Annotated in this window: 48 protein-coding genes and 1 tRNA gene (2 of these 49 cut by a window edge); 24 read left to right on the top strand and 25 right to left on the bottom strand. The window is 62.3% G+C overall.

The annotated features are described in order from the left end of the window. Positions 1-1,557, bottom strand: partial view of a glutamate synthase large subunit gene (gltB, locus tag J5N58_RS05320; RefSeq protein ID WP_244709960.1) — the 5' portion only. The gene continues 3,165 nt to the left of window position 1, outside the view; 1,557 of the gene's 4,722 nt are visible here — the first part of the coding sequence; the start codon lies at positions 1,555-1,557; its stop codon lies beyond the left edge, outside the window. A 423-nt stretch (positions 1,558-1,980) separates the two neighbouring features. Here gltB and J5N58_RS05315 point away from each other — a divergent pair, with 423 nt between their 5' ends. Next, positions 1,981-3,036 carry a threonine aldolase family protein gene (locus J5N58_RS05315; RefSeq protein WP_112828711.1) on the top strand — a complete coding sequence of 352 codons (1,056 nt, stop codon included), beginning with the start codon at positions 1,981-1,983 and terminating at the stop codon, positions 3,034-3,036. On the opposite strand, the gene J5N58_RS05310 is transcribed toward J5N58_RS05315, so the two are convergent. After that, complete coding sequence (locus J5N58_RS05310) at positions 3,033-3,896, bottom strand: LysR substrate-binding domain-containing protein (RefSeq protein ID WP_112828712.1); 864 nt, start codon at positions 3,894-3,896, stop codon at positions 3,033-3,035. The genes J5N58_RS05315 and J5N58_RS05310 overlap by 4 nt on opposite strands. A gap of 97 nt (positions 3,897-3,993) precedes the next feature. Between J5N58_RS05310 and J5N58_RS05305 the strand changes: the two genes are divergently transcribed. Next, positions 3,994-4,992 carry a bile acid:sodium symporter family protein gene (locus J5N58_RS05305; protein WP_113442277.1) on the top strand — a complete coding sequence of 333 codons (999 nt, stop codon included), beginning with the start codon at positions 3,994-3,996 and terminating at the stop codon, positions 4,990-4,992. A gap of 35 nt (positions 4,993-5,027) precedes the next feature. On the opposite strand, the gene J5N58_RS05300 is transcribed toward J5N58_RS05305, so the two are convergent. Next, positions 5,028-5,495, bottom strand: a complete 468-nt coding sequence (locus J5N58_RS05300) for an Hsp20 family protein (protein ID WP_112828714.1) — start codon at positions 5,493-5,495, stop codon at positions 5,028-5,030. A gap of 412 nt (positions 5,496-5,907) precedes the next feature. Between J5N58_RS05300 and J5N58_RS05295 the strand changes: the two genes are divergently transcribed. Then, a complete protein-coding gene (locus J5N58_RS05295; protein WP_113442279.1) occupies positions 5,908-6,924 on the top strand; it encodes an alpha/beta fold hydrolase in 1,017 nt (338 codons plus the stop codon). A 3-nt stretch (positions 6,925-6,927) separates the two neighbouring features. Here J5N58_RS05295 and hisN read toward each other — a convergent pair whose 3' ends face one another. Together hisN and J5N58_RS05285 are read right to left on the bottom strand one after the other, a co-directional pair. Continuing rightward, on the bottom strand, positions 6,928-7,704 hold the full coding sequence (gene hisN / locus J5N58_RS05290) for a histidinol-phosphatase (protein WP_113442384.1): 777 nt from the start codon (positions 7,702-7,704) through the stop codon (positions 6,928-6,930). A gap of 316 nt (positions 7,705-8,020) precedes the next feature. Then, on the bottom strand, positions 8,021-8,896 hold the full coding sequence (locus J5N58_RS05285) for an N-formylglutamate amidohydrolase (protein WP_112828717.1): 876 nt from the start codon (positions 8,894-8,896) through the stop codon (positions 8,021-8,023). A 197-nt stretch (positions 8,897-9,093) separates the two neighbouring features. On the opposite strand from J5N58_RS05285, the gene cpdR1 reads away from it, so the two are divergent. Both cpdR1 and J5N58_RS05275 read left to right on the top strand, forming a co-directional pair. Then, positions 9,094-9,456, top strand: a complete 363-nt coding sequence (cpdR1, locus tag J5N58_RS05280; protein WP_112828718.1) for a response regulator CpdR1 — start codon at positions 9,094-9,096, stop codon at positions 9,454-9,456. A 94-nt stretch (positions 9,457-9,550) separates the two neighbouring features. Beyond that, positions 9,551-9,625, top strand: a tRNA-Val gene (locus J5N58_RS05275). Between the two features lie 126 nt (positions 9,626-9,751). On the opposite strand, the gene J5N58_RS05270 is transcribed toward J5N58_RS05275, so the two are convergent. The 8 genes from J5N58_RS05270 to J5N58_RS05235 form a co-directional block, all read right to left on the bottom strand. After that, positions 9,752-9,970: a Sec-independent protein translocase family protein gene (locus J5N58_RS05270; protein ID WP_162708215.1), complete on the bottom strand. Its 219-nt coding sequence runs from the start codon at positions 9,968-9,970 to the stop codon at positions 9,752-9,754. A gap of 116 nt (positions 9,971-10,086) precedes the next feature. Further along, positions 10,087-10,509, bottom strand: coding sequence for a hypothetical protein (locus J5N58_RS05265; protein WP_112828719.1), 423 nt, complete (start codon positions 10,507-10,509; stop codon positions 10,087-10,089). 56 nt (positions 10,510-10,565) lie between these two features. Continuing rightward, on the bottom strand, positions 10,566-11,741 hold the full coding sequence (locus J5N58_RS05260; RefSeq protein ID WP_112828720.1) for an iron-containing alcohol dehydrogenase: 1,176 nt from the start codon (positions 11,739-11,741) through the stop codon (positions 10,566-10,568). A 28-nt stretch (positions 11,742-11,769) separates the two neighbouring features. Further along, on the bottom strand, positions 11,770-12,606 hold the full coding sequence (locus J5N58_RS05255; RefSeq protein WP_113442283.1) for an ABC transporter permease: 837 nt from the start codon (positions 12,604-12,606) through the stop codon (positions 11,770-11,772). Further along, the gene (locus tag J5N58_RS05250; protein ID WP_113442285.1) at positions 12,603-13,481 is read right to left on the bottom strand and encodes an ABC transporter permease; all 879 of its coding nucleotides are present in this window, start codon (positions 13,479-13,481) and stop codon (positions 12,603-12,605) included. Before J5N58_RS05250 ends, J5N58_RS05255 begins: the two co-directional genes overlap by 4 nt. Continuing rightward, complete coding sequence (locus J5N58_RS05245; RefSeq protein WP_112828723.1) at positions 13,478-14,581, bottom strand: ABC transporter ATP-binding protein; 1,104 nt, start codon at positions 14,579-14,581, stop codon at positions 13,478-13,480. Before J5N58_RS05245 ends, J5N58_RS05250 begins: the two co-directional genes overlap by 4 nt. A gap of 184 nt (positions 14,582-14,765) precedes the next feature. After that, positions 14,766-15,923 carry an ABC transporter substrate-binding protein gene (locus tag J5N58_RS05240; protein WP_244709957.1) on the bottom strand — a complete coding sequence of 386 codons (1,158 nt, stop codon included), beginning with the start codon at positions 15,921-15,923 and terminating at the stop codon, positions 14,766-14,768. 53 nt (positions 15,924-15,976) lie between these two features. Then, positions 15,977-17,320, bottom strand: coding sequence for a glutamine synthetase family protein (locus J5N58_RS05235; protein WP_244709955.1), 1,344 nt, complete (start codon positions 17,318-17,320; stop codon positions 15,977-15,979). Positions 17,321-17,445: 125 nt separating this feature from the next. On the opposite strand from J5N58_RS05235, the gene J5N58_RS26020 reads away from it, so the two are divergent. Beyond that, positions 17,446-18,234 (top strand): helix-turn-helix transcriptional regulator, encoded by a 789-nt coding sequence (locus J5N58_RS26020; RefSeq protein WP_112828725.1) that lies wholly within the window; start codon positions 17,446-17,448, stop codon positions 18,232-18,234. 30 nt (positions 18,235-18,264) lie between these two features. Here J5N58_RS26020 and J5N58_RS05225 read toward each other — a convergent pair whose 3' ends face one another. Both J5N58_RS05225 and J5N58_RS05220 read right to left on the bottom strand, forming a co-directional pair. Beyond that, the gene (locus J5N58_RS05225) at positions 18,265-18,843 is read right to left on the bottom strand and encodes a TetR family transcriptional regulator C-terminal domain-containing protein (protein ID WP_244709953.1); all 579 of its coding nucleotides are present in this window, start codon (positions 18,841-18,843) and stop codon (positions 18,265-18,267) included. Positions 18,844-18,989: 146 nt separating this feature from the next. Beyond that, positions 18,990-19,688 (bottom strand): fumarylacetoacetate hydrolase family protein, encoded by a 699-nt coding sequence (locus J5N58_RS05220; RefSeq protein ID WP_244709951.1) that lies wholly within the window; start codon positions 19,686-19,688, stop codon positions 18,990-18,992. 240 nt (positions 19,689-19,928) lie between these two features. Here J5N58_RS05220 and J5N58_RS05215 point away from each other — a divergent pair, with 240 nt between their 5' ends. Then, a complete protein-coding gene (locus J5N58_RS05215; protein WP_112828728.1) occupies positions 19,929-20,387 on the top strand; it encodes a MarR family winged helix-turn-helix transcriptional regulator in 459 nt (152 codons plus the stop codon). Positions 20,388-20,402: 15 nt separating this feature from the next. Here J5N58_RS05215 and J5N58_RS05210 read toward each other — a convergent pair whose 3' ends face one another. Next, positions 20,403-21,386, bottom strand: coding sequence for a zinc-dependent alcohol dehydrogenase family protein (locus tag J5N58_RS05210; RefSeq protein ID WP_244709949.1), 984 nt, complete (start codon positions 21,384-21,386; stop codon positions 20,403-20,405). On the opposite strand from J5N58_RS05210, the gene mgtA reads away from it, so the two are divergent. The 15 genes from mgtA to J5N58_RS05135 all read left to right on the top strand — a co-directional run bounded on the left by mgtA (position 21,376) and on the right by J5N58_RS05135 (position 47,049). After that, positions 21,376-24,135: a magnesium-translocating P-type ATPase gene (gene mgtA / locus J5N58_RS05205; protein WP_244709947.1), complete on the top strand. Its 2,760-nt coding sequence runs from the start codon at positions 21,376-21,378 to the stop codon at positions 24,133-24,135. The genes J5N58_RS05210 and mgtA overlap by 11 nt on opposite strands. A gap of 395 nt (positions 24,136-24,530) precedes the next feature. Continuing rightward, positions 24,531-25,958: a mannose-1-phosphate guanylyltransferase/mannose-6-phosphate isomerase gene (locus J5N58_RS05200; protein WP_113438030.1), complete on the top strand. Its 1,428-nt coding sequence runs from the start codon at positions 24,531-24,533 to the stop codon at positions 25,956-25,958. A gap of 149 nt (positions 25,959-26,107) precedes the next feature. Next, the gene (locus J5N58_RS05195; protein WP_112828731.1) at positions 26,108-29,434 is read left to right on the top strand and encodes a transglutaminase family protein; all 3,327 of its coding nucleotides are present in this window, start codon (positions 26,108-26,110) and stop codon (positions 29,432-29,434) included. 8 nt (positions 29,435-29,442) lie between these two features. Beyond that, complete coding sequence (locus J5N58_RS05190; protein WP_113424490.1) at positions 29,443-31,851, top strand: circularly permuted type 2 ATP-grasp protein; 2,409 nt, start codon at positions 29,443-29,445, stop codon at positions 31,849-31,851. A 4-nt stretch (positions 31,852-31,855) separates the two neighbouring features. Then, on the top strand, positions 31,856-32,734 hold the full coding sequence (locus J5N58_RS05185; RefSeq protein WP_113424489.1) for a transglutaminase family protein: 879 nt from the start codon (positions 31,856-31,858) through the stop codon (positions 32,732-32,734). A gap of 185 nt (positions 32,735-32,919) precedes the next feature. Then, positions 32,920-34,125 (top strand): vWA domain-containing protein, encoded by a 1,206-nt coding sequence (locus tag J5N58_RS05180; protein ID WP_244709945.1) that lies wholly within the window; start codon positions 32,920-32,922, stop codon positions 34,123-34,125. A gap of 2 nt (positions 34,126-34,127) precedes the next feature. Further along, the gene (locus J5N58_RS05175; protein ID WP_162708217.1) at positions 34,128-34,403 is read left to right on the top strand and encodes a hypothetical protein; all 276 of its coding nucleotides are present in this window, start codon (positions 34,128-34,130) and stop codon (positions 34,401-34,403) included. Beyond that, complete coding sequence (locus J5N58_RS05170; RefSeq protein ID WP_244710110.1) at positions 34,399-36,858, top strand: glycogen/starch/alpha-glucan phosphorylase; 2,460 nt, start codon at positions 34,399-34,401, stop codon at positions 36,856-36,858. The genes J5N58_RS05175 and J5N58_RS05170 overlap by 5 nt, the downstream gene beginning before the upstream one ends. Next, positions 36,858-39,071, top strand: coding sequence for a 1,4-alpha-glucan branching protein GlgB (glgB, locus tag J5N58_RS05165; protein WP_244709943.1), 2,214 nt, complete (start codon positions 36,858-36,860; stop codon positions 39,069-39,071). The genes J5N58_RS05170 and glgB overlap by 1 nt, the downstream gene beginning before the upstream one ends. A 15-nt stretch (positions 39,072-39,086) precedes the next feature. Then, positions 39,087-40,349, top strand: a complete 1,263-nt coding sequence (glgC, locus tag J5N58_RS05160; protein ID WP_112828737.1) for a glucose-1-phosphate adenylyltransferase — start codon at positions 39,087-39,089, stop codon at positions 40,347-40,349. A gap of 5 nt (positions 40,350-40,354) precedes the next feature. Next, entirely contained in the window at positions 40,355-41,794 is a 1,440-nt protein-coding gene (gene glgA / locus J5N58_RS05155) for a glycogen synthase GlgA (RefSeq protein ID WP_244709941.1), read from the top strand. A 4-nt stretch (positions 41,795-41,798) separates the two neighbouring features. Next, on the top strand, positions 41,799-43,430 hold the full coding sequence (locus J5N58_RS05150) for an alpha-D-glucose phosphate-specific phosphoglucomutase (protein ID WP_113442296.1): 1,632 nt from the start codon (positions 41,799-41,801) through the stop codon (positions 43,428-43,430). Positions 43,431-43,443: 13 nt separating this feature from the next. Then, on the top strand, positions 43,444-45,411 hold the full coding sequence (gene glgX, locus J5N58_RS05145) for a glycogen debranching protein GlgX (protein ID WP_244709939.1): 1,968 nt from the start codon (positions 43,444-43,446) through the stop codon (positions 45,409-45,411). An 88-nt stretch (positions 45,412-45,499) separates the two neighbouring features. Then, the gene (locus J5N58_RS05140; protein WP_112828740.1) at positions 45,500-45,988 is read left to right on the top strand and encodes a MaoC family dehydratase; all 489 of its coding nucleotides are present in this window, start codon (positions 45,500-45,502) and stop codon (positions 45,986-45,988) included. A 2-nt stretch (positions 45,989-45,990) separates the two neighbouring features. After that, positions 45,991-47,049 carry a DUF2332 domain-containing protein gene (locus J5N58_RS05135; RefSeq protein WP_244709937.1) on the top strand — a complete coding sequence of 353 codons (1,059 nt, stop codon included), beginning with the start codon at positions 45,991-45,993 and terminating at the stop codon, positions 47,047-47,049. A 40-nt stretch (positions 47,050-47,089) separates the two neighbouring features. Here J5N58_RS05135 and J5N58_RS05130 read toward each other — a convergent pair whose 3' ends face one another. Genes J5N58_RS05130 through J5N58_RS05115 form a run of 4 tightly spaced genes read right to left on the bottom strand, consistent with a single transcriptional unit; the run spans position 47,090 to position 52,217 of the window. Beyond that, positions 47,090-47,641 (bottom strand): sarcosine oxidase subunit gamma, encoded by a 552-nt coding sequence (locus J5N58_RS05130; protein ID WP_244709935.1) that lies wholly within the window; start codon positions 47,639-47,641, stop codon positions 47,090-47,092. Continuing rightward, positions 47,634-50,627, bottom strand: coding sequence for a sarcosine oxidase subunit alpha (locus J5N58_RS05125; RefSeq protein ID WP_244709933.1), 2,994 nt, complete (start codon positions 50,625-50,627; stop codon positions 47,634-47,636). The genes J5N58_RS05130 and J5N58_RS05125 overlap by 8 nt, the downstream gene beginning before the upstream one ends. Beyond that, on the bottom strand, positions 50,624-50,944 hold the full coding sequence (locus J5N58_RS05120) for a sarcosine oxidase subunit delta (RefSeq protein ID WP_112828744.1): 321 nt from the start codon (positions 50,942-50,944) through the stop codon (positions 50,624-50,626). The genes J5N58_RS05125 and J5N58_RS05120 overlap by 4 nt, the downstream gene beginning before the upstream one ends. Positions 50,945-50,963: 19 nt before the next feature. Continuing rightward, a complete protein-coding gene (locus tag J5N58_RS05115) occupies positions 50,964-52,217 on the bottom strand; it encodes a sarcosine oxidase subunit beta family protein (protein WP_113442305.1) in 1,254 nt (417 codons plus the stop codon). 299 nt (positions 52,218-52,516) lie between these two features. On the opposite strand from J5N58_RS05115, the gene rpsU reads away from it, so the two are divergent. Further along, positions 52,517-52,741, top strand: coding sequence for a 30S ribosomal protein S21 (rpsU, locus tag J5N58_RS05110; RefSeq protein WP_099058844.1), 225 nt, complete (start codon positions 52,517-52,519; stop codon positions 52,739-52,741). Positions 52,742-52,954: 213 nt separating this feature from the next. Beyond that, positions 52,955-53,743, top strand: coding sequence for a tetratricopeptide repeat protein (locus J5N58_RS05105; protein WP_244710108.1), 789 nt, complete (start codon positions 52,955-52,957; stop codon positions 53,741-53,743). Between the two features lie 148 nt (positions 53,744-53,891). Here the strand turns inward: J5N58_RS05105 and J5N58_RS05100 are convergent, their stop codons facing one another. From J5N58_RS05100 to J5N58_RS05080, 5 genes are all read right to left on the bottom strand, one after another. Next, positions 53,892-54,725, bottom strand: coding sequence for an NAD(P)(+) transhydrogenase (Re/Si-specific) subunit beta (locus tag J5N58_RS05100; RefSeq protein ID WP_162748376.1), 834 nt, complete (start codon positions 54,723-54,725; stop codon positions 53,892-53,894). After that, positions 54,718-55,020, bottom strand: coding sequence for a hypothetical protein (locus tag J5N58_RS05095; RefSeq protein ID WP_162708220.1), 303 nt, complete (start codon positions 55,018-55,020; stop codon positions 54,718-54,720). Before J5N58_RS05095 ends, J5N58_RS05100 begins: the two co-directional genes overlap by 8 nt. A 26-nt stretch (positions 55,021-55,046) precedes the next feature. Then, the gene (locus J5N58_RS05090) at positions 55,047-55,271 is read right to left on the bottom strand and encodes an aa3-type cytochrome c oxidase subunit IV (RefSeq protein WP_112828748.1); all 225 of its coding nucleotides are present in this window, start codon (positions 55,269-55,271) and stop codon (positions 55,047-55,049) included. A 169-nt stretch (positions 55,272-55,440) separates the two neighbouring features. Continuing rightward, on the bottom strand, positions 55,441-56,157 hold the full coding sequence (locus tag J5N58_RS05085; protein ID WP_244709930.1) for an N-acyl amino acid synthase FeeM domain-containing protein: 717 nt from the start codon (positions 56,155-56,157) through the stop codon (positions 55,441-55,443). A 257-nt stretch (positions 56,158-56,414) separates the two neighbouring features. Next, positions 56,415-57,671 carry the 3' portion of a putative bifunctional diguanylate cyclase/phosphodiesterase gene (locus tag J5N58_RS05080; protein WP_244709928.1) on the bottom strand. 1,044 nt of this gene lie beyond the right edge of the window, so only the last 1,257 of its 2,301 coding nucleotides appear in the window; the start codon falls outside the window, past its right edge — the gene reads right to left on this strand; it ends in the stop codon at positions 56,415-56,417.

Genomic DNA, 57,671 nt, shown 5'->3' with positions numbered 1-57,671 from the left:
GGTCGTTGCCATCGGCGACATCAGGAGCTTGGTGTCCTCAAGCGTGTAGCCGAAAGCCTGCTGGCGGTCGAGCAGCGACACGTCGCGGCGCAGCGCACGCGGCTCCACCGGCTTCAGCTCTTCAAGGATGAGCTGGGTGCGGTCGAGCCATTCACGATAGGGATGGCTGTTGGCAAGATCCGACTTCACTTCCTCGTCGGAAATGATCCGTCCCTTGTTCATGTCGATGAGCAGCATCTTGCCCGGCTGCAGCCGCCACTTCTTGAGGATGCGCTCCTCCGGCACCGGCAGGGTACCGGCTTCGGAAGCGAGGATCACGCGGTCGTCGTCCGTCACCAGGTAACGGGCCGGACGCAGGCCGTTGCGGTCAAGCGTGGCGCCGATCTGGGTGCCATCGGTGAAACAGACCGCAGCCGGTCCGTCCCACGGCTCCATCAGGGCCGCATGATATTCGTAGAACGCCTTGCGCTCCTGGCTCATCAGCTGGTTGCCGGCCCAGGCCTCCGGGATCAGCATCATCACCGCATGGGCCATGGAATAGCCGCCGCGGATGAGGAATTCGAGCGCGTTGTCGAAACAGGCGGTATCCGACTGCCCCTCGTAGGAGATCGGCCAGAGCTTGGAAATGTCGGCGCCGAAGAGCGGCGAGGAGACCGAAGCCTGGCGGGCCGCCATCCAGTTGACGTTGCCGCGCAGCGTGTTGATCTCGCCGTTATGGGCGACCATGCGATAGGGGTGCGCGAGCTTCCACGACGGGAAGGTGTTGGTCGAAAAGCGCTGGTGCACAAGCGCGACGGCGGACTCGAAGCGCGGATCGGAAAGATCCTTGTAATAGGCGCCGACCTGGAACGCCAGGAACATGCCCTTGTAGACGATGGTCGAGGACGACAGCGACACCGGATAGAAACCCGTTTCCTGCCCGCCGAACTCGTCATAGATGCGATTGGAGATGACCTTGCGCAGCAGGAAGAGGCGACGCTCGAACTGCTCCTGGGTCGCAGCGTCCTGACCGGCACCGATGAACACCTGGATGTGGCGCGGCTCGGTGGCGGCGATATGCGGCGCCTTCGACAGGGACGAATTGTCGACCGGTACGTCGCGATAGCCGATCAGGTTCTGGCCCTCGTCATGACAGACCTCGGCGATCACCTTCTTGAAATGCGCGATCTGCTCTTCGTCCTGCGGGAAGAAGAAATGACCGACGGCGTATTCGCCCGCCTTCGGCAGGGTAATACCCTGCTTCGCCATTTCCTCGCGGAAGAAGCGGTCGGGAATCTGCACGAGAATGCCGGCGCCATCGCCCATCAGCGGATCAGCACCGACGGCGCCGCGGTGGGTGAGGTTTTCCAGAATGAACAGACCGTCCTTGACGATCTGGTGCGACTTCTCGCCCTTCATATGGGCGATGAAGCCGACGCCGCAGGCATCGTGCTCGTTCGCCGGGTCGTAAAGGCCCTGCTTGGCGGGAAGACCGTAAGCGGCCATGCGGCCGGCCCGGTTCTCGGCGTCATCGCCAAGGGGCTTCACGATCTCTTCGGATGGCGTCATCTCAGTCATTGCCTTCCCTCCAATTGGCCCGGATATCCGGGCAAAATCCGCCAGAACCGCTGGCGCCGACGGCCGGCGCAGCCGCCGCATTCTGGCAAGATCAGCTCTCACCAGCATGACAAGCGAACCGAACCGGCTCGAAAATTCCGAATTAGGTCAATTCTTCTGACCTATTTTCTGTTTTTCTATGACAGAAAGCACATACAAGCGCAAGGGCACGAGAGGAAAAATTAACGCTCTGAGCGACGCTAAATTGCCAGGGCGGAAAGCCAGGCGTAATTAAATTTCGCAACACACCCGCATCTTGCTGATTTTCTTGCGCTCTTCATGAATGCGACATCTTTCGACGCGGCATGGATTGATCGGACCGGCGAAATGCCTACTCTCCTCATCGCCCGTCTCTCCCCCAACCCGTCATTGGAAAAATGTGACATGTTTTTTGCCTCCGACAACTGGGCCGGCGCCCATCCCAAGATTGCCGAAAGCCTCACCCGCGAAGCCTCCGGCTATGCCGCAGCCTATGGATCGAGCGACCTCGACAAGCGGATCGAGGCCCGTTTCAACGAGCTTTTCGAGCGGGAGGTCGCGGTCTTCTTCGTCGGCACGGGCACCGCGGCCAATTCGCTGGCGCTCGCCAGCGTCGCGCGCGCCGGCGGCGTCACTTTCTGCCACTTCGACGCCCATGTGAATGCCGACGAGGGCGGCGCTCCGGAATTTCTGACGGGCGCCTGCCGGCTCTATCCAGTCGAAGGCGAAAACGGCAAGATAGATGCCGAGGCGTTGCACGGCCATGTTTCGCGCTTCGATGTTCCCTCCGTCCACCAGGGGCGCCCGATGGCGGTCACGCTCACCCAGGCGACGGAGTCCGGCACCATCTATTCGCTGGAGGAAATCGCCGAGGTCTGCGCGATTGCAAAATCGAAGAACCTGCCGGTCCACATGGACGGCGCGCGTTTCGCCAACGCGCTCGTCGCTCTTGACGCCACCCCGGCGGAAATGACGTGGAAACGCGGCGTCGACATCCTTTCCTTCGGCGGCACCAAGAACGGCTGCTGGTGCGCCGAGGCGATCATCTTCTTCGATCCTGCCATGGCCGAGGAGATGCCCTATATCCGCAAGCGCTCCGCCCAGCTTTTTTCCAAGACCCGTTTCGTCTCCGCTCAGTTCGAAGCCTATCTGGAAAACGGCCTCTGGCTGGAGCTCGCCGGCCACGCCAACGCCATGGCCGATCGGCTGCGCTCCACGCTGAAGACCGGAAATCGCGCCCGCCTTGCCTGGGAAACCCAGAGCAACGAGGTGTTTGCGGTCTTCGACAAGGCGCTCGCAGAGGAGGCGAAGGCCAAGGGCGCCGAGTTTTATGACTGGCTGGTTCCGCGCGATATGCCCCATCTCGTCTCGGAAAATGAAGTGCTGGTTCGCCTCGTCACCAGCTTCGCCACCACCGACGAGGATGTCGACCGCTTCCTCGACATCTGCACCGGCGCCTAATAGGCCTCGCGCGACGGTGGCATGATACGGGAGCGGATCTGCCCGGACAAGGCATCGACAAGGGCCTGATCCGCGCCGCGTCGCGGCACCAGTACAAACTCGACGTCCTCGAGCGGCGGCAGGTCGCCCTCCACGATCTCCCGGAGACCGGAGGGCGCCATGCTGCGCGGCTGGACCAACACGCCCATGCCGGCACGGGCGGCGGCGGTAAGACCGCTGAGGCTGCCGCAAGTGCAGACCACTCTCCAGGCGATCCCGGCCCGGTTCAGTGTCTCCTGCGCCACCTTCCGTGTAATGCTCGGAGGCGGGAAAGCGATCAGCGGCAGGAAATCGGCGCGTGACAGCACGAACTCCGGATCGCGCGCCAGCCAGACCAGCGGTTCCCGATAGAGCAGTTTGCCATGCGTCTCGTCCAGTCGGCGCTTGGCAAGAACCAGATCGAGCTCCCCCGCCTCCTGCATCTGGTAGAGAACCGCACTCAGCGCCACCGTCAGTTCCAGATCGACCAGCGGATGGAGCCGGACGAAATCCTCCAGGATGCCGCTCAAACGGTTGGCGACCACATCTTCGGAAATGCCGAAACGAAGCCGGCCGCGAAGCCTGCTTTCCCCGAAGAGCGCCGTCACCTTGCCGTCGATTTCCAGCATGCTGCGGGCATAGCCGAGCAGTGCCTCGCCTTCCGTTGTCAGGCTGACGCGGTGAGTATCGCGGGCGACGAGTTGCCGGCCGAGCGACTTTTCCAGCCGCTGGATATGCTGGCTGATGGTCGACTGACCGATGCCGAGCCGATCCGCAGCCAGGGTGAAACTGCCGGTCTGCTGCAGCATCACGAAACTGGCGAGGTGGTGAAGATTGAGCATATCATCACATTTCAGGATAATTGTTAGTGTTTGCATCCTGCTTCATGATAACGCACAGGTAAAGCCCGCTTGGACAGAGATGAGAGAGGAACAGCAAATGAAGCGCTTTCTGCCCGACCGCTTTACCGTCATGCTGGTCTGCACGGTGCTTCTTGCATCCGTCCTGCCGATCAGCGGCAAGGCCGCCGACTATTTCGGCACTGCCACCAACATTGCGATCGGCCTTCTCTTCTTCCTTCACGGTGCCCGCCTTTCACGCGACGTCGTGCTTGCAGGCCTGTTGCACTGGCGGCTGCATCTGGCGATCCTCTGCTCCACCTTCGTACTGTTTCCGCTGCTGGGCCTTGCCGCCGGACTCGTTCCCGACAGCCTGCTCAACCCTTCGCTTTACGCCGGCATTCTCTTCCTCTGCCTGCTGCCTTCCACGGTTCAATCGTCGATCGCCTTCACCTCCATGGCCGGAGGCAACGTCTCGGCGGCCGTCTGCGCCGCATCCGCTTCAAGCCTTCTCGGCATGTTCTTCACGCCTCTGCTCGTCGGCTTGACGATGTCCACCGCCGGCGGCAGCGGCTTCTCTCTGGATTCGCTGGAGAAGATCCTGCTGCAACTGCTCGTGCCCTTTGTCGCCGGCCAGCTGCTGGAACCCTGGATCGGCAGGTGGATCCGCGCCCGCAAGCAGATCCTTGCCCCTGTCGACCGAGGCTCCATCCTGATGGTGGTTTATCTCGCCTTCAGCGAAGCCGTTTCCGAAGGTCTCTGGCACACCTTCTCCGCCGCCGATATTACCGTCGTCATCGTGCTCGACATGCTGCTGCTGGCGATTGCGCTGGCGGCCACCATGTATGGCAGCCGCCTGCTCGGCTTCTCACGGGAAGACGAAATCGCCATCACCTTTTGCGGTTCGAAGAAGAGCCTTGCCAGCGGCGTTCCCATGGCGAACGCCATCTTTGCCGGCCAGGGCGTCGGCGCCATCGTCCTGCCGCTGATGCTCTTTCACCAGATCCAGTTGATGGCCTGCGCCGTCATCGCCCAGCGCTATGCGGCCCGCAGGGACGGAGTGGCTCCGATGGCCGCGCAAACGAAAAGCCCCGCCTGAAAGCGGGGCTTCGAGCATTCCGGTCCGGAAGAACCTTAGTTGATATGGGCCTCGATGGCCTTCGGCTGGGCAGCGGCATCTGCGGTGATCGCAATGCGGCGCGGCTTCATGGCCTCGGGAATGTTGCGCAGGAGATCGATGTGCAGAAGGCCGTTCTTCAGCGAAGCGGCGGTCACTTCCACATGATCGGCAAGCTGGAAGCGGCGCTCGAAAGCGCGCTTTGCAATGCCGCGATAAAGGAACTCGGTCTGCTCGACCTTGTCTTCCTCGGCCTTTTCACCCTTCACGGTGAGCACATGCGCATGGGCTTCGATCGACAATTCCCGTTCGTCGAAGCCGGCAACGGCCATGGTGATGCGGTAGGTGTTCTCGCCGGTACGTTCGATGTTGTAGGGCGGATAGCTCTGGGCCTGTTCCGGCTGGCCGAGACTGTCGAGCATCGTGAAGAGGCGGTCGAAGCCGACGGTGGAACGGTAGAGCGGAGAAAAATCAACGTGACGCATGGTGTCCTCCTTGGGAAGCGACGGATTGCGGTTTTCTCATCCGGCACCCCTTGCTGGCCGTGCCGGACCGGAATGCGGTCCCTTTCCGGCGACCGCATGCATGAGATGGGAAAGGCTTTCGGGCAATTCAAGAGCTTTCCTGCGTCCAAGCGATTGAAGACAAAGGTGAAGGCCGGATGAACGGCCGCTTCAGTCGTCATTCAGGGCCACGGCGCTAAAACTTCAGCATCGGATGTCTCGAACCCGATGGCCGGAGAATATCGTCCCTTCCTCTCCGGTCTCATTTCGCCGGAACCGCCAGCGCCTTACCAGAAAGCGGTTCCGGCTTTTTTCTTTGACCTTGCACCGCCTTCATCCTATCCGAATCCGTATTGGGGCGCGTGCGCCCGCTGACGATTCGGCAGATGCGAGCATGGACACGATCCTACACGCCACCCCCCTATACGCCACTCCAGGAAACCCCATTCCCGGAGACCCGGTCGCCGGCTTCTTCAAGGGTCATCGCGGTGTGATGCTGCGTTATGCGATCTTCCGCTGCGAGCAGCCGGCCCGGGGAACGGTCGTGCTTCTTCACGGCCGCAACGAGACCATCGAGAAATATTTCGAAACCATCCGCGACCTGAACGCCGCCGGCCTTTGGGTCGCCACCTATGATTTCCGCGGCCAGGGTGGATCGCAACGGCTTCTGAAGAACACCCGTAAGGGCCACGTTCACCGTTTCTCGGACTATCTCCGCGACCTCGACATATTTCTGCAACAGATCGTGCTTCCGGATACGCGCCTGCCCTTCTTCCTGCTGGCGCATTCGACCGGCGGACTGGTCGCGCTTGCGGCCGCTCCGCGCCTTGCCAACCGCATAGAGCGCATGGTGCTGATGTCGCCGTTTGTCGGCTTGGGCGGCCAGAAGCTTTCGCCGAAGAATATCTACCGTCTGTCAGCCCTGATGAGCTTCACGGGCTTCGGTCGCATGTGCCTGACGGCGGACGAGCCGATCAAACCCTTCGACGGCAATCCGCTGACCTCGGACCAGCGCCGTTTCGAGCGCAACAACGCGATCTTTGCCGCCCACCCCGAATTCGCGCTCGGCCCACCGACAGCGCGCTGGCTCTATGAGGCGCAGAAGACCATCGCAAAGGTTTCCGACCCGAAACACCTCGCCTCGATCACCGTGCCCACGGTGATCGTCGCGCCCGGCAACGACCCGATCGTCCCCTTCGCCTTTCCGGAAAAGCTGTCGCAGTATTTCCGGGCGGGTCAACTCGTCCCCGTCCCTGGCGCTCGGCATGAAATCCTGCACGAGCGGGATCGCTATCGCGCCCAGGCGCTTGCCGCCTTCCACGCCTTCATCCCCGGCGGAGACGAAAACCCTGAGGAAGAGGCTACCGGGAAGGACTCCGAAATGCTGGAAGTAGAGACCCTAGAGGAATGATCCTCACCGTCCGTTGAGGATCGCCATCGCCTGCGCATGCACGGCGGCCGAGCCTGCCGCGATGATCGAGCCGCCGTTTTCCGGACGTCCGCCGTCCCATGTGGTAATCACTCCGCCCGCCTGCTCGATGATCGGGATAAGCGCGCCGACGTCGTAAGGCTTCAGCACGGTTTCGATCACCAGGTCCACATGCCCCGCCGCCAGCAGCGCATAGGCATAGCAATCGATGCCATAACGGAAGAGCTTCACCTTGTCCTGCACCGCCTGGAAACGCTCGACTTCCCAGCCCTTGAAAAGATGCGGCGATGTGGTGAAGAGGATCGCATTCTCCAGCGAACCGCAATCGCGCGTCTGTATCTGCCGCTCGCCGTCCGGCCCGAAATACCAGGAACGCACGCCATCGGCGAAATAGCGCTCGCCGGTGAACGGCTGGTCCATCAGCCCCATGCGGGCACGCCCGCTTTCTTGGAAACCGATCAGCGTTCCCCAGACAGGAACGCCGGAAATGAAGGCGCGCGTGCCGTCGATGGGATCGATCACCCAGACATGCTCGCGGTCGGTGCCGACATTCTCGTGTTCTTCTCCAAGGATGCCGTGCTCGGGGAATTTCGCCTCGATCAGCGCCCGGATGGCGGCTTCCGCCCTCTGGTCGCCTTCCGTCACCGGATCGAAGCCGGTGGCCTCCTTGTTGACGACGTTAAGCGGCGAGCGAAAGCGCGGAAGGGTTTCCGCCTTGGCTGCTTCGGCGAGACGAAAGAAGAAATCGCGATCGGGACGCATGGAGGGATCCGGCTGGCAGGAGGAAATCGGCGCGCCCGTCTTAAAACATCGGCCCATCAAATGGAACAGCCGCCGCCGGCGATTTTACCGTTGAGGAAGCTTCGCCACAGACTCCGGGCACACCCACGAGGCAATTGCACAAAAAATGACCTTGCCCAAAAATAAGACAAAAAATTCTTGACATTTGTGCGTCGCAACAATACAGTCAAATTACAGTCTTCTGACTGTAAATACCCTCCTTGGGTGTTTCCTCCCTAGACTTAGCCGCGCCGTTGGGCGCGGTTTTTTTTGCCCGGTGAGATCGGGAGGAAAGCTGCTATTCAGCTGCGAGCGCCGTGGTGCCGGCATAATCGGCGACAAAAGCCGCCATCTGGCCCATGAAAACCGCGATGGAACCTGCCAGGGCATGAAAATCCGCCCGCTTCTGCAGCGTCGCCTCGTCGATATAGAGCGCCCGGTTCACCTCGATCTGCAGCGCGTGCAGCCCGCGGACCGGCCGTCCGTAATGCTCGGTGATGAAACCGCCGGCATAGGGCTTGTTGCGCACGGCGTTGAAGCCGAGATCCTCGAGCATCTGCAAGGCGGCATGGGAAAGCTCGACCGAGGCACTGGTGCCGTAACGGTCGCCGATGATGAAATCGGGACGGACGCCGTTGCCGCCGACACGGATATTGCCGGGCATGGAATGGCAGTCGATCAGCACCCCGAAGCCGAAGCGGGTATGTGTTCGGGCGATCAGCCGGCGCAGGCAGGCATGATAGGGTTTGTAGACATTCTCGATCCGGTCGAGAGCCACGGAAACGGGCATGCGGCGCCCGTAGATTTCCATGTTTTCCGCAACGATCCGGGGAATGGTGCCGAGACCGCCGGCGACACGCACCGAATTGCTGTTGGCGAAGGGCGGCAGGGGATCGGAAAACATCCGCGGGTCGAGTTCGTAGGGCTCGCGGTTGACGTCGACATAGGCGCGCGGGAAATGCGCCAGCAGCAGGGGCGCCCCGAAATCGGGCGCCGCGCCGAAGAGTTCATCGACGAAATGATCTTCCGACCGCCGGATCGCGAGACTGTCGAGCTGGGACTGATCGAGGAAATCGACCGGATAGCGCCGGCCGCTATGGGGCGAGTTGTAAACGAAGGGGATCGATTGCGTTTCCGGTTCGCGGACTTCGAACAGCTCGCAATCGTCTGTCATTCCGTTCACGCTGCCCCTTCTTTACCAAGTCACAAACTTGTTGTGGAACCATGTTGCCAGTTGGCTATGCGGAAGTCCATACTGCCAGAAATGGCGATATAAGCCGTTAATAGGTTCTTCACCGGATGTTTACTGGAAAAGACCTACCCTAATCGGCCGAAAGCCATAACCGAAATTCAGTAAGCAGCGGTTCCTCAATGAGTCAGAAAATCCTTCTCGCCGAAGACGACAACGATATGCGCCGGTTCCTCGTGAAGGCGCTGGAAAAGGCGGGCTACAAGGTCTCTTCCTTCGACAACGGCGCCAGCGCCTACGACAGGCTGCGCGAAGAACCCTTCTCGCTTCTCCTGACCGACATCGTCATGCCGGAGATGGATGGGATCGAACTGGCGCGCCGCGCCACCGAACTCGATCCGGACCTCAAGGTGATGTTCATCACCGGCTTCGCAGCCGTCGCGCTCAACGCCGATTCGAAGGCTCCGAAGGACGCGAAGGTCCTCTCCAAACCTTTCCACCTCCGCGACCTCGTCGACGAGGTCAACAAACTCCTTGCTGCGTAAGGGGTTTCTGAGCGGCTGTAAAAAACTCTTCACAAAACCCCAAAAACCCTATTGACGGGACGGAGGGTTTTGTGGTCTTAAGCCGCCATCGGATGGGCGTGTAGCTCAGCGGGAGAGCACTACGTTGACATCGTAGGGGTCACAAGTTCGATCCTTGTCACGCCCACCATCCCTATTCAAAACAAGGGCTTGCCGAAAAATCGGCGAGCCCTTGTCTTGTTTCGGACCGATTTTTCCGCAGCCTTTCATGTAGATAGCGCCGCCCCTCATTTGACCCGAAGGAGCGGGGCCGGGTTCAGGCCGACGGCCTGTTCTGGTCCGGCACGTTGGGCCAGGGCGTAACAGCGAACACCCATAGGCCGATGAGATTGGCCAACGGCACGAAACTCAGCAAAACCCACCACCCCGAAAAGCCGGCCCTCCGCAGGATCTTCGCGATCGGCCAGCCAAACAGCAGGAACCAGAAGGCAAAGGCAACCAGCCAGTGCCAGAGACTGTAAGACCCCATCATCATGCAACTCTCCCTGAAAGCGGAGGGCAGGACGCCCTGCGGCACAACAGAGGGTCGCCGAACGGATCAGGTCCGTCAACAACGAAGCAGGAGCCGAAGCCCGCCGCGCGCCCGCAGCCTCAATCGCCCGCGATCACGGAAAGCGCGTCGCCGGCATAAACGATGACGTAGCCGCCTTCGGCCCGCGCCTGCCTCGCCCATGCCTGCAATTGGCCGAGATAGGGCTCGCGACACCAGGCCTGCGGATACTGCGGATCGACCAGTACGGTGAGTTGCATGCCCTGCCGGTAGACCATCATGTGGCATCTGGCGGGCTCCCAGGCCTCGTCGATCCCCGCATCCGACATCCATGCGCAGAGAAAATCGCGGCAGGTGGTGGGCCGGGCCTCATAGGCGGAACAGCCCTTGCCGGCGATGCAAGCGCGGCAGAACGTATTGGCGGGTTTGTCGAGTTCATCGATATCGGGCAGGTAGCAGCAAAGCGTGCAGGAACCGCAGGCCCGGCCCGTGACGGCAATGGCCGCATCTGTCACGGCGGTCATGTGATTACCTCCTTCCGTCACCGAACGGACTGCAAACGGTCCATCGACGGCGTCTTTCAGAAGCGGCCGGTCATGGCGGCCTGCAGGATCACGGAAAGCTTGGCCGCATCGAGCGGAACCGGATTTCCGCTGGCGCAGGGATCGACCGCCGCCATCGCCGCAACGCGCTCCACGTCGATCTTGCCGAGACCGATGTCGCGAAGGGTCGCGCCGATGCCGACCAGACGGCGCAGCGCATGCAGCCACTCGACAACCGCTCCGGCCCCCTCGTCCGGCAATTCCAGGACGCGGGCGAGCAAAGCGAGCTTGTCTGCAATCGCCGGCGCGTTGAATTGCACCACATAAGGCATGAGGACCGCATTCAGCAGACCGTGGTGGGCGTCATAAAGCGCGCCCAGCGGGTGGGCCAGCGCATGCACCGCTCCAAGACCCTTCTGTAGCGCGACGCATCCCATGCCGGAAGCGACCAGCATCTGCGAGCGCGCCTCGATGTTCGAACCGTCTGCGACCGCCACCGGCAGCCACTGCCGGATGATCCGCAACGCATTGAGCGCAACCCCCTCCGCCATCGGATGAAAGGCGGGAGACGAAAGCGCCTCCAGCGCATGGCTGAGCGCGTCCATGCCGGTGGCAGCTGTGATATGGGCAGGCAAACCGAGCGTCAGTTCCGGGTCCATGATGACCGCCACCGGCATCATGCGCGGATGAAAGATGATGACCTTGCGATGTTCGCGCTCGTCGGTGATGACCGAGGAGCGCCCGAGTTCCGAGCCGGTTCCGGCCGTTGTCGGAATGGCTATGACGGGAATGAGATGCGAGGTATTCACCCGCTTCCAGTTGTCGCCGATATCCTCGAAATCCCAGATCGGCCGGTCCTGCGTCGCCATCAGGGCAATGGCCTTGGCGGCATCCAGTGCGCTACCGCCACCGACCGCCACCACGGAATCGTAGCCGCCCGCCCTGAGCTTGGCGACGCCGTTTTCCACATTGCTGCCGGTTGGATTGGGCTTCACCTCGGTAAAGAACCCGGGCCCCAGCCCCACACCGATTAATGCCGCGAGCGTCGCATCGACAGGAGGCAGAAGCTTCAGCCCCGCATCGGTCACCACCAGCGGCCTCGATAGCCCCAGGCCGGTTAGTACCGATCCCAGTTCGGCTATGCGGCCCGGGCCGAAACGCACGGCTGTCGGGAAACTCCAGTCGGCAGGATGCGAAAAAGGCACCTCCGGCATGATGCACGTCTCCTTCGGTTACGCAGTACTATTCGCTCGCTCCGACAAACTGCTGTCGCTTGAGCGCGCGCCGACGCATCACCTCGGCAAAAACAACCAGGCCGAGAGCTGGCAGAAAGTTCAAAGTGGCAAGCGCCGGGTAGATCGGAGACGAACCGACGGCAATGCCGCTGTAGACGAAGACGGGAAGCGTTCTCGCCGTGCCCGCCAACGAGTACGATACATAGAAATTCCCCCATGACAGCAGGAAGGCGAAAGTCGCGGCGGAAAGAATACCGGGCCAAAGCAGAGGAAATGTCACTTCGCGAAACACTTCGTATCTCGTCGCTCCCGCATCACGCGCCGCATCTTCCAATGTATCGTCGAAACCGTATACCTGGACGGCAACGACGACCAGCGCGAACGGCGTGATATACACAATGTGACCGATAACCACGGTTGCAAGACCTGTGGAAAAACCGAGCCAGCTGCCGAGCACGGAGAACCACAGCAGCATGACTACGCCGAGCAGCAGTTGGGGGAAAAGCAGCGGCGCGAAAGTCAGCGCCTGAAAGGCCCGCTGCATACGGAAGCGATAACGGATCCAGGCGATGGCCCCGGCCGTTCCGAGCAGCGTCGCGAAAACGGTGGTGGTCGCCGCGACCACGGCCGAATTGATGACCGCCGGCAGGAAGTCCGGTTTCCGCCACAACTCGCCATACCATTCGAGCGACAGGCTCTCGATCGGCAGCGTCAGCACACGGCTGCCGGTGAAGGAAAACGCCACCAGCGTCACGATGGGGATGTAGAGGAAGACAAGCAACGCCAGCATCGAGCCGACAAGCAGCGCACTGATGGCCCGGTTCTTGAAATGCTCCGGCATCATAGGAGCACCTCTACGCTGCGCGCCTGCCGCAACTTCAGGATCGCAAGCACCAGCATCAGCGACAGGGCGCCGATGGTGATCAGCACCAGCGTCAGCGCCGCACCGAGCGGCCAGTTGACACGGGTCTCGAAGCTCTGGCGGATCAGCTCCGAAGCCAGCGGCGAGGTGCCGCCGCCGAGTACCTTCGGCTCGAGGAAGACGCCGAGGCTCAGGACGAACACCAGCACTGCCCCGGAAGAAAGCCCCGGACGCGAAAGCGGCAGCGTCACCTCGAAAAAGGTGCGGATACGCGAGGCGCCGGCGTCGTAGGACGCGAGCATCAGGTCGCGATCGATCCTGACCAGCGACAGGTAGATGGTGAAGACGGGATAGACCGCCAGATTATAGACCATGCCGATCATCGTCGCCGTCTCGCTGAAGAGCAGGTTTGTCGCCTCCGGCCCGAAACCGAGATGGGCCAGAAGCCAGTTCAGCACTCCGTTCTTGTCCAACACCAGTATCCAGCCGAACGTCTTCAGCACGGCATCCGTCAGGAAGGCGAAGATAATCAGGATCTGGATCTGTGCGTTATAGGCCTTAAGGCGCGTCGCCAGCGCATAGGCCGCGGGATAGGCGATAAGCAGGCACAGCACGACGCAGATCAGCGCCATGCCCACCGTGCGCATCATGATCGTCCAGTAATGCGGCTTGGAAAAAACCTCCGTCCAGACCTTGAGATCCCAGGTCCAGTTGAGGCGATAAAACTGCGTCGTCTGGAAGGACAGGATCGCGGTCATGGCAAGCGGAATGACGAAGAAGACAACCATCACGACCGCCAGCGGCGCGACGGCAGCAATCAGAACCGGATCGTTCCAGGTCTTGGTCTGTGTCTTCATGCCTGCCCCGCCAGAAGAAACGCATGTGCCGGCTGGAAGCCCACCTGCACGGCCTCACCGACCTCGGCCGGCAGTTGCAGAGAACCGGCAAGATCGACCACCAGCGGCGCATCGAGGCCCGCGATGCGGACACGATACTGGGTGGACGACCCCTTGATGAAATATTCCTCGACGATGCCGGCAATGCGCCAGTCGCCCGCCGCGGCATCGTCCCGCACCAGCCGCAGCGTCTCCGGACGGACCAGCAGCAAACCGGCGTCGCCGGAGAAGGCGGGCGAGACATTGCCCTCGGCCAATGCCGCCGGAGCATTGCCGGCAATCGGGCTTGCAATCGTTGCCGAACCGTCGCTGCCGCGGGTCACGGACACCGGCAGGAAATTCGTTTCGCCGATGAAGCCGGCAACGAAGGTATCGACGGGACGGTAATAGATGTCGGAGGGCGTGCCGATCTGTACCACGCGACCGCCGCGCATGACGCAGATGCGGTCGGCAAGCATCATCGCCTCTTCCAGATCGTGCGTCACCAGAACGAAGCTCGTTCCGAGTTCCCGGTGCAGCTTCTTCAGTTCCGCCTGCAGCGACTTCTTGAGCTTGGCATCGAGCGCACTCATCGGCTCGTCGAGCAGAAGCACGCCCGGACGCGATACCAGCGCACGCGCGAGCGCCACGCGCTGCTGTTCGCCGCCGGAAAGCTGGGCCGGATAGCGGTTCAAATACTCAGGCTTGAGATGCATGAGGTCGAGCATCGCCCGCACCCGCGTCCCGATCTCGGCCTTGTCCGTCCTGGCAAGCTTCAGCGGAAAGCCGATGTTCTCCGCCACGGTCTTGTGCGGAAAGAGCGCCAGCTTCTGGAACACCATGCGGGTCGGCCGCTTGGCCGCGGGCACGCCGGCCATGTCGCGTCCCTCGATGGAGAGCGCGCCTTCGGTCGGGTCCTCGAAACCGGCGAGGATTTTCAGGAGCGTGGTCTTGCCGCAGCCGGAGGGTCCAACGAGCGCGACGAACTCACCCTCGGCAATCGAAAGCGAGACGCCGTGCAGCGCGCGCGCCGTCCCGTAATCCTTGACGATGTTCGCGGCATGAATGATCGGATTGGCCAAACTTCAGCTTCCCTGTCTCTGGAGTATCCAAGGTTGACGCGGGTCACGCCCGAGATTCTCCATCTCTCTGTTTCTGCGCAATCCCGAACGGTAAGCCGTCACGGACTTTTCTTGGACTGCGCCGGATTTCGACAAACGAAAGCAACCCGCAGCAGCAGCCGCAGGTTGCGATCTTCGGACGGGCTCAGCGCGCGGCGAGCTCTTCCTGCCAGATGGCCAGCATGTCATCGACATTCGGCGCAACGGTGTGGAACTGGCTGTTATCCCAAGCCGTCCACATATAGTCCATCTGCAGGGCCTTCTTCTCGGCGTCGGAGAAGAGGGCCTCGGCCTTCTGGTTCGGCACGAGGTTGCAGGTCGCTTCCGTGATCGCGAGTTGCTTGGCGACTTCAGGCGAAACGATGTATTTCAGGAAGTCGGCCGCGACCTTGCTGTCCTTGCCGTTCTCGATGAGGCCGGTCGCCTCCATCCAGATGATGCCCTGCTTCAGGCCGTTCTTCGGCTCGGGAACAATCGACTGGATGTAGTCGTGCCCCTGCAGGCGCAGCGATGAGGTGCAATAGGTGCCGCCGCCGATCAGCGCGCGGAACGAGCCGTCGATCAGGCCCTTCTGGGCGACCGCGAGGTCGGCGACGATAGCGCGGGTGTTCTTGAAGGCTGCACGCAGCACCTTGCGAACCTCGTCGAGTGCGGCCTGGTCCAGTTCCTCGTAAGGGTTGATACCTGCATAAAGTGCAAGCGGCATGATCGGCCAATCGCCCCAGTCCAGCAGGCAGATCTTGTCCTTGTAGGCGCTGTCGAACACCGGCGCGTAGGACGACCAGGTCTCGAGCTTGTCGAACTTGGTGTTGACGGTCGGGCCGACCCAGCCCCAGCGCGTCGGAAGACCCGTGGTCTTGCCGTCGAACCGCAGCGGCTCGAACGGCGCGCGGAACTGCGGGTAGAATTCCGCATATTGGTCGGCAAAGTCGGCATCGTCGATATAGCGGCAAATGCCGGCCGGTCCCATGCGCGCGATCCACGGGCTGTCGGAGGATACGAGGTCGAAGTCCTTCGATGCGCCGGCTGCGAGCTTGGCAAAACCGCCGGCGGAGTCGGTGATGAGGTCAACCGAGATGGAAACGCCCTTTTCCTTCTGGAAGGGTTCGAGGATGGACGGCGCGTTATAGCCTTCCCAGCACATGTAGTTGATGCTTTCGGCCGCCTGCGCGCCGCGCGGCATGCCGAAAAGCCCGCCACCCGCCGCGGCGAGCCCGAGGCCACCCATGCCCTTGAGCACGGACCGGCGGGAGACCGAGCCCGCCATCAAAGAATTGCCGATGTCTGCTGTTCCTTTTGTCATTGTCCTTTTCCCTCTTTTTTGAATTTGACGATGCTGTGGCGCACGAGGGGACCTCAGACGACGCCGAGATATCGCCGGATCTCCCATTCGCTGACCTGCTTCTGGTATTCCCGGTATTCGAACCGGCGGCCGGTCACGAAACTGTCAACGAAGGCATCGCCGAAGGTCTCCCGCGCGATCACGCTACGGTCGAGGCGGTCTGCGGCCTGACCGAGATCGCCCGGCAAGACGGCATGCGGCTCGGGTATTGCGAGATAGAAGTTCTCGTCGCTCGCCGGCGGCGGCTCGATCTCGTTTCGGATGCCGTAAAGCCCCGCGCCCAGGCACATCGACAGGGCGAGATACGGATTGGCGTCGGCGGAGGGCACGCGGAATTCCACGCGGGTCGCCTCCGGGCTGTCATTGATAATGCGCACCGCAGACGTCCGGTTCTGCACGCCCCAGTTCGCCGCCGTCGGCGCCCAGGCGCCCGGCACCAGCCGCTTGTAGGCATTGACCGTGTGCGAGCACATGGCAAGCGTTTCCGGCATCAGCTTCAGGAGACCGCCGACGAAATGCCGGCCCGTGCGGCTGAGACCATCCGGAGAATCCGGGTCGGAGAATGTTGGATTGCCATGCTTGTCGCGCATCGAGACATGCAGATGGCCCGACTGGCCCGGCAGATCGGGGGAAAGCTTCGACATGAAGCCGGCCGTCAGCCCGTTGCGGGAGAAATAAGCCTTGGCGAAATTCTTAAAGAGCGCGGCATCATCGGGCGACTTGATGCCCCTGGCATAGGTCAGCGGCACTTCGAAACAGCCGGGGCCAAGCTCGGTGTGGATGGCATCGAGCCGGATCTCCATGGCGTTCATCGCCTGCGCCAGTCCCTCCATCAGGTCGCCGTGAAGGGCGGCCGTCTGCAGCGAATAGGTGCGGTTGCCCTGCGCGAAGCTGGTAAGGTCGCGATACTTCTTCGCCTTCAGCGTCTCCGGCGTCTCGGCAAACAGGAAGAACTCGTATTCGAAGGCGGAAGCCACCGAAAAGCCCATGCTATCCGCCTCGTCCAGAAGACGAAGGCAGAGGTTGCGCGGCGAACGCTCGCCGAACTCTCCGGAAAAATCTGCGATGCAAAGCGCGGATGCCGGCGAGAAGGGATAAAGACGCAGCGTGTCGGTGAAGATCTCGGCCGGACGATCTATGAAGGCGCTTTCCGCATAGGTCTTCTCGGCGATATCCCAGAAGTAGAGCACTTCGCAGAAGGGATAGCCGGATTTGGCGAGCTTCACCGCCTTCTCGGCCGGGACGAGCTTGTCGCGGAATTCGCCTTCCGGATCGATCATGCCGATATGAACGGACCTGGCGCCCATTTCTGAAAGGGCCGCCTCGAACTCAACCGAATTGTTTCGGGCCTTGTGCATCGGGTTCCTGCCATTATTGTTTTGTCGAACGCTACCGCCCGGCCAAGAGACAAGAAAATATCCCGTTAGGGATAGAAGGTGCAGAATGTGGGGGCGGACGGCGCGGCCACAGGCTTGGAGGAACAGTGAAGAGCGAGTTCGCAAGGTGGAATGAAAAGGTAGGAGGCTTTATCCGCGCCATCGGGACGCCGGACCTGCCGCGCAAGCTGTCGTCCGCGATAGCCGAGGAAATACCCTTCGATATCGCCATGGCCTTTGCCTACCAGGGCACGCAAAATCCCGTTTGCCTGTATCACAACATCGACAAGGAGCGGGCGAAAACGGTCATCACCGCCTATGCGCAGGGCCCCTACCTGCTCGATCCCTTCTATCTTGCCGCAATCGATCCGAAGATCACCGGCGTCCGCCACCTGCGCAAGATGGCGCCGGACCAGTTCTACAGCACGGAATATTATCGACAGCACTATGGCCGCACCCGCATCCGCGACGAGATCGGCATCGTCTGCCGCCCTCCGGGCGCAGGCGCCGTCGTCATCAGCTTCACCCGTCCGGGAGACGCACCCTTCTTCGGGCGGCGCGACTTCAACGCCATGCGGGCGATCGAACCGGTCGTGCGCGCCGTCATCGAGGCCCACTGGTGCAAGGGCGGTGCGGCCGCGGAAACGACCAAACGCAAGGCGGAGGACCCGATCAACCAGACGCTGGACGTCATGGCCGACGGCATACTCACCCCGCGCGAGATCGAGATCACCTCGCTCATCCTGCGCGGACACTCCAGCCGGTCGATCGCGGAAACCCTGAGCATCGCCGAGGGAACCGTCAAGATTCACCGCAAGAACATTTATCAGAAGCTCGGAGCCTCAAGCCAGTCCGAGCTCTTTTCCATGTTCATCGTGCAGCTGTCGAAGCAGTAGCCTCAGAGCCACGCATCGCAGCGGCAACGCTCAGGCCGAGGCGCGTGGCGCCGAGGCATCGAGAAATACATCGGTCCAGCGTTCGCAAAGCCCGATCGCCTCTTCCGGCGTGAAGGTTTCGGGATTGAGGCACCATTCCAGCCACAGACCGTCGAGCATCGCCAGCAGGCCGATGGCCGCCAGGCGAACGTCGGGCTCCGGCCAGCCGCGCGCCGCGAAGAGATCCTTTAGCAGGATTTCCAGGAGGCGGCGATATTCCGCATAGGTGCGGTCATGCACATCCGTCATCGCCTTGGAGTGTTCGACCATGCCCCAGAACACCACCCATGTCCGAAGCGTGCTCCGCTCCAGTATCGGAGCCGAAAGCGACGCACGGAAATAGGCCCCGAGCCGCGCGCGCGGATCGTCGCCCGCCTCGGCGATCCGGCTGCGGATATTGTCGAGCAGCGACAGGGCAAGGGTCTCATAGGCATGGCCGACGAGATCGTCCTTGCCGCCGTAATGATGGTTGATGAGGCCGATCGATATGCCGGCCTCCTTGCTGATCTTGCGGATCGAAAGCCCGGCATGCCCCTCCCTCGCCAGACAGGCGAGCGTGGCGTCAATCAAAGTGCGCCGCCGATCCTCGGGTAATTTGCGTTCGAATTTGCCTGGTTCCGCCATGCCGCGAATCGAACTCCATCTGTTTTGAAAGATGTACCACGTTGCCAGCCGATACATGAATGCGCGTCGGAGCGATGTGTTTTAGGATGTGGCTACTCGGCGGGGCCGATCGTCAGCGCAATTTCCCGCAGTCCGTCGATCCCGCCGGCGATAACGTCGCCGGCCACCACCGGACCGACGCCAGCCGGCGTTCCGGTATAGATCAGGTCGCCCGGCGCCAGATGATAAAAGCGCGACAGGTGGCTGACGATCTCCGGAACGGACCAGACCATGTCGGAAAGATGCGAATCCTGCTTCAGTTCGTCTCCAACCTTCAGCCAGATGCGTTGCGGACCGATCGCCGGGAAATCCCCTGCCCGCGTGATCTCCGAGATGATCGCCGATCGTTCGAAAGCCTTGGCGAGATCCCAGGGACGCTGTTTGACCCGCGCCGCCTGCTGCAGGTCGCGACGGGTCATGTCCAGCCCGCAGGTATAGCCGAAAACCGCCTTGTGCGACTCTTCCACCGGCACCCGGAAGGCCGGTGCGCCGATCGCCACCACCAGTTCCATCTCATAGTGGAAATTGGCCGTGCCAGGCGGATAGGGAATGACCGAGCCGGTCGGCGTAATCGCACTTGCCGGCTTGGTGAAGTAGAAAGGCTCCTCGCGGTCGACCTCGGCGCCCATCTCGGCGGCGTGGGCAGCATAGTTGCGGCCGACGCAGAAGATACGGTGAACCGGATAGCCGCCGGTCTCTCCCCTGACCGGAACGAGAGGTGTGGCAGGAACGTCGAAAAGCGGTTTCAGCATGCTCGATACTCTCTCTTGCCCATGGCGGCCCCTTGCCGATCCGGTCCGAAAACCACACCGGAAATCTCCCTGCCTGCTTATGTCGGCAATCCGCCCGCTGCAAGGCCGACCTCGATAAAGCGCCCGGATGGACAAGCCTATCGCCGGTAGACGTATCCGCGGCATCACCCGGAATGGGCGCTTTTTCCCTTCTCCGATAAGCGCTAGACAGAGCATCTGATTGCGGGGGAGCGCATCGCGATGCTGGAAATCTATGAAATGCCGGGACATCTGATCCGCAGGCTCAACCAGACGTCCGTTTCCATTTTCATGGAAGAGACAGCGAAGAAGGGTTTCGACCTGACACCGGTGCAATATGCCGCGCTGAACGCCATCGAGGCGTCTCCCGGCCTGGACCAGGCAACGCTCGCCAGCCACATCGCCTATGACCGGGTGACCATCGGCGGCGTGGTCGACAGGCTTGTCCAGAAGGAACTCGTCCGGCGCGAAATCAATCCGAACGACCGGCGCGCCCGCACGCTTTATCTGACCGACAAGGGGGCCGATACACTCAAGCAGATCCGCCCCGTCGTCAGGGAAAGCCAGACGGTATTGCTGAGCGGGCTCACGGATGCCGAAAGAGAACAGTTCGTCAGCCTGCTGCAAAAGGCTTGCGAGGCCGTGAACGAGCGGAGCCGTGCGCCCCTGCGGATCACCTGAACGGCGCCCGCGACGTCAGGGTACCAGCACCGCCGCGCCCTGGAAGCGGCCGGCGCGCAGATCGTCCAGCGCCTCGTTCGCCTTCTCGAGCGGATAGACCGTTGTGGTGGTCTTCACCCCGGCGCGCGGAGCTAGATCGAGGAACTCCACCGCATCCGCGCGGGTCAGATTGGCGACCGAAAGCACCTGCCGCTCTCCCCAGAGGATCGAATAGGGAAATTGCGGGATATCGCTCATATGGATGCCGCCGCACACGACACGCCCGCCCTTGGCGACGGCGCGGAGCGCCGCCGGCACCAGCGTACCGACCGGCGCGAAGATGATGGCGGCATCCAGAGGCTGCGGCGGCGTCTCGTCCGAGCTTCCGGCCCATGCCGCCCCGAGCGAACGGGCCATGGCCTGCGCCGCCTGATCGCCTTCCCGGGTGAAGGCAAGGACTTCCCGCCCCTGGTGCACACAGACCTGCGCGATGATATGGGCCGCCGCCCCGAAACCGTAAATGCCGATGCGGCGGGCATCGCCGGCCATCTTCAATGACCGCCAGCCGATCAGCCCGGCGCACATCAGCGGCGCGGCCGCAACGGGATCGGAAAAACCGTCGAGCGGAAATGCGTAGGAGGCATCGGCGACGACATGGCTGGCAAAACCGCCATCCCGCGTATAGCCGGTAAAGCCGGGCGTATCGCAAAGGTTTTCCCGGCCGCTCTCGCAGTAGCTGCAACAACCGCAGGTGTGGCCAAGCCACGGTATGCCGACCCGCCTGCCCGGTCGAAGGTTCGTGACGCCATCGCCGCAGCGCTCGACGACGCCGACGATTTCGTGTCCCGGAACGAGCGGAAGCTTCGGCTCCGTCAGGTCGCCGTCGATGACATGCAGATCGGTCCGGCAGACGGCGCAGGCCTCGACCCGCACAAGGATCTCGCCCGCGCCCGGAAGCGGATCGGGCCTCTCCTCGAACTGCAACGGCCGCCCGCTGGCGTATAGCACCATGGCTTTCATTTTTACGATCTCCTTCGCCGCCGACAATGACGATGTCGCAGGGATGGACTATGTTGGGGAACGCAGGGCAATCTCAAGATCGGAATTGCCTCAGCCATTCCTGAAGAAGCCGCACATGTCCCTCACCCCCGGCAACTCTGTAAACGACGCCTCACATCGGACTGCCTACTGGAGCCTGACGCTCGACGAACTGCTCGCTCAGCTTCATTCCCGAAGGGAGGGTCTGACAAGTACTGAAGCCGCCGAACGGCTGCGGCATTTCGGCCCGAACACCGTGAAGGACGAAAGCCGCTGGAGCGGCCTGCGCATATTCCTCTCCCAGTTCGAAAGCCCGCTGGTGCTGATCCTCGTGGCCGCCGCGGCGATATCGATCGTGGTCGGTGAATGGCGCGAAGCCATCATCATATCGCTGATCGTTCTCGCCAGTTGCATCTTGAGCTTCTACCAGGAATATTCCGCCTCCGTCGCCGTCGAGAAACTGAAGGAGCGGATCGGCTTCAAGGCCCGCGTTCGCCGCGACGGACAATTCGTATCGATCGCCGCGGCCGATGTGGTGCCGGGCGACGTCATCGCGGTCTCCGCCGGCGACCTCATCCCGGCCGATGCCATCCTGATGTCCGCGACGGACCTCTTCGTCAGCCAGTCCGCGCTCACGGGGGAGACCTTCCCGGTCGAGAAGCGGCCGGGAGAGCTTGCCGCCGAAACGGCGCTGGCCAACCGCACCGGCATGCTTTTCACCGGGGCATCCGTGCGCAGCGGCATGGGAGAGGCCGTCGTCGTCGAGACCGGGATCGAAACCGAAATCGGCAGGATCACCGCCCACCTGCAGGAGGAAACGCCGGAAACCGATTTCGCCCGCGGCATCCGCCAGTTCGGCTATCTGATGACGCGCGTGGCACTCATCATGGTGGTGGTGATCTTCGCCGGAAACGTCCTGCTTCAACGCCCTCTGGTCGATTCTCTCCTCTTTTCGCTGGCGATTGCCGTCGGCATCACGCCCGAATTGCTGCCTGCAATCGTCAGCCTCACGCTGTCGAGCGGTGCCCGCCGCATGGCCGCCGGCGGCGTCATCGTACGCCGGCTCGCGTCCATCGAAAACCTCGGCAGCATGAACCTGCTGTGCACCGACAAGACCGGAACGCTCACCGAAGGCGTCGTCAACCTGGACAGGGTCGAGGGACCGCTGGACGGCGCACCCGAAGGACTGCTCCGGCTCGCCAGTCTCAACGCCCGCCTCCAGAACGGCATGGCCAACCCGCTCGACGATGCCATCGGCAAGGCCGCAGCAGCCGCGGCTATTCACACGGACCCCTCCTCCAAGGTCGGTGAGATTCCCTATGATTTCGTTCGCAAGCGGCTCTCGGTGATCGTTCGCGACGACGATGGCGACCTGCTGATCGCGAAAGGGGCGCTTGCCAACATTCTGGAGGTTTCGACCCATTTCATTCACGCAGGCGCGTTGCAGGCGCTCGACGAAGATACCCGTGCGACGCTTGCCTGCCGCTACGCTCAGTGGAGCGACGAGGGCTTTCGCGTGCTCGGCCTCGCCATTCGCCGGTTCTCTCCGGCCCGCGAGCGCTACGGTCATGGCGACGAGACGGATCTCGCCTTCGCCGGCTTCCTGCTCTTCAGCGATCCGCCAAAGAGCGGCATCGCCGAAACACTGGCCGCCATGACCCGCCGCGGCGTGAAGGTCAAGGTCATCACGGGCGACAACCGTTTTGTCGCCGCCCACCTCGCCCGCGCGATCGGGCTGCCGTCCAGCCATATCCTGACCGGCGAAGAGTTGCCGAAGCTGACCGATGAGGCCCTGGCCGCGCGGGCCGTGCATACGGATCTCTTCGTCGAGATCGACCCGAACCAGAAACAGCGCATCGTCGCCGCCCTTCGCGGCAGGGGCCATGTTGTCGGCTATCTCGGAGACGGTATCAACGATGCGCCCGCCCTGCATGAGGCGGACATCGGCATTTCCGTCGAAGGGGCCGCAGACGTCGCCCAGCAGGCCGCAGACATGGTGCTGGTCGACAAAAGCCTCGACGTGCTGCTGGAAGGCATAGACACCGGCCGCAAGACCTTCGCCAACACGATGAAATACGTATCGAGCGCCATCAGTTCCAATTTCGGCAACATGATTAGCATGTCCTTCGCATCCTTCCTGCTGCCGTTCCAGCCGCTGCTCGCCAAGCAGATCCTGCTCAACAACTTCCTCGCCGACATTCCCTCGATGGCGATTGCCAGCGACAATGTCGATCCCGAGGCAGTCATGCATCCGCAACGCTGGAACATCGCCTATGTCCAGCGCTTCATGATCGTCTTCGGCCTCATCAGCACGTTGTTCGACTTCCTGACCTTCGGCCTCCTGCTGGCGCTGACCGGGGAACAGGCCGCGATTTTCCAGACGGGGTGGTTCGTGGAATCGCTGGTCACCCAGCTCTCGACGGTCCTCATCATCCGCACGAAGGCACCTTTCTTCAGGAGCCTCCCCGGTCGCTGGCTGCTGTTGTCGACGCTGGCGGTGTCGGCGCTTGCGATCCTTCTGCCCTATATTCCCGGGGCGGACTGGTTCGGCTTCGTGCACCTGCCCCTCGGGGTTCTGGCCGGCCTCGCGACGATCACTTGCGCTTATCTGGTCACAACGGAAATCGCCAAGCACTGGTTCTTCAAGAGACCGCACGACCGCTTCTTTCACTGGAAGCGGCACAGCCGGAGAACCGGCCTTGATGGGCGGAACCACCGACAAGGGCGATAAAAACGACCGCTGAACTTTTTTTATTTTTCTTCGGAACAAACGGTCCGGAAGAACGTTTGAGCGGGATTGTGAACCTATTCAACTGGAAAATGTCGTCCCATGCGCGTCGTTTCCGTCAGCTTTTCCTATGAGATCACCGTATCCGACAGGACAGCCTTGCCGGATGTGACGCCCTCACCCTCAAGCACAGGCCCGGACATGGCCGTCTTCGCTCCCTGGTCCATTGGGCCGGACGGTCTGTGGACTTGGAGAACCGGGCAAAAAATGCAACAAGCCATATCGATGCAAGGCGAAGCGTCGCAGGCAGCGGGAGGACGAGCGCATACGCGGAAATATCCCTTCTGACCACTGCCTTTCGCACCGCCAAAAGCGCCCAACCGAAAGGCAGAGCAGACATGACCTCGAAGATCGTACCCGTCATCATGGCCGGTGGAAAGGGAACGCGCCTGTGGCCGCTGTCCCGCGCGGCCGCGGCCAAGCAGTTCATCCGTTTCATCGGCGACAAGACCCTGTTTCAGGGCACGCTGCTTCGCGTCGGGGATACCGATCTCTACGAATCCGCAATCGTCATCACCAATGAGGAATTCCGTTTCCTCGTCGCGGAACAGGCGCGCGAACTGGATGCGAAGCTCTCCGGCATCCTGCTGGAGCCGGAAGCGCGCAACACCGCCGCCGCCGTTGCCGCCGCCGCTGTCGCCGTCGCGGATCTCTATGGCGAGGACGCCATTCTCCAGATTCTCCCCTCCGACCACGACATCGTCGTCGACGATACCTATGTGAATTGTGTCAGGGCCGCCGCCAAGGCGGCGAAGGTCGGCAAGATCGTGACTTTCGGCATCACGCCGACCGAACCCGCGACCGGTTACGGCTACATCGAGCTGGGTAAGGAACTCGGCGACGGCGCTTTTGCCGTCAAGCGTTTCGTCGAGAAACCCAAAGCCGAAATCGCGGAGAAGATGCTGGAGGCCGGCAACTTCTACTGGAATTCCGGCATGTTCGTCTTCACCGCAAAACAGATCGTTGCCGAGCTGGAAAAATTCGCTCCCGACGTCCTGGCCGCCGCGAAGGCCTCGGTTCGGGCTGCGGCAAAGGATCTGGACTTCACCCGCCTCGACAAGGAGGCCTTTGTCCAGAGCCCGAGCATTTCCATCGACTATGCGGTGATGGAAAAGACGCCGAACACCGTCGTCGTGCCTGCCGCGATCACCTGGTCGGACCTCGGCAGCTGGGATGCCGTCTGGAAGATCGGCGCTCCGGATAAGGATGGCAACGTCGTTCACGGCAATGCCACCGTGGTCGACACCCGCAACTCGCTCGTCATGTCCCGCGACAGCCACATCGCCGTGCAGGGCATGGACGGCGTCGCCGTCATCGCCAGCGAGGACGCCGTCTATGTCGGACGTCTCGACGAAAGCCAGAAGGTCGGCGATCTCGTGAAGCTCCTTGCGTCGCGCAAGGAAACCGCCAACCTGACGGAAAACCATCCGACCTCGTTCCGACCCTGGGGCGGCTATACCTCGGTACTCAACGGCGAACGTTTCCAAGTGAAGCGGCTTTTCGTCCATCCTGGCAAGAAGCTCTCGCTACAGAAGCATCATCATCGCGCCGAACACTGGGTATGCGTTCGCGGCGCCGCGGAAGTCACGATCGACGACAAGGTGACGATCCTGCACGAAAACCAGTCGATCTACATTCCGCAGGGCTCCGTGCACCGGCTTGCCAATCCCGGCAAGATCCAGCTCGAAATGATCGAGATCCAGACGGGCTCCTATCTCGGCGAGGACGATATCATTCGTCTTGTCGATGAATTCGGCCGGAGTTGAAAGCCGTAGCTAAAATATGACATCTGCAAAAAACGCAGGCCCCGGACACATAAGCGTCCGGGGCCTGCTTGCTTTATGGCGCTGCATTGCACAAGATTGATTTTAACCCGGAAAACGGGATCGATAAGGGAACAGGGCAAGCAGCACGAATGTCGATCAAGGCCAGCATCTATCACCTCACCCATTATCTTTACGACAAACCGGTGAGGCTAGGGCCGCAGATCATACGCCTGAAACCCGCCGCCCACTCGCGCACCAAGGTACTCAGCCATTCGCTGAAGGTGACGCCGGCCAATCATTTCGTGAACCTGCAGCAGGATCCCTACGGCAACTATCTCGCCCGCTTCGTCTTTCCCGATCCGGTGACGGAGTTCAAGATCGAGGTCGACCTCGTTGCCGACATGACGGTCTACAACCCCTTCGACTTCTTCACCGAGGAAGAAGCGGTAAAGTGGCCCTTCCGATATCCGGCCGATATCCGCGAGGATCTCGCGATCTACATGACGCCCGAGCCGGATTGCCCGGCGCTCGATGCCTTCATGAAAACCATAGACAAGACGCCCGGCCAGGGCACGGTCGACATGGTGGTCGGCCTGAACGCCCGCCTGCAGCAGGAAATCGGCTATGTCATCCGCATGGAGCCCGGCGTCCAGACGCCGGACGAGACGCTGACGCTCGCCAGGGGCTCCTGCCGCGATACGAGCTGGCTGCTTGTCCAGATCCTGCGCCGCCTCGGTCTCGCCGCACGCTTCGTCTCCGGTTACCTGATCCAGCTCACGCCGGATCTGAAGGCGCTGGACGGTCCTTCGGGCACGGAGGTGGACTTCACCGATCTCCATGCCTGGGCGGAAGTCTATATTCCCGGTGCAGGCTGGATCGGCCTCGACCCCACCTCCGGTCTCCTGACCGGCGAAAGCCACATACCGCTTGCGGCAACGCCGCACTACAAGAACGCCGCCCCCATCTCCGGCGGCTATTTCGGCGAGGCCAAGACGGAATTTGCCTTCGACATGCAGGTGAAGCGCGTTTCCGAACACCCGCGCATCACCAAGCCTTTCTCCGACGAAAGCTGGGATGCGCTGAATGCGCTTGGCCAGAAGGTCGACCGTGCCTTGCTCGCCGGCGACGTGCGGCTCACCATGGGCGGTGAGCCGACCTTCGTCTCGATCGACGATTTCCAGTCCGACGAATGGAACACGGCAGCCGTGGGCCCCACCAAGCGACAGAAGGCGGACGACCTCATCCGCCGTCTGCGACAGCGATTCGCGCCGGGCGGTTTCCTTCACTATGGCCAGGGCAAATGGTATCCCGGCGAAAGCCTGCCGCGCTGGACCTTCTCGCTCTACTGGCGTCGCGACGGCCTGCCGGTGTGGAAGAACCCCGACCTGATCGCCGTCGAAAGCCGCGACCACAAGGTCACCCACGAGGACGCCTCGCGCCTTCTGCAGGCAATCGCCGTCGAACTGGACATCCAGCCTGAAAACGTCGTGGCGGCCTATGAAGATCCGGCGGAGTGGATCGTCAAGGAAGCGAACCTTCCGGAAAACGTCGACCCGTCCAACTCGAAACTCAAGGACCCCGAAGAGCGCAACCGCATTGCCAAGGTCTTCTCCAACGGACTGACGACGCCTGCGGGCTACGTCCTGCCGGTGCAGGCTTGGCAGGCGCGCGTTTCCGGCCGCACCTGGGTCAGCGAGAAATGGCGCACCCGGCGCGGCCGCCTCTATCTCATTCCCGGCGACAGCCCGGTCGGGTTCCGCCTGCCGTTGAATTCCCTGCCCTACATCTCGCCGTCCTGGTATCCCTATATCAATCCGGTCGATCCGACGGTGGAGAAACCGCCGCTGCCCGATTTCTCGACGGAAAAGGGTCGCGGCATGCCGGAACACTCCTTCCAGCCGGACATCGCCCAGCAGACCCGCATGCCGCAGTCCTACGAGGAGATTGGCGGACGTGTCCGCACCGCAATCTCGGTGGAGGTCCGCGACGGCCGGCTTTGCGTCTTCATGCCGCCGACGGCAGCGCTTGAGGAATATCTCGACCTTCTCGCCTCCGCCGAACGCGCCGCCGCTTCCCTGAACCTGCCGATCCACATCGAAGGCTACACGCCGCCGCACGACGAACGCCTGAACGTCATCCGCGTCGCCCCCGATCCGGGCGTCATCGAGGTCAACATCCACCCCGCCTATAACTGGCAGGACTGCATCGACACCACCACCGCGATCTACGAGGAAGCGCGGCAGGCACGCCTCGGCGCCGACAAGTTCATGATCGACGGACGGCACACCGGCACCGGCGGCGGCAACCACGTCGTCGTCGGCGGCGCAACGACCAATGACAGCCCCTTCCTGCGCCGGCCGGATCTCCTGAAAAGCCTTGTCCTGCACTGGCAGCGCCACCCCTCGCTGTCCTACCTGTTTTCGGGCCTGTTCATCGGCCCGACCAGCCAGGCTCCGCGCATCGACGAGGCGCGCCACGACAGCCTCTATGAGCTGGAAATCGCTCTTGCCCAGATCCCGTTGCCGGGCAATGGCCAGTTGCCGCCTCTGCCGTGGCTGGTCGACCGGCTGTTCCGCAACCTGCTGATCGATGTCACCGGCAACACGCATCGCTCGGAAATCTGTATCGACAAGCTGTTTTCGCCCGATGGACCGACCGGCCGCCTCGGCCTCGTCGAATTCCGCGGCTTCGAAATGCCGCCGAACGCGCGCATGTCGCTTGCGCAGCAACTGCTCATCCGCGCGCTCATCGCCCGCTTCTGGAAGAACCCGATCACCGGCAATTTCGTCCGCTGGGGAACGGCGCTGCACGACCGTTTCATGCTGCCCTATTACGTCTGGCAGGATTTCCTTGAAGTGCTCGCCGACCTGCGCGACAACGGCTTCGACTTCAAGCCGGAATGGTTCGAGGCCCAGCTCGAATTCCGCTTCCCCTTCTATGGCGAGGTGGAATATGGCGATTCGCGGCTGGAACTGCGCCAAGCGCTGGAGCCCTGGCATGTCATGGGCGAGCAGGGCGCGATCGGCGGCACCGTGCGTTACGTCGATTCGTCGGTGGAACGGCTGCAGGTGAAGCTCGACACGCCAAATCCGGCCCGTTTTGCGGTTGCCTGTAACGGTCGCCGCGTGCCCCTGACCCCGACCCGGACCAATGGCGTTGCTGTCGCCGGCGTGCGTTACAAGGCATGGCAGCCGGCCTCGGGTCTGCACCCCGTCCTGCCGGTCAACACACCGCTAACATTTGATATTTATGATACATGGTCCGGCCGTTCGATCGGCGGGTGCGTGTATCATGTGGCCCATCCCGGCGGCAGAAGCTACGACACCTTCCCTGTGAACGGCAATGAAGCGGAAGCCAGACGGCTTGCGCGTTTCGAGCCTTGGGGCCATACAGCGGGCAGTTATCCCTTGTGGCCGGAAAGCGTGGCACCCGAATTTCCGCATACATTGGATCTGAGAAGACCCCAGGGCATGTGAAAGAGGATATGACAAACCCGACGGTGGCGGAAAAGCTGGAAGACGAAATCAGCGAGGCGCGAAGCGTGAGTTATCGGGCATTGCCGGGCGCGGCCGACGAGATGCTGGATAATAACGGCGCCATTCGTCCAGTCTGGCAGCCGTTCGTCAATGCCATAGACCGGTTGTCCGAACATGAACTGCACGAACGCTTCGCCCGTGCCGACCGCTACCTGCGGGATGCGGGCGTCTTTTATCGGGCCTATGGCGCAAACGGCTCGAGCGAGCGGGCCTGGCCCTTTTCCCACATCCCGGTCCTGATCGACGAGAAGGAATGGCAGGTGCTGGCCGAAGGTCTGGTGCAGCGCGCCAACCTGCTGGAAGCCGTGGTCTCCGACATCTACAACGACAACCGGCTGGTGCAGGAAGGCTTCCTCCCGCCGCAGCTCATCGCCGCCAATCCGGAATTCCTGCGTCCCCTGGTCGGCATCAAGCCGGCCGGCGGACACTATCTCCATTTCTGTTCCTTCGAGATCGGTCGCGGACCTGATGGAAACTGGTGGGTGCTGGCCGACCGCACCCAGGCGCCGTCAGGTGCCGGCTTTGCGCTGGAAAACCGCGTCGCGACCACCCGCGCCTTCTCCGACATCTATGCGGAAACCCATGTTCACCGGCTCGCCTCCTTCTTCGGGGCCTTCCGTGACGCGCTTCAGTCGCGCAAGCAGCATTCCGACGACCGCATCGCCGTCCTGTCGCCCGGCCCGGCCAACGAGACCTATTTCGAACACGCCTATATCGCCCGCTATCTCGGCATCATGTTGCTGGAGGGCGAGGACCTGGCCGTCGTCAACGGCCGCGTCATGGTGCGCACCGTCGCCGGGCTGAAGCCGATCAGTGTTCTGTGGCGCCGCCTGGATGCGGCCTATGCCGATCCTCTCGAACTTGACCAGAATTCCCATATCGGCACGCCGGGCATGGTGCAGGCGCTGCGCAACGGCGCCGTGACCTTCGTCAATGCGCTCGGCTCCGGCGTTCTGGAAACGCGCGCGCTGCTCGCCTTCATGCCGACCATCTGTCGCCACCTGCTCGGCGAGGATCTGGCGCTCCCCTCGATCGCCACATGGTGGTGCGGCCAGAAGTCCGAACGCGAACAGGTCGCCCGCAACCTCGACCGCATGGTCATCGGCCCGGCCTATTCACGGCTTCCCTTCTTCGATGACAGCGGCCGCTCGCAACTCGGCGCCTCGCTGTCCAAGCCCCAGCGCAAGGCCATGCTGGAGCGGCTCGAGGTCGAGGGCGGCAAGCTCGTCGGACAGGAAGTCGTCACCCTCTCGACCACCCCGGCATTCGTCGATGGCCAGCTCACGCCGCGGCCGATGAGCCTGCGCGTCTATGCCGCCCGCACCCGCGATGGCTGGCAGATCATGCCCGGCGGCTTCGCCCGCATCGGCAGCAGCAACGACGTCGCGGCCATCGCCATGCAATCGGGCGGCAGCGCGGCGGATGTCTGGATCGTGTCCGGAAAGCCGGTCGACCGCACCTCGCTTCTGCCGGCGGAGGAAAGCTTCACCCGCAACATGCCGGGCAGCCTGCCGAGCCGCGCAGCCGACAATCTCTACTGGCTCGGCCGCTATATCGAACGGGCCGAAGGCGCACTGCGCATTCTTCGCGCCTGGCATGGACGTTTTGCCGAATCCGCCGACCCGAAACAGCCGCTTCTGGCCTATGTGACGCGCTACCTCTCGCATCTCGACGTCGACATGAAACACGGCGTGCCGGAAAGCATGATGCGCAACATCGACAGCGCCGTCTATTCGGCAAGCAACATCCGCGACCGCTTTTCACCCGATGGCTGGCTGGCGCTGAACGATCTCGCGAAGACCGCGCGGCGCTTCCACGATACCGTCCGGCACGGCGACGACGCGGCCCATGCGATGACCATCCTCCTGCGCAAGCTCGCGGGCTTTGCCGGTCTGGTGCACGAAAACATGTACCGCTTCACCGGCTGGCGCTTCCTGACTGTCGGCCGTTTCCTCGAACGCGGCCTGCACATGACCCGGCTTCTAGGCCACATGACCGCCGACGAGGCTCCCGACGGCGCGCTCGACATGCTGCTGGAGATCGGCGACAACGTGATGACCCATCGCCGCCGCTACAACGTCAACACGGCGAAGCTGACAGTCACCGACCTTCTGGCGCTCGATCCTCTCAACCCGCGATCCATTCTCTTCCAGCTCAACGAAATCCGCATCGAACTGGAGCAATTGCCGAACGCCTTCGTCAACGGCCAGATGTCGCCGCTTTACCGGGAAGCGATGCGGCTTCATTCCGGCCTCGCGGTGATGACGCCTGAGACGATGACGCCAGAAGTCTATTCGACCCTTGAGCGCGAACTCGAAAAGCTGTCCGACATCCTTGCGAACACCTATCTCGGATAGACCGATGCTCTATGACCTGACGCTCCATATCGGTTACATCTACGACGTTCCCGCTTCCGGGTCCCATCACATCCTGCGCCTCCTGCCCCTGTCCCTGCCCGAACGCCAGAGGCTGGTCGCGGGCTCGGTCAAAATCGAGCCGCATCCGGACGAGACCTCGAATTTCACCGATTTTTTCCACCACCCGGCAACCTACATCATGCTGAGGGCGCCCCACGAGAAGCTGGACATCCGCATGCAGGCGCGCGTCATGGTGCAGCCGCAGCCGCTGACGGCCGACTTTTCCCCTCTTCTCGAGAAATTGCCGGAAGAACTTGCGGACTACTGGTCCGCCGAGCCGGGCTCCCCGCATCACTTTCTCGGCGCCAGTCCCCGCCTGGGCGAGGTGCCGGAAATCGCCGCCTATGCCCACAAGGATCTGAAGTCGGGCCTGACGGTTCACCAGATCGCGGAAAAGATCTGCGCGCGGATCCATGCCGACTTCAAATATGATTCGAGCGCGACCACCGTCGACACGACGCCCGCCGAAGCCTTTGCCCTGAAGCGCGGCGTCTGCCAGGATTTCGCCCACGTCATGATTATCGCGCTGAGAAGCCTCGGCATTCCCGCCGGCTATGTCAGCGGCTTCCTGCGAACGATACCGCCGCCGGGCAAGGAACGCCTCGAAGGGGCGGACGCCATGCATGCATGGGTCCGGATCTGGTGCGGCGAGACTACGGGCTGGATCGAACTCGATCCGACCAACAACATCGCCGTCAGCAGCGATCATGTCGTGGTCGCCTATGGCCGCGATTATTCGGATGTCGCCCCCGTCATCGGCGTCCTGAAAAGCTATGGCACCCACCAGACCGCCCAGTCCGTCGATGTCGTGCCCGTGAAATAGCCGCGCGCACGCAGCCAATGGGCCGAATGCTAAAATTCTAGCGTCCCTTTTAAACCGAACATCAGTTTTTTCAGATATCCCGACGGTCAAGGTGCTCCCTTGCATGGATGGATATGATGCCCGGTACCATAAGAAAGCACGCCTGTTTCCGCCGGTTCATGATGGAACGCAGCGGAAACTTCGGCATGATGACGGCGATATTGCTGCCCGTCACGCTCGCCGTCGCGGGTCTCGCGATGGACATGACCAAAGTGATACAGGTCAAGGCAGCCCTTCAGGATGCGGCCGACTCCGCCGCCCTTTCCGCCGCATCGGCCCTGGCGAGCGATAACAGCCTGACCGACGAACAGGCGATCGAGCGCGCCCGCAGGTTCATGGCGGCACAGTTTGCCAATACCGCCGGCTCGGACAATGCCACCGAGGACGAAACCCAGAGCGGCACGTCCGACGAGCTTGGGGAAGACACCACGGCGATCGTCCAGCGCACGACCGGCAGCAGCGGCTCCAGCAATGTCTACGACGTCACGGTCTCGGGATATTACGACGTCCCGATGAATGCCTTCACCCGCCTGCTCGGCCGCGAGAGCATGCGGGTATCTGTGACCAGCAAGGCCGAGAGCACATCCGAAACGCAAAGTGCGCTGTCGATGTATCTGGCTCTCGACCGTTCGGGTTCCATGTCTTTCGTGACCGATACGGTCGACACGACGCAGACCTCCTGCGTGAACTACACCGCATCGAACTGGGCCTACAAGGACGTGAAGCAGGGGCAGAAGAATTACATCAAGCCCACGAAGCCCTGCTACGTGCGCAAGATCGATGCTTTGAAGACCGCCGCCGGCGTCCTCTTCACCACGCTCAACGAGGCCGATCCCGACGCGGAAGGCGTTCGTGTCGGCGCCGTGTCCTACAACGACACGACCCAGTCCCCCTCCGCCATCGCCTGGGGCACGACATCGGCCGCAGCCTATGTCAGCGCGCTGCCTTCCGTGCCAACCGGAGGCACCAACGCAAGCGGCGCCATGAAAGTCGCTTATGATGCGCTGAAGGCGGCAAACGCCACCGAAGCGAACGCGCAAGCAGCCAAGGACAACAAGAAGTTCGAGCGTTACATCCTGCTGATGACCGACGGCGAAATGACCGGAACGGGCTCCAGTTGGAACGCATCCATCGACAGCCAGGTCAGGGGCTATTGCGACCTGGCAAAGACCGACGGCATCAAGATCTTCACCGTCGCCTTCATGGCGCCCGACAAGGGGAAATCCCTGCTGAGCTATTGCGCCAGCGCCGCCGACTATTACTTCGAGCCGGAAGACATGGACACGCTGGTCAGCGCCTTCCAGGAAATCGGCAAGAAGGCGGCCGACATGACCACCCGCCTCACGAATTGAGGATGGGCAAGATCCGGCCGGAAGGTGGGATAAAAGCCGTGGCAGCGATCGCCACGGCTTTTTTTATTCAAAATCCGGCCGGTGACATAAATCCTGAAAATTCAGCGCTTTATAAACAACGTCGTGCGCGCGCCCCCAATCTGGCATTTGCCGATTTCCTGTGTTGCAAGTGTTTCATAACGGTGCGTAAACTACGAAAAACGGACCATGCGCCGACACCACCGGAATCGGCGGGTAGCCCGTTAAAACGATCCAACTGTTGGCGGAACCATGATTAAGACACTCAGCAAAGCCGACCTGCCCCTGCCCAAGCCGCGCGTCTCCGACCCTGAGGTGCTCGCCGCTGAAATCATCGAGCGACTGACCTACGGCATCGGCAAGGACGCCAAGGTGGCAACGCCCCATGACTGGCTGACGGCGACGATCCTCGTGGTGCGCGACCGCATCATCGACAAGTGGATGGAATCGACCCGCGCCACCTACGCCGACAACGCCAAGCGCGTCTATTATCTCTCGCTCGAATTCCTCATCGGCCGGCTGATGCGGGACGCCATGTCCAATCTCGGGCTGATGGAGGAGATCCGCCAGGCGCTCGCCTCGCTCGGCGTCGAACTCGACGTCATCGCCGGCCTTGAGCCCGATGCGGCGCTCGGCAACGGCGGTCTCGGACGTCTCGCCGCCTGTTTCATGGAATCCCTGGCGACCGTCGATATCCCGGCCTATGGCTACGGCATCCGTTACGTCCACGGCCTCTTCCGCCAGCAGATGGCCGAGGGCTGGCAGGTGGAACTGCCGGAAACCTGGCTCGCCCACGGGAACCCCTGGGAGTTCGAGCGGCGCGAAAGCTCCTACGAAATCGGTTTCGGCGGCGGCGTCGAGACCATCAACGGCCAGAACGAAGACCTGCGTTACGTCTGGAAGCCCAGCGAGCGCGTGATCGCCACGGCCTATGACACGCCGGTGGTCGGCTGGCGGGGCGAGCGGGTGAACACCCTGCGCCTCTGGTCGGCCCAACCGATCGATCCTATTCTTCTCGATGCCTTCAACGCCGGCGATCACATCGGCGCTCTGCGCGAGAGCAACAAGGCGGAAACCCTGACCCGTGTGCTCTATCCGGCGGACGCGACGGCCGCCGGTCAGGAGCTTCGCCTGCGGCAGGAATATTTCTTCTGCTCCGCCTCGCTGCAGGACATCCTGCGCCGCCATCTCCAGCAGGGAAATCCCCTTTCGGCGCTGCCGGAAAAGGTTTCGATCCAGCTCAACGATACCCATCCGGCCGTTTCCGTCGCCGAACTGATGCGGCTTCTCTGCGATATCCACGGCGTCGACTTCGACACCGCCTGGGATATCACCTGGAAGACCTTCTCCTATACCAACCACACGCTTCTGCCCGAGGCGCTGGAAAGCTGGCCCGTGCCGCTGTTCGAACGGCTCCTGCCGCGCCACATGCAGCTCGTCTACGCCATCAACGCCAAGATCCTGCTCGACGCCCGCAAGAACCGCGCCTTCACCGACACCGAGATCCGCCATATCTCGCTCATCGACGAAAGCGGCGACCGGCGCGTGCGCATGGGCAACCTCGCCTTCATCGGCTCGCACAGCATCAACGGCGTTTCCGCCCTGCATACGGAACTGATGAAGGAGACGGTTTTCGCCGACCTCCACAAACTCTATCCGGAACGGATCAACAACAAGACCAACGGCATCACCCCGCGCCGCTGGCTGATGCAGTGCAACCCGCAACTGACCTCGCTGGTGCGCGAGGCGATCGGCGACGATTTCCTCGACGATGCCGGCAAGCTGACGGCGCTCGACGCCTTCGCCGACGATGCGTCGTTCCAGGAAAAGTTCGCCGCCGTCAAGCGCGCCAACAAGGAGCGCCTGTCCAATCTGGTCGCGAGCCGCATGGGGATCAGGCTCGATCCCTCGGCCATGTTCGACATCCAGATCAAGCGCATTCACGAATACAAACGCCAGCTTCTCAACATCGTCGAGACGGTCGCTCTCTTCGACCAGATCCGTTCCCATCCGGAGCGGGACTGGGTGCCGCGCGTCAAGCTCTTCGCCGGCAAGGCGGCGCCGAGCTACCACAACGCCAAGCTCATCATCAAGCTCGCCAACGACGTTGCCCGCGTGGTGAACAACGACCCCTCCGTTCGCGGCCTGCTCAAGGTCGTCTTCATTCCGAACTACAACGTCTCGCTCGCCGAAGTCATGGTGCCGGCGGCCGATCTTTCCGAGCAGATTTCGACGGCCGGCATGGAAGCATCGGGAACCGGCAACATGAAGTTCGCGTTAAACGGTGCACTGACCATCGGCACGCTGGACGGAGCGAATGTGGAAATGCGCGACCATGTCGGAGAGGAAAATATCGTGATCTTCGGCATGACGGCGGAAGAGGTCGGCAAGGCGCGGGCCGACGGCCACAATCCGCGCACGACCATCGAAGCTTCGCGGGAACTGTCGCAGGCGCTCTCCTCCATTGCCTCAGGCGTCTTCTCCCCGGATGACCGCGGCCGCTTCGCCGGCCTGATAAACGGCATCTACCAGCACGACTGGTTCATGGTCGCCGAGGATTTCGATGCCTACGCCAAGGCCCAGCGCGAGGTCGATGGCATCTGGACAGACCCGCAAAGCTGGTACGGCAAGACCATCCGCAACACCGCCCGCATGGGCTGGTTCTCGTCCGACCGCACGATCCGGCAGTACAACTCCGACATCTGGAGAGCCTGATGGCCAAATCACCGAAGACGATCGGTGACACTCCCCGGCCGGAGGTTCCTCCGGCCTCGGAGATCGCAGCCATCATTGCCGGCACCCATGGCGATCCCTTCTCGTTGCTCGGCATCCACCAAACCGAAACGGGCTTCTGCGCCCGCTGTTTCATTCCCGGCGCGGAAACGGTGACCGCGGTGGCGCTCAACGGCGCCGATCTCGGCGAACTCCCCCAAATCGACCCGGCCGGCTTCTTCGCCGGACCCGTGGCGATCGGCGGCTTCCATCCCATCCGCTACCGGGCCTGCCGCGGCGATGCCGAATGGACTGTCACGGACCCCTACAGTTTCGGTCCGGTGCTCGGCCCGATGGACGACTATTTCGTCCGCGAAGGATCGCATCTGAGGCTCTTTGACAGGATGGGCGCCCATCCTCTCAAGCACCAGGGCGTGGACGGCTTTCACTTCGCCGTATGGGCACCGAACGCACAGCGCGTGTCTGTCGTCGGCGATTTCAACGAATGGGATGGCCGCCGGCATGTCATGCGACTTCGCCGGGACACCGGCATCTGGGAAATCTTCGCCCCGGACGTGCGGCAGGGGACAGCCTACAAGTTCGAGATCATCGGCAAGGACGGCGTGCTTCTGCCCCTCAAGGCCGATCCCTATGCACGGCGGGCCGAACTGCGCCCGAAAAACGCGTCGATCACCGCTGCGGAACTGGAGCAGGATTGGCAGGACGACGCCCATCGCGAGCATTGGGCGAGCGTCGACCAGCGTCGCCAGCCCGTGTCCATATACGAGGTGCATGCCGGGTCGTGGCAAAGACGCGGCGACGGCTCGCTGCTGACCTGGGATGAACTGGCCGATCGCCTCATTCCCTATTGCTCGGACATGGGTTTCACCCACATCGAGTTCCTGCCGATCACCGAACACCCCTACGATCCCTCCTGGGGCTACCAGACCACGGGGCTCTATGCGCCGACGGCCCGTTTCGGCGAGCCGGAGGGCTTCGCCCGCTTCGTCAACGGCTGCCACAAGGTCGGCATCGGCGTCATTCTCGACTGGGTGCCCGCCCATTTTCCGACCGACGCCCATGGCCTGCGCTGGTTCGACGGCACGGCGCTCTACGAGCATGCCGATCCCCGCCAGGGCTTCCATCCGGACTGGAACACGGCGATCTACAATTTCGGCCGTATCGAGGTCCTGTCCTACCTCATCAACAACGCCCTCTACTGGGCGGAGAAATTCCATCTCGACGGCCTTCGCGTCGATGCGGTGGCCTCCATGCTCTACCTCGATTATTCCCGCAAGGAAGGCGAGTGGGTGCCGAACGAATATGGCGGTCGCGAAAACCTCGACGCCGTCCGCTTTCTCCAGAAGATGAACCGGCTGGTCTACGGCGCGCATCCCGGCGTCATGACAATTGCCGAGGAATCCACCTCCTGGCCGAAGGTCTCGCAGCCGGTCCACGAAGGCGGCCTGGGCTTTGGCTTCAAGTGGAACATGGGCTTCATGCACGATACGCTGAGTTACTTCTCGCGCGATCCGGTGCACCGCAAGTTCCACCACCAGGAAATCACCTTCGGCCTCCTCTATGCCTTTTCCGAGAATTTCGTGCTGCCGATCTCCCATGACGAGGTCGTTCACGGAAAGGGCTCGATGATTGCCAAGATGCCGGGGGATGACTGGCAGAAATTCGCCAATCTGCGAAGCTACTATGCGTTCATGTGGGGTTATCCCGGCAAGAAGCTGCTCTTCATGGGCCAGGAATTTGCCCAGTGGAGCGAATGGAGCGAGAGCCGCCCCCTCGACTGGAACCTGCTCCAGTATGCGCTGCACGAAGGCATGCGGCGTCTCGTCCGCGATCTCAACTTCACCTACCGTTCGAAACCGGCGCTTCACGCCCGCGATTGCGAGGGTGACGGGTTCGAATGGCTGATTACCGACGATCACGACAATTCGGTCTTCGCCTGGCTGCGCAAGGCACCGGGCCAGAAACCGGTTGCGGTCATCTGCAACTTCACGCCCGTCTATCACGAGCGCTACACCGTGCCGCTGCCCGCTCCGGGCCGCTGGCGCGAAATCCTCAATACCGATGCCGAGATCTATGGCGGCAGCGGCAAGGGCAATGGCGGGCGCACGGAGGCCCGGCCGGGTTCTGACGGACGCGCCACCGCGACGCTGACCCTGCCGCCACTCGCCGTCATCATGCTCGAACAAGAAAACTGATGCGGGAGGATCAAAATGACGGAAAAGCGGATACAGCCCCTGGCGCGTGACGCCATGGCCTATGTTCTCGCGGGAGGCCGCGGCAGCCGGCTGAAGGAACTGACGGACCGGCGCGCCAAGCCGGCGGTCTATTTCGGCGGCAAGGCCCGGATCATCGATTTCGCGCTGTCGAATGCGCTCAATTCGGGCATCCGCCGCATCGGCGTCGCCACCCAGTACAAGGCCCATTCCCTCATCCGCCATCTGCAACATGGCTGGAACTTCTTCCGTCCGGAACGCAACGAAAGCTTCGACGTCCTGCCCGCCTCGCAGCGCGTCTCCGAAACCCAGTGGTACGAGGGCACGGCCGACGCCGTCTATCAGAACATCGACATCATCGAGTCCTACGGCCCGGAATACATGGTGATCCTGGCCGGCGACCACATATACAAGATGGACTACGAGCAGATGCTCCAGCAGCACGTCGATTCCGGCGCCGATGTCACGATCGGCTGCCTGGAAGTGCCGCGGGCGGATGCATCCGGTTTCGGCGTCATGCATGTCGACGAAAAGGACAACATCATCGCCTTCGTCGAGAAGCCGGCCGATCCGCCGGGCATTCCGGGCAATGAGGGCTTCGCCCTCGCCTCGATGGGCATTTACGTCTTCCACACCCGCTTCCTGATGGATGTCCTGCGCCGCGATGCAGCGGACCCCACCTCCAGCCGGGATTTCGGCAAGGACATCATCCCCTATATCGTCTCGAACGGCAAAGCCGTCGCCCACCGTTTCGCCCGCTCCTGCGTGCGCTCCGACTTCGAGCGCGCGCCCTACTGGCGCGACGTCGGCACGATCGACGCCTACTGGCAGGCCAATATCGACCTGACCGACATCGTTCCCGATCTCGACCTCTACGACAAATCCTGGCCGATCTGGAGCTATGCCGAAATCACCCCGCCAGCAAAATTCGTGCATGACGACGAGGGCCGTCGCGGCTCGGCGATTTCGTCGCTGGTCTCGGGCGATTGCATCATCTCCGGCTCCACCCTGTTCAAGAGCCTGCTGTTCACCGGGGTACGCGCCAATTCCTATTCTCGCCTGGAAGGCGCCGTGGTCCTTCCGAAAGTGCAGATCGGGCGCCATGCCCGCCTGACCAATGTCGTCATCGACCACGGGGTCGTCATCCCTGAGGGACTGGTGGTCGGCGAGGATCCGGAACTCGATGCCCGTCGCTTCCGCCGCTCCGAAAACGGCGTCTGCCTGATAACCCAGACGATGATCGACAAACTGGACATGTGAACCTGATGAAAGTTCTCTCCGTCGCCTCCGAGCTTTATCCGTTGATTAAGACCGGCGGCCTGGCAGATGTCGCCGGCGCCCTTCCGCTTGCGCTGAAAGCGCATGATATCGATACCCGGACGCTGATCCCCGGCTATCCGGCGGTGATGAAGGCGATCAGGAAGGCGGTGAAGCGGGTCGAGTTCACCGATCAGCTCGGAGAGCATGCCACCCTGCTTGAGGCCAAACATGAAGGCCTCGACGTTCTGGTTCTCGATTCGCCCACGCTTTTCGAACGCTCGGGCGGCCCCTATGTCGACCCGGCCTCCCGCGATTATCCCGACAACTGGAAGCGGTTTGCCGTGCTTTCAAAAGCCGGCGCGGAGATCGCGGCAGGCGGCCTTCCCGGCTGGCAGCCCGATCTGATCCATGTGCACGACTGGCAGACGGCGCTGACCCCCGTCTACATGCGCTATGCCGAGACGCCGGAACTGCCGAGCCTCATCACCATTCACAACATCGCCTTTCAGGGACAGTTCCCCGCCAGCTATTTCCCCTATCTCGGTCTTCCGCCCCATGCCTATTGGGAGGCGCTCGAATATTACGGCACCATGAGCTACCTGAAGGCGGGTCTCTCAACCGCCCATGCGCTCAGCACCGTCAGCCCCTCCTACGCGGAGGAGATCCTGACGCCGGAATTCGGCATGGGGCTGGAGGGTATCATCGCCAGCCGTGCCAACGATCTCTACGGCATCGTCAACGGTATCGACGCCCAGGTCTGGAACCCCTCAACCGATCCGCTGATCGCCACGCAATATGCCTCGGGCGCGCTGAAGAAACGTCAGGCGAACCGCGCGGCCCTCGTCGCCCGCTTCGGCCTCGATGAGGATGACGGCCCGATCTTTTCCATCGTCTCCCGCCTGACCTGGCAGAAGGGCATGGACCTGCTCGGCGAGGTGATCGAGGACATCGTATCGGCCGGGGCGAAGCTCGCCATTCTAGGCTCCGGCGAAAGCGCACTGGAGGCGCAGTTGCTTGCCGCCGCTTCGCGCTACCGCAATCGTATCGGGGTGGTCATCGGTTTCGACGAACCGCTGTCGCATCTCATGCAGGCCGGCGCCGACGCCATCCTGATACCCTCCCGCTTCGAACCCTGTGGCCTGACCCAGCTTTATGCCCTGCGCTACGGCTGCGTGCCCGTGGTCGCCCGCACCGGCGGCCTTGCCGACACGATCGTCGATGCTAATGAAGCAGCTCTTGCCGGCGGCGTTGCCACCGGCATCCAGTTCGCGCCTGTGACCGCGAATGCCCTGCGTCGCGCCATCCAGCGCACGATGAGGCTCTATCGCGATCCCAGGGCATGGGCGCAGCTTCAGAAACAGGGTATGAAGAGCGACGTCTCCTGGGGGCGCAGCGCCGAACGCTACGCCGAACTTTATCAACGCCTCGTTTCGAAAGGCCATTAAGTCCATGATATCGACTGTTGCCACCAAGCCCTTCTCGGACCAGAAGCCCGGCACCTCGGGCCTGCGCAAGAAGGTCCCGGTCTTCCAGCAGGAAAATTATGCAGAGAACTTCATCCAGTCGATTTTCGATTCGCTGGAAGGCTTTCAGGGCAAGACGCTGGTCGTCGGCGGCGACGGCCGCTACTATAACCGCGAGGTGATCCAGAAGGTCATCAAAATGGCCGCAGCCAACGGCTTCGGCAAGGTCATGGTCGGCAAGGGCGGCATTCTCTCGACGCCCGCCGCCTCCCATGTCATCCGCAAATACAAGGCCTTCGGCGGCATCGTTCTGTCGGCCAGCCACAATCCCGGCGGCCCGACCGAAGACTTCGGCATCAAATACAACATCGGCAATGGCGGCCCGGCACCGGAAAAGATCACCGACGCGATCTTTGCCCGCTCGAAGGTCATCACCAGCTATCGCATCGTCGCAGCCGACGATCTCGACCTCGACAATATCGGCGCCTTTGAAGTCGGCGGCATGCAGGTCCAGGTCATCGATCCCGTCTCCGACTATGCCGAACTGATGGAGGAGCTTTTCGACTTCTCCGCCATCCGCAACCTGTTCGGCCTCGGCTTCCGCATGGTGTTCGACGCCATGAGCGCGGTGACCGGTCCCTATGCCAAGGAAATCATCGAGGGGCGCCTGCGCGCGCCCGAAGGCACGGTCCGCAACTTCACGCCGCTGCCGGATTTCGGCGGCCATCATCCGGACCCGAACCTTGTCCATGCCAAGGAACTCTATGACGAGATGATGAGCGGCAAGGACGCGCCCGATTTCGGCGCCGCCTCCGACGGCGACGGCGACCGCAACCTCATCATCGGCAAGGGCATTTTCGTTACGCCGTCGGACAGCCTCGCCATTCTGGCGGCCAATGCCCACCTGGCGCCCGGCTACAACGGCGGGATCGCCGGCATCGCCCGTTCGATGCCGACCAGCGCCGCCGCCGACAAGGTGGCCGAAAAGCTCGGCATCGGCATCTACGAGACCCCCACCGGCTGGAAATTCTTCGGCAATCTGCTCGACGCCGGCAAGGTCACGATCTGCGGCGAGGAAAGCGCCGGCACCGGATCGAACCATGTGCGCGAGAAGGACGGGCTCTGGGCGGTGCTGCTCTGGCTGAACATTCTCGCCGTTCGCGGCGAAAGCATGCAAGACATCGTTTCCCAGCACTGGGCGACCTATGGCCGCAACTACTATTCGCGCCACGATTACGAAGCCGTCGACACGGACGCCGCCAACGGCCTCATGGATACCCTGCGCGGCAAGCTCGCGACCCTGCCCGGCGCGAAGTTCGGCGACCTCGTGGTCAGCGCCGCCGACGATTTCGCCTATCACGATCCGATCGACCAGTCGGTCAGCAAGAACCAGGGCATCCGTATCTTCTTCGAAGGCGGCTCCCGCATCGTCTTCCGCCTTTCCGGCACCGGCACCTCGGGCGCGACGCTGCGCGTCTACATCGAACGCTATGAGCCGGACGCAAACCGCCACGATCTCGAGACCCAGTCGGCCCTCGCCGACCTGATCGCGGCGGCCGAAAGCATTGCTGAAATCAGCAGCCGCACCGGCCGCGATGCGCCGACCGTAATCACCTGATCGCGGCGGCTCCATGAACCCGATCGAAAGCCGGCATGGCGGAGTGGTCCTCACCGACACAGGCGCGGATTTCGCCGTCTGGTCCCGCCACGCCGAGCAGATCGATCTCTGCCTTTATGACGTCAATGGCGGCGGAGAAATCTGCCGTCTTCCGATGACGCGCGGTGAAGGCGACGTATTTCGATTGCATGTGGAAGGCGTCACCGAAGGCGCCCATTACGGTTATCGCGCCCACGGGCACTACGCCCCGGACCATGGCTGGTGGTTCGATCCGTCCAAACTGCTCGTCGATCCCTACGCCAAGGAACTGGACCGGCCCTTCGTCCACGATGTCAGGCTTTCGACCTTCGGGGTCGATACCGCTCCCCTCGTTCCGAAATCGGTCGTGACGCGTGACCGGCTCGCCCGGCCGATGATGACGCTCATGCCCAAGGGCGGCTTCATCTACGAGATCGCGGTCAGGCCCTTCACCATCCGCCATCCCGACGTGCCGAAGAACCTGCGCGGCACAGTCGCGGCACTCGCCCATCCCGCGGTGATCGATCACCTGAAGCGGCTCGGCGTCGACGCCATCGAACTGATGCCGATCGTCGCCTGGATCGATGAACGGCATCTGCCGCCGCTCGGACTGACCAATGGCTGGGGCTACAATCCGGTCGCCTTCATGGCACTCGATCCCCGCATCGTGCCCGGCGGCGTCGCCGAACTGCGCGACACCGTCGCCGCCCTGCATGCCGCGGGGATCGGCGTCATTCTCGACCTGGTCTTCAACCACACGGGCGAGAGCGACCGGCTCGGCACCACGCTTTCGCTGCGCGGGCTCGACAACCTCTCCTTCTACCGTCACCTTCCCGACAATCCCGGCATACTGGTGAACGACACCGGCACCGGCAACACGCTGGCCTGCGATCATCTGCATGTTCGTCAACTGATCGTCAGTACCTTGCGGCATTTCGTGCTTCACGCGGGCGTCGACGGTTTCCGCTTCGATCTCGCGCCCATCCTCGGCCGCTCCCTGAGCGGCTTTCATTCAAACGCGAGAACGCTGCAGGCGATCCTGCGGGATGACATTCTGGAAGATCGGGTGATGATCGCCGAACCCTGGGACATCGGTCCCGGCGGGTATCAGCTCGGCAATTTCCCCGCACCCTTCTTGGAATGGAACGATCGTGCGCGGGACAATATCCGGCGCTACTGGCGTGGCGATGCGCATACGACCGGCGCGCTCGCCACCGCGCTCGCCGGCTCTTCCGACGTCTTTGCCCGGGACGGAGCCGCCACCACGCGCAGCGTCAACTTCATCGCCGCCCATGACGGCTTCACCCTGTTCGATCTCGTCTCCCACAGCCACAAGCGCAATGGCAAGAACGGCGAGAACAACCGCGACGGCCACGACGAGAACTATTCCTGGAACAACGGCGTGGAGGGCGAAACCCATAACCGGACGGTTCGCCGCCAGCGCCGGCAGGACGTTATCGCTCTTCTGTCCACCCTCTTTGCCAGCCGCGGCGCGATCATGCTGACGGCCGGCGACGAGTTCGGTCGCACCCAGCACGGCAACAACAACGCCTATTGCCAGGACAACGAGATGACCTGGCTGAACTGGGAAGCGCTGGACGAGGAACTGCTGGAGGCGACGGTGGCGCTGTCCGCCATGCGCAAGCGCTTCTCGGTATTCTCGCAGATCGAATTCTTCAACGGCGGGGGCGATGTCGCCTGGTTTTCCGCAAGAGGTCTCCCGATGACCGTTGCGGAATGGGAAGAGGCGGACAGCGCCACCTTCGGCATGATCCTCTCCACCTGGGACCGCAAGCTTCTCGCGGAGGTTCGTCTCGCCGTGCTGTTCAACCGGTCCCATGCCGGGCAGGATTTCGTGCTGCAGCCCGCCGCCGGGCGCAAATGGCGCAAGCTGTCATCAGGCCGTAGCGCGCCGCTGATTCATTTGAAGCCGCGGTCGGTGGAGTTTTTCATCGAGTCCTGATTATTGTGTCCACCTCGCCCCCGGCTGTGCTACGACAGCCGCCAAACTCCTGGAAGTATTCTCGATTTGTCAATTCGATGAGGTTCTTGTGCCTGTTGAGATTTCTCTGTCGGACGTCCCCGGCCTGGTCGGAAAGGAAATCGGACTTTCGAACTGGATCACGGTCGACCAGACGATGATCGACGCCTTTGCCGGCGCCACCGACGACCACCAGTTCATCCATGTCGATCCCGTGCGCGCGGCAGCCGAAACCTCCTTCGGCGGTACCATCGCCCACGGTTTCCTGACGCTTTCGCTGCTTTCCGCGATGAACTACGACTGCCTGCCGAAGATCCGCGAACAGACGATGGGCATCAACTACGGCTTCGACAAGATCCGCTTCATGTCGCCGGTTCGCTGCGGCAAGCGCATCCGCGGTCACTTCGTCTTGTCCGAGGCCCGTTTTCGCGGCGCCGGCATGATGATGACCACCTATGACGTCAGCATCGAGATCGAGGACGAGAAGAAACCGGCGCTGACCGCCACCTGGATCACCATCGTCCAGTTCGACCCGAAGGATCGCCCCGAAGGAGTGTAAGAATGGCAGAGCCGGACATCGTTCGTCAGTCCTTCCTGCGTCAGGCAAAGGCATGCAGCGATCTCGGTTCGTCCTTCACCGCGCGGCTCTGCAATCTCGCCGCCGAGCGTCTGGATGAAGACACGGCGGTTGGAGAACATATCCTGAGTTGGCAAGGGGACCCGACCGGCACCGGCGATGCCCTCGCGCTGCGTCTCGCGGGGTCCCTCCACGCGCTGGTGCTCTTAGGTTCAGACGTCTCCCTCGCCGCCGCCTATCCTCCCAACGCCGTTGACGACGAGACCCTCTGGCAAGTCTGCAAGACAGCCTTCAGGCGCGACGAGGCATTCATCCTCGAACGCCTGCTCTCCGCCCCGCAGACCAATGAGGTCCGACGTTCGGCTGCCCTTCTGCCGGGTTTTCTCACGATTGCACAACTCTTCGGAAAACCGCTCGTCCTCTCCGAAGTCGGCGCAAGCGCCGGTCTCAACCTGCAATGGGACCGCTATTCCTATCGCCTCGGCGATTTCGTCTGGGGACCGGAATCCCCCGTTGCCCTGGCGCCGGAGTGGCAGGGACCGCCGCCGCCAGCCGCTGAAATCCATATCGCGGAACGATCCGGCTGCGATCTCAACCCGCTCGACCCGGCCTCGCCCGAAGACCGGCTCCGCCTGATGTCCTACATATGGGCCGACCAGAGCGACCGTCTGGAACGCACCCGCCATGCGCTCGAAATCGCCGTCGAAAATCGTCTCGCCGTAGAAAGGTCCGATGCGATCGAATGGCTGGAAAGGCGGCTCACGACCTCCCGCCCCGGCGCGGTTCATGTCGTCTATCACACGATTGCCTGGCAATATCTGCCGGAAGAGCTGAAATGCCGAGGAGAAGAGCTGATCGCGAACGCCGGTTCCCGCGCCACCATCGATTCGCCTGTCGCGCGCTTGCAGATGGAAGCCGATGGCAAACCGGACGGAGCGGCCATGACATTGCAGGTCTGGCCGGACGACGAAAAACACGAAATCGGTCGCGCCGATTTTCATGGCCGCTGGATCAAATGGAAAGGCTGGCCGGGTCTCCTGTAGATCCCCGGCCAGCCAGAAAGTTTGTCAGTTTGTTAGTTGGTCAAGCTGCGTCGTCGGCAGCTTCGGCCAGCAGGCCGAAGGCATATTCCGCAAAGGACCGCCAGCACTCGACGCGGAAGGTCTCCTCGTCGATCCGGTAAAGCACGATCTCGATCTTGCCGAACACCGTGCGGCTGACCGCCCCGACCGGGAAGACCGAAAGCGACAGATCCCGCGGGCAGCCGGCATTGAGCGCGTTCACCGCGCCCTTGCCGGAGACAACGATCGCCGTGTTGCGATGAGAGACATCGGTCGCCGAGTGAACCACGCCCGAAGCCGCGCAATCGGCCATCAGGTCGTTACTCTTCTCGTCGATCAGCAGCCATTCGTCCGGACCGAGCCAGAAGGCGAGCCGCCCCTTGGCGGAGGCGGATGTCTTCGGCTTGACCGGCAGCTTGACGCCGAGGCTCTTGGAGAGAGCCGCCACTTCGTCCGGGCCGGCCCGGAGCGAAACGCGGGCGGCAGGTTCGGCAGGCCTCAGCTTGACCAGAGGCGAACCGCCATGGAAGCCGGTAAGAACGGTCTTGCGTTCAGCGACGGTAGCATCAGCCATTGATGCGTCCCCCTTCCTTGTCAAAGAATACCGTGTCGGTCACTTCGACCGCGATGGTCTTGTCCTTCATCGGCACGTAAAGCGTTTCGCCCATCTTCGCCCGACCGTCGATGACGACGGCCAGCGCGATCGAACGGCCGAGATTTTCCGACCAGTAGGACGAGGTGACATGACCGAGCATGGTCATCGGCTTCGGCTGGTTCGGATTGGCGACGATCTGGCCGCCTTCCTCCAGCACCTCCTTCGGGTCCTTGGTCAGAAGGCCGACGAGTTGCTTGCGGCCCGTCCGGACGAGGTCGGGGCGCTTCAGACCGCGAATACCGACGAAATCCTTCTTCTTCTTGGACACAGCCCAACCATAGCCGGCATCGTCAGGCGTGACCGTACCATCGGTATCCTGGCCGACGATCAGGTAGCCCTTCTCGGCGCGCAGGACGTGCATGGTCTCGGTGCCGTAAAGGCAGGCGCCAAGGCTTTCCGCACGCTTCCAGATCGTCTCGAACACGGCCGCGCCGTAATCGGCGGGAACGTTGACTTCGAAACCGATCTCGCCGGTGAACGACACGCGGAAGAGACGGGTCGGCACGCCGCAGAACTTGCCCTCGGCAATGCTCATATGCGGGAAGGCCTCGTTCGAGATGTCGATGCCTTCGACAAAGGGCGCGATGATATCGCGTGCTTTCGGACCCTGGACGGCGATGACCGCCCACTGCTCGGTCGCAGACGTCAGCCACACCTTGAGATGCGGGAACTCGGTCTGCAGATAATCTTCCATGTGGTTCAGCACGCGCGGCGCACCGCCGGTCGTGGTCGTTACATGGAAGCGATCTTCAGCAAGGCGACCGACGACGCCGTCGTCGTAGATGAAGCCGTCGTCACGGGTCATGATGCCGTAGCGGCATTTGCCGGGCTTCAGCGTATCCCAGGCATTGGTGTACATCAGGTTCAGGAATTCGGCGGCATCCGGACCCACGACCTCGATCTTGCCGAGCGTCGATGCGTTGAACACGCCGGCGGTCTCGCGAACCGTCCAGCACTCGCGGTTGACTGCCGCATGCATGTCCTCACCCGCACGCGGATAGTACCAGGCGCGCTTCCAGTTGCCGACATCCTCGAACTCGGCGCCGAGCGATACCTCGAGATCGTGCATCGGCGTCTTGCGGGTCGGATCGAACAGGTCGCCGCGCGAATGGTTGATGAGCGTACCGAAGGTGACCGGCGTATAGGGCGCGCGGAAGGTGGTGAGACCCACCTTCGGGATTTCCTTGCCGAGCATTTCCGCAGCGATGGCAAGGCCGTGCATGTTGGAAAGCTTGCCCTGATCCGACGCCATGCCATTGGTGGTGAAGCGCTTGATGTGCTCGATCGAGTGCATGCCCTCGCGAACGGCGAGACGGATGTCCTTGGCGCAGACGTCGTGCTGGAAGTCGATGAACGCCTTGACGTTGCTGTCGCGTCCCGCGCCTTCGGCAGCGCCGATCATGCCGCCGGTCCAGTCGAAGGCATTGGCGCCGGTCGGCGCCTGCGAGGCCGAACCGGTGGCGCCGGCAGCCTTGGCCATGGCGGCACCGGCGGCCGAGCCCTCGTCGAGGATGGCCTGCAGGTCATCGGTGCCGTTGCAGGTACCGATGCATATGCTGTCCTGCGCATAGACGTCCGGCAGGAACCGATCGTTGATCGCATCGAACTTCAGCTTGCCGCGCGACTGCGAGAACAGGTGGACCGAAGGCGTCCAGCCGGCTGAAACGATCAGCGCATCGACCTCGATCTTGCGGGCGGAACCGCCGCCATTGCGCTTGACCGACATGGAGCGGACCCGCAGTCGACCTGAGGTGTCGGCAACATAGTGACCGGTCAGCACCTCGATACCGAGCGAACGGGCTTCCGTCAGCACCTTTTCGCCGGGCTTTTCCCGGCAATCGACGATTGCGGCGATGGTGACGCCGGCCTTGCGCAGATCGATTGCGGCTTCATAGGCCGAGTCGTGCGCGGCATAGACGCCGACCTTGGCGCCGACGGTGACGCCGTAGTGGTTGAGGTAGGTGCGGGCGGCCGATGCCAGCATGATGCCGGGGCGGTCGTTGTTCGCGAAGACCATGTGGCGTTCGATGGAGCCGGTGGCGAGAACCACCTTCTTCGCCCGCACCTGCCAGAGCCGCTCGCGCGGCGCCGTCTTCGAGGGCTTGGCGATATGATCGGTCACGCGCTCGGCAAGACCGACGAAATTGTGGTTGTAGTAGCCGAAGGCCGTCGTGCGGGTCAGCAGCTTGACATTCGGCATGGCCTTCAGCCGCGCCGCTGTCGCCTGCGCCCAGTCATAGCCGTTCTGGCCGTCGACGGTTGCGCCGGTGTCGTAATGGAAAGCGCCGCCAACTTCCGGCTGCTCGTCGCAAAGGATGACCTGTGCGCCGGCTTCAGCGGCGGCAATTGCCGCTGCGAGGCCTGCCGCTCCCCCACCGACGACGAGCACGTCGCAATGGGCATAGCGAGAGGAATAGTGATCGGGATCTTCTTCCTTCGGCGCCACGCCGAGGCCGGCGGCGCGACGGATGAAGGGCTCATAGACCGAATGCCAGAAGCTCTTCGGCCACATGAAGGTCTTGTAGTAGAAGCCGGCGGCGAAGAAGGGCGAGAAGAAATCGTTGATCTCGCCGATGTCGAGCGACAGCGACGGCCAGCGATTCTGCGTTTCGACCTTCATGCCGTCGAACACTTCCTGCACGGTGGCGCGGACGTTCGGCTGCCGGCGGGCGGCATCGCGGGAGATGTCGAGGAGCGCATTCGGTTCTTCCGGCCCTGCAGTCAGGATGCCGCGCGGACGGTGATACTTGAACGAGCGTCCCGCGAGATGCATGCCATTGGCCAGCATGGCGGAGGCGACGGTATCGCCCTCATAGGCCGTCAGGCTGCGGCCGTCGATGGTGAAACGTGCGGTACGGGCGGGTGTCAGGCGGCCCTTGCCGGCGATACGATTGGCGCCGCTCATTTCGACGCTCCCTTCTCAACAGCGTTCGGCAGCAAGGCGGAGACATCCGCCTTCGGCTCGCCGGCCTTGTAGGTCAAATAGATCTTGTCACTGACGGAATCACGCACGGCGTTGAAGAAGCGGCCGCAGCCGTGCATGTGACGCCAGCGTTCGTAGATCAGTCCCTTGGGATTGTCCCTCAGGAAGAAATAGTCCGCGAATTCTTCATCCGTGATATCGGCAATGTTCTGCGGGCGGGCGATATGCGCTTCGCCGGCGGCGCGGAATTCGAGCTCGGAGCGCTCTTCCTCGCAATAGGGGCATTTGATCAGCAGCATGATGAACGTCCTTTAAGGATCAGTGCGCCACGGCGGCAGCCGCCGCCTCGTCGATCAGGCGACCGGTGCGGAAGCGGTCGAGCGTCAGGCCGGCAGCCAGCCGATGCGGTTCGCCCTTGGCGATGAGATATGCAAACAGGTTCGCCGAACCCGGCGTCGCCTTGAAGCCACCCGTTCCCCAACCGGCGTTGACGAAAAGGTTCGGCACCGGCGTCACACCCTGGATCGGCGAGCGGTCCGAGGTGTTGTCGGTGATGCCGCCCCACTGGCGCATCATCTTGACGCGGCGGAACATCGGGAACAGTTCGCAGATCGCATCCAGCGTGTGGGTGATGATCTGCAGGCCGCCGGTCTGCGAATAGGAATTGTACTGGTCGGTGCCGGCGCCGATGACGAACTCGCCCTTGTCCGACTGCGAAATGTAGGCATGCACCGTGTTCGACATGACGACACAGGGGAAGATCGGCTTCATCGGTTCGGAAACGAGCGCCTGCAGCGGGGTGGAATGCAGCGGCAGGCGCACGCCGGCCATGCCCATGACCACCGAATTGTGCCCCGAGGCCGAAACGCCGACCTTCTTCGCGCCGATGAAGCCACGATTCGTTTCGACGCCGGTCACCTCGCCGTTCGGGCCGCGGCGGATGCCGGTGACTTCGGTGTTCTGGATGATGTGCACGCCACGGTCGGCAGCGGCGCGGGCATAGCCCCAGGCGACAGCATCGTGACGGGCCGTGCCGCCCCGGCGCTGCAGGGCCGCACCGTTGATCGGATAGCGGGCGGTCTTGGAGATATCGAGCGGCGGGCAGAAATCCTTCGCCTGCTCCGGCGTCAGCCACTCGTTGTCGATGCCGTAGAGGTTGTTGGCGTTGATATGGCGCTTGAAGGACTGCATGTCATGGACATTGTGCGACAGCATCATCACGCCGCGCGGCGAGTACATGACGTTGTAGTTGAGCTCCTGGCTCAGCCCTTCCCAGAGCTTCAGCGAGTGCTCGAAAATGTCCATGCTCTCTTCATAGAGGTAGTTGGACCGGATGATCGTGGTGTTTCGGCCGGTATTGCCGCCGCCGATCCAGCCCTTTTCGATCACCGCGACATTGGTAATGCCGTGCTCCTTGGCCAGATAATAGGCTGCACCGAGACCGTGGCCGCCACCGCCGATGATGATGACGTCATAGGACTGGCGCGGCTCGGGAGAGGTCCACTGCGCCTCCCAGCCCTTATGGGCCCTGAGCGCCTCGCGTGCCACGGCAAAGACCGAATATTTGCGCATTCGCCTCAAACTCCTGTAGGTTCAGGCAATTGGGTAGGATCAAACAAGTCGCAAATCAATATGCGTCATGACGGTCGTTTTGCGACGCATTGACGACCGGCTTTCGACACGTACAACATATCCGCAGGAAACACGGATTTTTTCTCCCGGCGCCATGCAGTCTCCGTCTGGACTTCCTTCAAGCGATCTGGTATCTGGCGTCACTAATCGGCGGCCTTCGGGCCGAGCGAAGCTATACTATTTCCGTCGACTCGGATATCGGCGGTTTGCCAACCTAAAACCAAAGGAACGGGATAGACGTGCAGGTACTTGTCCGCGACAACAACGTTGATCAGGCGCTCCGCGCTCTCAAGAAGAAGATGCAGCGCGAAGGCATTTTCCGTGAAATGAAGATGCGCGATTATTATGAAAAGCCCTCGCAGAAGCGCGCACGCGAAAAGGCAGAAGCCGTTCGCCGCGTTCGCAAGCTGGCTCGCAAGCGCGCTCAGCGTGAAGGCCTCATTGCGGCACGTCCCGGCCGTTGATCGGTCGTTTTTTGGACGTTTTCCGATGATCTAAGGGCGGAGGCGATCGGTTCGCAGCCGCTCTTTTGGTATTCAGCTCAACGTGCTGCCGCGGTTCACATCGGATGCGGCCGGTGCGTCCGGATAATGGCAGTCATGACCGCACAACTTCTAGCTCAGTCTCTCGAAACCCTTTCCGCCCGCGGCTTCCGGCGCGGTGGACTTGCCGTTGCGATGGTTGCGGCTCTTGGCCTCGCAGGGTGCCAGACGACTGAAACGTCGGACATGATCCGCATCGACCGGGACCAGGGGTCCGAGGAAAATATCGCCTCGCTGTCGCAGGTCATCAGCGCCAACCCGAACGATCCGGAAGGCTACAATGTCCGAGGATCGGCCTATGGGCGCGCCGGCCAGTTCAGCAAGGCGCTTTCCGACTTCAACACCGCGCTGCAGCTCAACCCCAACTTCTATCAGGCCTATGCGAACCGCGCGCTGGTCTACCGCAATATGGGCAAGCCGGTCGAGGCGGCAGCCGACTACAATGCGGCGCTGAGGATCAACCCGAACTACGACGTCGCCTATATCGGTCGCGGCAATATCTACCGTCAGGCCGGACGCATCGACGAAGCCTTCGGCGACTTCAACCGGGCCATCGAACTCGACACCACCGATGGCCGCGCCTATCACAATCGCGGCCTGATCTATCAGGTGCGCGGTCAGCACGACAAGGCGATCGACGATTTCTCGAAGGCGATCTCCCTCTCCCCGAACTCGCCCGAGCCTTACAACGGCCGTGGCGTGTCCTATATCGCGCTGAATGACGATGAAAACGCTTTCGCCGACTTCAACCACGCGATCGAACTGAACAATCGCCTTGCCGAGTCCTGGGCCAACCAGGCACTGGTCTACGAGCGCCGCGGCGACAAGGCGCGCGCTGCCAAGTCCTACTCGCATGCGCTGCAACTCGACCCGAAATACCTTCCCGCCAAGCAGGGCCTGGCCCGCACGCGCGGCGGCGTCTGAGCCCTCATACGCCCGGCTCGACAAAACGAGCCGGACAAAACAAACCTCGCTTCAGGGAATCACAGCGATCGGAGACTGCGGCATGGGCCGCAGCGGATCGAACAATCTCGCAGATGAACCTTTGGCCCACGGAGCGGCGGCCGTCTCGTCAGACGATCAGGCAGAAAGGCCCGAACGACTGTTCGCGGCACATCGTCCTGTAGCAGGACACCATGATCGCCCCCGCCAGACCGCCTGCAACGATCAGCGCCAGGCTGGCAAAGGCAAAGCCCATGGCTGCGGTCGCCAGTCCGGCGAAGGCGGTGAGCGCAACGGCGGCCAGAGGCATCTTGCGTTCATCGGCAGACAGCACGACGACGGCCCCGACAGCGGTTGAAAGAACGGCCGTCAACAGGAAGAAGCCGGGGACGAGCCAGATCGAGAACAGTAGGAAGGCGACCCCCGCCAGACCGGTCAGCACGGGCCGGAAAGGCTCGAGCGAATGAAGCCGCCGCGACAGCTGGAAACCCATCCTGCGGAAGACGAGCGCCACGCCGCCTCCGAACGCCGCGGCGCCGGAAAGCGTCGCCAGCGCGGTTCCGAGCGACCGCTCGAACTCGGTGGTCACCATGCGCGTATCCCAGAACAATACGCTGGTATCGAGCACGGCAAAGGAAAGCAGGAGGGCGACGAGGCCATGCAGCGCAAGCAGCCCGGCCAGCAGTTGCGCGATCTTTCGAGACGGCGCGGCCATCGCCAGCCACCCACCGAGGGAGCCCCCGACCGAAAGGGCGAGAAGCCCGATCAGCCAACCGCCGAAATTCGGCTCCGCGGCGGCGAGGCCGACCAGGATGCAGCAAGCCAGCCCCAGGGCGATCAGCACGAAATCGGTTCTGTGGAAAACGGCCCCCGGCCTGCCGACCCGCGCCACTGCGAAAATGAGGAAAGCAATCGCTGCGAGTTCGGCCACTGCCGTCAAACCGTTGCCCATTGTCTCAGCCATTTCCCTCGCGTGAAGAGCCCGGCCCCGTGCGCCAGGCCAGCACGAGGCCGGACGACAATCCGACCGCCGAGAGAGCCAGGGCAATGAAGGCAATCGTGCGGCCCGTGCCACTGGGCAGCCGGCCGGTCGCATAGATGGAGGCAGCGGCCAGCGCTGCAGCCAGAAGCCCGGCGGCAAGGATCAGCGTACGGCGGAATCCCCGCCTAGTACCGGCCCCAAACATGAGGCCGGCGACAACCGCCAGTGCAAAGACAGCGAGCCGGAAGAGAAACGGATCGGACGTTTCCGACAGCATGGAAGCCTTTCCCGCAGCCGTCAGGTTCAGCGCAGCAGATAGATGCCGGCTGCACTCAGAATGATGAAGATGAGGAGACCGCCGAAGAAGCCGGCACCGCCGAGAAAACCGGCAGCCATGGCGACCAACAGGGCCACCAGCATCGCAGTGCCGTATTTCGTTCCTGCGATGAAGAGATCGTAGGTCTTTTCATGCTCGGCATAGTTCATCGCCGCTCCCGTTTCGACCGGACCCGCGTGATGTTCGCTCATGCTTCATCTCCCCTTGCGCAGCCGCCATCGCGGCGCTCTCGAAACCCGCGACGCCCGCTCGCCCCCGCCGGGGAATCCGCAGACATCGCCTCCCCTTTCGAAATACACAAAGCCGCAGGCAAGCGCAATCCGCCCTCATCCCGGAAGCATGCGGGCGAGAGGCCGATCGTCAATAATCCCGGCCGGCAACGGCACCGGTGATCCGGCCTGTCGCCACCAGCCTCGCGGACGGCAGGATCGTCAGCGGAGCGACGAGCGGCTCCCCGCCTCTTTCGAACATCAGCCGGCGTTCATAGACGCCCGAATCGAAGAAGGGGTAGCGCTTCAGCAGTTTGTCGCCGGTCGCATGGGTGTTGGTGGCAAGCAGTGTCAGTTCGAAGCCGTAGATATCGGCCATCCGGCGCTCGACGACCGTGTCGGCGTAAAACACGCGCTTGTAGAAGGCGGCATGGGCCGGACGCACATGTTGCAGGACGCGGTCTGCGCGGAAATAGGCGGCCGCGACAATGCTCGGTCTAAGCGTGATATAGGGAAGAACGGGCAGTTCGGCCGCAATCGCCGGATCGGCCGCGAACCGAGCCGGGTCGATCAGCGTCAGGCCCGCATTGAGAAAGCTCTCCATGGCGTCGGGGAAAACGCCCGCCGACTGCGATATCCGGTGCTCCGGCGTCACATGGTGAAGGCGGATCGTGCTGACCAGTTCCTCGAAATAGTAGACCCCGAAGACATAGGCGTGGTCGTCGAAATCGACGTCATCGATCAGGTTTGCGGCCGCAACGGGCAGAACCTCCGCAGCCTTGTAGGCCTTGTAGCGCAGCCGTTCGATGTCTTCCATGTCCTCGCCGGTCTCGATCCGGCGGTATTCGATATTATCCAGGATTCGCATCAGCTTTTGCGCGAATCCATCCCCTTCTGATGGTGCCATGCTCTTGGTGTCTCGTCGATTATTAACGAATTGTTAAGCATAGCTATCATGCACGCGACGCCTCCTACACCTGCTAGGATTAGTAGGTTTCGGTGTTAATTCTTTGTTAAGGTTAACAAATGGTAAACGCGACTGGCGGCGCGAAGATGTTTGCACGATGGCATGGCATCGGCAGGCGCTTGATTGTCATGAAATGGAACGCCGCAAGATGAGAAACGTCAGGCGACGTAAGTCCGGGCTTCGAACTGCTTGCGGCTGGCAAGCTGGCTGATCTCGGCGATGCTCTCGGCGGCCACCGGCATCGAATAGACATAGCCCTGTATAAGATCGGCACAATTATGCTTGATTAGCAGGGCCAGTTGCTCGCGGGTTTCGACGCCCTCGACGACGATCTGCAGGTTGAGGCCGCGCGAAAGGGTGACGATGCCGCGCAAGAGCTTCAGGCGCCTGACATCCTCGCAGATATTGCGCACGAAGGATCGGTCGATCTTCACGACATCGACCGGCAGGGTGTCGAGATAGCTGAGGCTCGAGAACCCCGTGCCGAAATCGTCGATTGCGATGGTGATCCCGTAGCTGCGCAATTGCTCGAGGATAAGCCGTACCGTCGACAGTTCCTCGATGAGGCTGCTCTCCGTCACTTCGAGATGCAGCCGGTGGGATGCCAGACCCGTTTCCGCAAGCACGGACTTCACCGTGCCGATGATGAGTTCGTTGCGCAGGTCCTGCACGGACAGATTGACCGAGACCGTGATGTGCTCGGGCCATTTCACGCAGTCGCGGCAGGCTTTCTCGATCACCTGGCGGGTGATGTCCGAGACAATGCCCATCTCTTCGGCGATCTGGATGAAGATATCCGGCGCGATGGCTCCCTTTTCCGGATGGGTCCAGCGGGCGAGCGCCTCACAGCATTCGAGCGCAGAACCGTCCGGCTTGAACATCGGCTGATAGGCGACGCTGATCTCGCCGCGCTCCACGGCCGCGCGCAAATCCGTCTTCAGCCGCTGCCGCTCCATGTAACGGGCATCCATCTCATCCGCGAAGACGACAAGTCGCCCCCTGCTGCGTGACTTCGCCTCGTACAGGGCAAGGTCGGCCTTGATCTGCCATTCCTCCATCCGCAGTTCCGCGCTGTCCTGGATCACGCAACCGGCCGAGAAGGTCACGGCGATATGCGATGCCTCGACCTCGTAATTGCCTGCCACGCTTGCATGGATGGAGCGCATCCGCGCCTCGATATCGGTATCGCCGCCTCGACCGGGGAAAAACAGCACGAACTGGTCTCCGACGAAGTGACCGACAATCGCCTCGCCCGCGGCAAGCTCCAGCAGCCGGTTGGCGATCGTCACCAGGAGGCGGTCCCCCGTCATATGCCCCTTCGTGTCGTTGACATGCTTGAACTCGTCGACATCGAGCACCATGAAGCCGATCCGCCCCGCATCGGCCTGCTGCGTCGCCTTTTCCTTCACCAGTTC

The sequence above is a fragment of the Paenirhizobium cremeum genome, assembly GCF_022884085.1.
Lineage (GTDB): Bacteria > Pseudomonadota > Alphaproteobacteria > Rhizobiales > Rhizobiaceae > Allorhizobium > Allorhizobium cremeum.
The sequence above is the reverse complement of the archived record's forward strand: the minus strand, read 5'-3'. Positions and strand labels throughout refer to the sequence as shown.

Bases quoted from the DNA above. Each gene is read 5' to 3' on its own strand.
- J5N58_RS05235 (WP_244709955.1), bottom strand. From the start codon at position 17,320: ATGCACAAGGCCCGAAACAATTCGGTTGAGTTCGAGGCGGCCCTTTCA.
- J5N58_RS05135 (WP_244709937.1), top strand. From the start codon at position 45,991: ATGGCAGAGCCGGACATCGTTCGTCAGTCCTTCCTGCGTCAGGCAAAG.
- hisN (WP_113442384.1), bottom strand. From the start codon at position 7,704: ATGCGTCCCGATCGCGATTTCTTCTTTCGTCTCGCCGAAGCAGCCAAG.
- J5N58_RS05100 (WP_162748376.1), bottom strand. From the start codon at position 54,725: ATGGCTGAGACAATGGGCAACGGTTTGACGGCAGTGGCCGAACTCGCA.
- J5N58_RS05315 (WP_112828711.1), top strand. From the start codon at position 1,981: ATGTTTTTTGCCTCCGACAACTGGGCCGGCGCCCATCCCAAGATTGCC.
- glgA (WP_244709941.1), top strand. From the start codon at position 40,355: ATGAAAGTTCTCTCCGTCGCCTCCGAGCTTTATCCGTTGATTAAGACC.
- J5N58_RS05150 (WP_113442296.1), top strand. From the start codon at position 41,799: ATGATATCGACTGTTGCCACCAAGCCCTTCTCGGACCAGAAGCCCGGC.
- J5N58_RS05085 (WP_244709930.1), bottom strand. From the start codon at position 56,157: ATGCGAATCCTGGATAATATCGAATACCGCCGGATCGAGACCGGCGAG.
- J5N58_RS05120 (WP_112828744.1), bottom strand. From the start codon at position 50,944: ATGCTGCTGATCAAATGCCCCTATTGCGAGGAAGAGCGCTCCGAGCTC.
- J5N58_RS05195 (WP_112828731.1), top strand. From the start codon at position 26,108: ATGTCGATCAAGGCCAGCATCTATCACCTCACCCATTATCTTTACGAC.
- J5N58_RS05175 (WP_162708217.1), top strand. From the start codon at position 34,128: ATGGGCAAGATCCGGCCGGAAGGTGGGATAAAAGCCGTGGCAGCGATC.
- glgC (WP_112828737.1), top strand. From the start codon at position 39,087: ATGACGGAAAAGCGGATACAGCCCCTGGCGCGTGACGCCATGGCCTAT.
- J5N58_RS05285 (WP_112828717.1), bottom strand. From the start codon at position 8,896: ATGACAGACGATTGCGAGCTGTTCGAAGTCCGCGAACCGGAAACGCAA.
- J5N58_RS05260 (WP_112828720.1), bottom strand. From the start codon at position 11,741: ATGCCGGAGGTGCCTTTTTCGCATCCTGCCGACTGGAGTTTCCCGACA.
- J5N58_RS05105 (WP_244710108.1), top strand. From the start codon at position 52,955: ATGGTTGCGGCTCTTGGCCTCGCAGGGTGCCAGACGACTGAAACGTCG.
- J5N58_RS05190 (WP_113424490.1), top strand. From the start codon at position 29,443: ATGACAAACCCGACGGTGGCGGAAAAGCTGGAAGACGAAATCAGCGAG.
- glgB (WP_244709943.1), top strand. From the start codon at position 36,858: ATGGCCAAATCACCGAAGACGATCGGTGACACTCCCCGGCCGGAGGTT.
- J5N58_RS05200 (WP_113438030.1), top strand. From the start codon at position 24,531: ATGACCTCGAAGATCGTACCCGTCATCATGGCCGGTGGAAAGGGAACG.
- J5N58_RS05310 (WP_112828712.1), bottom strand. From the start codon at position 3,896: ATGCTCAATCTTCACCACCTCGCCAGTTTCGTGATGCTGCAGCAGACC.
- glgX (WP_244709939.1), top strand. From the start codon at position 43,444: ATGAACCCGATCGAAAGCCGGCATGGCGGAGTGGTCCTCACCGACACA.
- mgtA (WP_244709947.1), top strand. From the start codon at position 21,376: ATGGCTTTCATTTTTACGATCTCCTTCGCCGCCGACAATGACGATGTC.
- J5N58_RS05220 (WP_244709951.1), bottom strand. From the start codon at position 19,688: ATGCTGAAACCGCTTTTCGACGTTCCTGCCACACCTCTCGTTCCGGTC.
- J5N58_RS05300 (WP_112828714.1), bottom strand. From the start codon at position 5,495: ATGCGTCACGTTGATTTTTCTCCGCTCTACCGTTCCACCGTCGGCTTC.
- J5N58_RS05130 (WP_244709935.1), bottom strand. From the start codon at position 47,641: ATGGCTGATGCTACCGTCGCTGAACGCAAGACCGTTCTTACCGGCTTC.
- J5N58_RS05270 (WP_162708215.1), bottom strand. From the start codon at position 9,970: ATGATGATGGGGTCTTACAGTCTCTGGCACTGGCTGGTTGCCTTTGCC.
- J5N58_RS05125 (WP_244709933.1), bottom strand. From the start codon at position 50,627: ATGAGCGGCGCCAATCGTATCGCCGGCAAGGGCCGCCTGACACCCGCC.
- J5N58_RS05180 (WP_244709945.1), top strand. From the start codon at position 32,920: ATGATGACGGCGATATTGCTGCCCGTCACGCTCGCCGTCGCGGGTCTC.
- J5N58_RS05210 (WP_244709949.1), bottom strand. From the start codon at position 21,386: ATGAAAGCCATGGTGCTATACGCCAGCGGGCGGCCGTTGCAGTTCGAG.
- J5N58_RS05185 (WP_113424489.1), top strand. From the start codon at position 31,856: ATGCTCTATGACCTGACGCTCCATATCGGTTACATCTACGACGTTCCC.
- J5N58_RS05265 (WP_112828719.1), bottom strand. From the start codon at position 10,509: ATGACCGCCGTGACAGATGCGGCCATTGCCGTCACGGGCCGGGCCTGC.
- J5N58_RS05240 (WP_244709957.1), bottom strand. From the start codon at position 15,923: ATGACAAAAGGAACAGCAGACATCGGCAATTCTTTGATGGCGGGCTCG.
- cpdR1 (WP_112828718.1), top strand. From the start codon at position 9,094: ATGAGTCAGAAAATCCTTCTCGCCGAAGACGACAACGATATGCGCCGG.
- J5N58_RS05215 (WP_112828728.1), top strand. From the start codon at position 19,929: ATGCTGGAAATCTATGAAATGCCGGGACATCTGATCCGCAGGCTCAAC.
- J5N58_RS05305 (WP_113442277.1), top strand. From the start codon at position 3,994: ATGAAGCGCTTTCTGCCCGACCGCTTTACCGTCATGCTGGTCTGCACG.
- J5N58_RS05255 (WP_113442283.1), bottom strand. From the start codon at position 12,606: ATGATGCCGGAGCATTTCAAGAACCGGGCCATCAGTGCGCTGCTTGTC.
- J5N58_RS05250 (WP_113442285.1), bottom strand. From the start codon at position 13,481: ATGAAGACACAGACCAAGACCTGGAACGATCCGGTTCTGATTGCTGCC.
- J5N58_RS05115 (WP_113442305.1), bottom strand. From the start codon at position 52,217: ATGCGCAAATATTCGGTCTTTGCCGTGGCACGCGAGGCGCTCAGGGCC.
- J5N58_RS05295 (WP_113442279.1), top strand. From the start codon at position 5,908: ATGGACACGATCCTACACGCCACCCCCCTATACGCCACTCCAGGAAAC.
- J5N58_RS05090 (WP_112828748.1), bottom strand. From the start codon at position 55,271: ATGAGCGAACATCACGCGGGTCCGGTCGAAACGGGAGCGGCGATGAAC.
- J5N58_RS05095 (WP_162708220.1), bottom strand. From the start codon at position 55,020: ATGCTGTCGGAAACGTCCGATCCGTTTCTCTTCCGGCTCGCTGTCTTT.